The sequence below is a fragment of the Rhodococcus sp. NPDC059968 genome (assembly GCF_042738615.1).
In the GTDB taxonomy this organism is placed as follows: Bacteria; Actinomycetota; Actinomycetes; order Mycobacteriales; family Mycobacteriaceae; genus Rhodococcus_F.
Genome location: NZ_JBHWUE010000005.1, coordinates 1 through 57155 on the forward strand (window position 1 = coordinate 1; position 57155 = coordinate 57155).

The 57155-nt window shown below is 66.6% G+C and carries 48 protein-coding genes and 1 pseudogene; 28 read left to right on the top strand and 21 right to left on the bottom strand.

Translation table 11 applies throughout. The features are described from left to right. Positions 1-68 precede the first annotated feature (68 nt). The 3 genes from ACFWAY_RS06820 to ACFWAY_RS06830 all read right to left on the bottom strand — a co-directional run bounded on the left by ACFWAY_RS06820 (position 69) and on the right by ACFWAY_RS06830 (position 3652). Positions 69-242, bottom strand: a complete 174-nt coding sequence (locus ACFWAY_RS06820) for a hypothetical protein (protein WP_378510228.1) — start codon at positions 240-242, stop codon at positions 69-71. A 176-nt stretch (positions 243-418) separates the two neighbouring features. Next, positions 419-1537 (bottom strand): epoxide hydrolase family protein, encoded by a 1119-nt coding sequence (locus tag ACFWAY_RS06825; RefSeq protein ID WP_378510229.1) that lies wholly within the window; start codon positions 1535-1537, stop codon positions 419-421. A 780-nt stretch (positions 1538-2317) separates the two neighbouring features. Then, a complete protein-coding gene (locus ACFWAY_RS06830; protein ID WP_378510230.1) occupies positions 2318-3652 on the bottom strand; it encodes an MFS transporter in 1335 nt (444 codons plus the stop codon). Between the two features lie 397 nt (positions 3653-4049). Between ACFWAY_RS06830 and argH the strand changes: the two genes are divergently transcribed. The 3 genes and pseudogenes from argH to ACFWAY_RS06845 form a co-directional block, all read left to right on the top strand. Continuing rightward, the gene (gene argH, locus ACFWAY_RS06835; RefSeq protein WP_378510231.1) at positions 4050-5438 is read left to right on the top strand and encodes an argininosuccinate lyase; all 1389 of its coding nucleotides are present in this window, start codon (positions 4050-4052) and stop codon (positions 5436-5438) included. A gap of 48 nt (positions 5439-5486) precedes the next feature. Further along, positions 5487-6389, top strand: coding sequence for a LysR substrate-binding domain-containing protein (locus ACFWAY_RS06840; RefSeq protein WP_378510232.1), 903 nt, complete (start codon positions 5487-5489; stop codon positions 6387-6389). A gap of 325 nt (positions 6390-6714) precedes the next feature. Continuing rightward, positions 6715-6840, top strand: a pseudogene (locus tag ACFWAY_RS06845) (transcriptional regulator); the annotation flags it as partial. 107 nt (positions 6841-6947) lie between these two features. Here ACFWAY_RS06845 and ACFWAY_RS06850 read toward each other — a convergent pair. Both ACFWAY_RS06850 and ACFWAY_RS06855 read right to left on the bottom strand, forming a co-directional pair. Further along, positions 6948-8018 (bottom strand): serine hydrolase domain-containing protein, encoded by a 1071-nt coding sequence (locus ACFWAY_RS06850; protein WP_378510233.1) that lies wholly within the window; start codon positions 8016-8018, stop codon positions 6948-6950. A 74-nt stretch (positions 8019-8092) separates the two neighbouring features. Then, positions 8093-9484, bottom strand: a complete 1392-nt coding sequence (locus tag ACFWAY_RS06855; RefSeq protein ID WP_378510234.1) for an APC family permease — start codon at positions 9482-9484, stop codon at positions 8093-8095. 146 nt (positions 9485-9630) lie between these two features. Here ACFWAY_RS06855 and ACFWAY_RS06860 point away from each other — a divergent pair, with 146 nt between their 5' ends. The 6 genes from ACFWAY_RS06860 (at position 9631) to ACFWAY_RS06885 (ending at position 16224) form a co-directional block, all read left to right on the top strand. Next, entirely contained in the window at positions 9631-10341 is a 711-nt protein-coding gene (locus ACFWAY_RS06860) for a TetR/AcrR family transcriptional regulator (protein WP_378450490.1), read from the top strand. Positions 10342-10708: 367 nt separating this feature from the next. Then, positions 10709-11356, top strand: coding sequence for an IclR family transcriptional regulator (locus ACFWAY_RS06865; protein ID WP_378510235.1), 648 nt, complete (start codon positions 10709-10711; stop codon positions 11354-11356). A 184-nt stretch (positions 11357-11540) separates the two neighbouring features. Continuing rightward, the gene (locus tag ACFWAY_RS06870; RefSeq protein WP_378450633.1) at positions 11541-12761 is read left to right on the top strand and encodes a CaiB/BaiF CoA transferase family protein; all 1221 of its coding nucleotides are present in this window, start codon (positions 11541-11543) and stop codon (positions 12759-12761) included. 88 nt (positions 12762-12849) lie between these two features. After that, positions 12850-14193 carry an SLC13 family permease gene (locus tag ACFWAY_RS06875; protein WP_378510236.1) on the top strand — a complete coding sequence of 448 codons (1344 nt, stop codon included), beginning with the start codon at positions 12850-12852 and terminating at the stop codon, positions 14191-14193. A 28-nt stretch (positions 14194-14221) separates the two neighbouring features. Beyond that, positions 14222-15088 (top strand): hydroxymethylglutaryl-CoA lyase, encoded by an 867-nt coding sequence (locus ACFWAY_RS06880; protein WP_378510237.1) that lies wholly within the window; start codon positions 14222-14224, stop codon positions 15086-15088. 242 nt (positions 15089-15330) lie between these two features. Continuing rightward, a complete protein-coding gene (locus tag ACFWAY_RS06885) occupies positions 15331-16224 on the top strand; it encodes a LysR family transcriptional regulator (RefSeq protein WP_378450494.1) in 894 nt (297 codons plus the stop codon). Here ACFWAY_RS06885 and ACFWAY_RS06890 read toward each other — a convergent pair. Genes ACFWAY_RS06890 through ACFWAY_RS06905 form a run of 4 tightly spaced genes read right to left on the bottom strand, consistent with a single transcriptional unit; the run spans position 16164 to position 19396 of the window. Beyond that, positions 16164-17033, bottom strand: coding sequence for a LysR family transcriptional regulator (locus tag ACFWAY_RS06890; RefSeq protein ID WP_378510238.1), 870 nt, complete (start codon positions 17031-17033; stop codon positions 16164-16166). The genes ACFWAY_RS06885 and ACFWAY_RS06890 overlap by 61 nt on opposite strands. 41 nt (positions 17034-17074) lie before the next feature. Beyond that, a complete protein-coding gene (gene fabG, locus ACFWAY_RS06895; protein WP_378450496.1) occupies positions 17075-17818 on the bottom strand; it encodes a 3-oxoacyl-ACP reductase FabG in 744 nt (247 codons plus the stop codon). A gap of 14 nt (positions 17819-17832) precedes the next feature. Continuing rightward, positions 17833-19023, bottom strand: a complete 1191-nt coding sequence (locus ACFWAY_RS06900) for an acyl-CoA dehydrogenase family protein (protein WP_378510239.1) — start codon at positions 19021-19023, stop codon at positions 17833-17835. Between the two features lie 22 nt (positions 19024-19045). Then, positions 19046-19396, bottom strand: coding sequence for a 4-coumarate--CoA ligase (locus ACFWAY_RS06905; protein ID WP_378450498.1), 351 nt, complete (start codon positions 19394-19396; stop codon positions 19046-19048). A 231-nt stretch (positions 19397-19627) separates the two neighbouring features. Here ACFWAY_RS06905 and ACFWAY_RS06910 point away from each other — a divergent pair, with 231 nt between their 5' ends. Genes ACFWAY_RS06910 through ACFWAY_RS06925 form a run of 4 tightly spaced genes read left to right on the top strand, consistent with a single transcriptional unit; the run spans position 19628 to position 23739 of the window. After that, on the top strand, positions 19628-20797 hold the full coding sequence (locus tag ACFWAY_RS06910; RefSeq protein ID WP_378510240.1) for an acyl-CoA dehydrogenase family protein: 1170 nt from the start codon (positions 19628-19630) through the stop codon (positions 20795-20797). A gap of 4 nt (positions 20798-20801) precedes the next feature. Continuing rightward, on the top strand, positions 20802-22025 hold the full coding sequence (locus ACFWAY_RS06915; protein ID WP_378510241.1) for an acetyl-CoA C-acetyltransferase: 1224 nt from the start codon (positions 20802-20804) through the stop codon (positions 22023-22025). Positions 22026-22071: 46 nt separating this feature from the next. Continuing rightward, positions 22072-22524 (top strand): MaoC family dehydratase, encoded by a 453-nt coding sequence (locus ACFWAY_RS06920; protein WP_378510242.1) that lies wholly within the window; start codon positions 22072-22074, stop codon positions 22522-22524. A gap of 18 nt (positions 22525-22542) precedes the next feature. Further along, on the top strand, positions 22543-23739 hold the full coding sequence (locus ACFWAY_RS06925; RefSeq protein WP_378510243.1) for an acetyl-CoA C-acetyltransferase: 1197 nt from the start codon (positions 22543-22545) through the stop codon (positions 23737-23739). On the opposite strand, the gene ACFWAY_RS06930 is transcribed toward ACFWAY_RS06925, so the two are convergent. Both ACFWAY_RS06930 and ACFWAY_RS06935 read right to left on the bottom strand, forming a co-directional pair. Then, the gene (locus ACFWAY_RS06930) at positions 23736-25172 is read right to left on the bottom strand and encodes an MFS transporter (RefSeq protein ID WP_378450503.1); all 1437 of its coding nucleotides are present in this window, start codon (positions 25170-25172) and stop codon (positions 23736-23738) included. The genes ACFWAY_RS06925 and ACFWAY_RS06930 overlap by 4 nt on opposite strands. Continuing rightward, positions 25156-25584, bottom strand: a complete 429-nt coding sequence (locus ACFWAY_RS06935) for a MarR family winged helix-turn-helix transcriptional regulator (RefSeq protein WP_378510244.1) — start codon at positions 25582-25584, stop codon at positions 25156-25158. Before ACFWAY_RS06935 ends, ACFWAY_RS06930 begins: the two co-directional genes overlap by 17 nt. Before the next feature lie 209 nt (positions 25585-25793). Here ACFWAY_RS06935 and ACFWAY_RS06940 point away from each other — a divergent pair, with 209 nt between their 5' ends. Further along, complete coding sequence (locus ACFWAY_RS06940; RefSeq protein ID WP_378510245.1) at positions 25794-29060, top strand: protein kinase; 3267 nt, start codon at positions 25794-25796, stop codon at positions 29058-29060. Positions 29061-29081: 21 nt separating this feature from the next. On the opposite strand, the gene ACFWAY_RS06945 is transcribed toward ACFWAY_RS06940, so the two are convergent. After that, positions 29082-29339 (bottom strand): hypothetical protein, encoded by a 258-nt coding sequence (locus ACFWAY_RS06945; RefSeq protein ID WP_378510246.1) that lies wholly within the window; start codon positions 29337-29339, stop codon positions 29082-29084. Positions 29340-29656: 317 nt separating this feature from the next. Here ACFWAY_RS06945 and ACFWAY_RS06950 point away from each other — a divergent pair, with 317 nt between their 5' ends. The 14 genes from ACFWAY_RS06950 to ACFWAY_RS07015 all read left to right on the top strand — a co-directional run bounded on the left by ACFWAY_RS06950 (position 29657) and on the right by ACFWAY_RS07015 (position 46611). Then, positions 29657-31480 (top strand): amino acid permease, encoded by a 1824-nt coding sequence (locus ACFWAY_RS06950; RefSeq protein WP_378510247.1) that lies wholly within the window; start codon positions 29657-29659, stop codon positions 31478-31480. After that, positions 31477-32367, top strand: coding sequence for a universal stress protein (locus ACFWAY_RS06955; RefSeq protein ID WP_378450508.1), 891 nt, complete (start codon positions 31477-31479; stop codon positions 32365-32367). Before ACFWAY_RS06950 ends, ACFWAY_RS06955 begins: the two co-directional genes overlap by 4 nt. 87 nt (positions 32368-32454) lie before the next feature. Beyond that, positions 32455-34062: an SLC13 family permease gene (locus ACFWAY_RS06960; RefSeq protein ID WP_378450509.1), complete on the top strand. Its 1608-nt coding sequence runs from the start codon at positions 32455-32457 to the stop codon at positions 34060-34062. A 193-nt stretch (positions 34063-34255) separates the two neighbouring features. After that, positions 34256-35014 carry a TauD/TfdA family dioxygenase gene (locus tag ACFWAY_RS06965; RefSeq protein ID WP_378510248.1) on the top strand — a complete coding sequence of 253 codons (759 nt, stop codon included), beginning with the start codon at positions 34256-34258 and terminating at the stop codon, positions 35012-35014. After that, entirely contained in the window at positions 35011-36021 is a 1011-nt protein-coding gene (locus ACFWAY_RS06970; RefSeq protein ID WP_378510249.1) for a diiron oxygenase, read from the top strand. The genes ACFWAY_RS06965 and ACFWAY_RS06970 overlap by 4 nt, the downstream gene beginning before the upstream one ends. Beyond that, positions 36018-37340 carry a KamA family radical SAM protein gene (locus tag ACFWAY_RS06975; protein WP_378450521.1) on the top strand — a complete coding sequence of 441 codons (1323 nt, stop codon included), beginning with the start codon at positions 36018-36020 and terminating at the stop codon, positions 37338-37340. The genes ACFWAY_RS06970 and ACFWAY_RS06975 overlap by 4 nt, the downstream gene beginning before the upstream one ends. After that, entirely contained in the window at positions 37337-38827 is a 1491-nt protein-coding gene (locus ACFWAY_RS06980; protein ID WP_378510250.1) for a GNAT family N-acetyltransferase, read from the top strand. Before ACFWAY_RS06975 ends, ACFWAY_RS06980 begins: the two co-directional genes overlap by 4 nt. Then, complete coding sequence (locus tag ACFWAY_RS06985) at positions 38824-39903, top strand: Ldh family oxidoreductase (RefSeq protein WP_378510251.1); 1080 nt, start codon at positions 38824-38826, stop codon at positions 39901-39903. Before ACFWAY_RS06980 ends, ACFWAY_RS06985 begins: the two co-directional genes overlap by 4 nt. Then, entirely contained in the window at positions 39900-41126 is a 1227-nt protein-coding gene (locus ACFWAY_RS06990; RefSeq protein WP_378510252.1) for an acetyl-CoA carboxylase biotin carboxylase subunit family protein, read from the top strand. The genes ACFWAY_RS06985 and ACFWAY_RS06990 overlap by 4 nt, the downstream gene beginning before the upstream one ends. Beyond that, on the top strand, positions 41123-42388 hold the full coding sequence (locus tag ACFWAY_RS06995; protein WP_378510253.1) for a GNAT family N-acetyltransferase: 1266 nt from the start codon (positions 41123-41125) through the stop codon (positions 42386-42388). The genes ACFWAY_RS06990 and ACFWAY_RS06995 overlap by 4 nt, the downstream gene beginning before the upstream one ends. Beyond that, complete coding sequence (locus ACFWAY_RS07000) at positions 42379-43299, top strand: branched-chain amino acid transaminase (RefSeq protein ID WP_378510254.1); 921 nt, start codon at positions 42379-42381, stop codon at positions 43297-43299. Before ACFWAY_RS06995 ends, ACFWAY_RS07000 begins: the two co-directional genes overlap by 10 nt. After that, positions 43296-44042 carry a hypothetical protein gene (locus ACFWAY_RS07005; RefSeq protein WP_378450527.1) on the top strand — a complete coding sequence of 249 codons (747 nt, stop codon included), beginning with the start codon at positions 43296-43298 and terminating at the stop codon, positions 44040-44042. Before ACFWAY_RS07000 ends, ACFWAY_RS07005 begins: the two co-directional genes overlap by 4 nt. Continuing rightward, positions 44039-45352 carry an MFS transporter gene (locus ACFWAY_RS07010; RefSeq protein WP_378510255.1) on the top strand — a complete coding sequence of 438 codons (1314 nt, stop codon included), beginning with the start codon at positions 44039-44041 and terminating at the stop codon, positions 45350-45352. The genes ACFWAY_RS07005 and ACFWAY_RS07010 overlap by 4 nt, the downstream gene beginning before the upstream one ends. A gap of 2 nt (positions 45353-45354) precedes the next feature. Continuing rightward, on the top strand, positions 45355-46611 hold the full coding sequence (locus tag ACFWAY_RS07015) for an ATP-grasp domain-containing protein (protein WP_378510256.1): 1257 nt from the start codon (positions 45355-45357) through the stop codon (positions 46609-46611). 22 nt (positions 46612-46633) lie between these two features. On the opposite strand, the gene ACFWAY_RS07020 is transcribed toward ACFWAY_RS07015, so the two are convergent. From ACFWAY_RS07020 to ACFWAY_RS07060, 9 genes are all read right to left on the bottom strand, one after another. Continuing rightward, positions 46634-48037 (bottom strand): wax ester/triacylglycerol synthase family O-acyltransferase, encoded by a 1404-nt coding sequence (locus tag ACFWAY_RS07020; protein WP_378510257.1) that lies wholly within the window; start codon positions 48035-48037, stop codon positions 46634-46636. A 234-nt stretch (positions 48038-48271) separates the two neighbouring features. Continuing rightward, positions 48272-49747 (bottom strand): aldehyde dehydrogenase family protein, encoded by a 1476-nt coding sequence (locus ACFWAY_RS07025; protein ID WP_378510258.1) that lies wholly within the window; start codon positions 49745-49747, stop codon positions 48272-48274. Between the two features lie 31 nt (positions 49748-49778). Continuing rightward, positions 49779-50552, bottom strand: a complete 774-nt coding sequence (locus ACFWAY_RS07030) for an SDR family oxidoreductase (RefSeq protein WP_378450532.1) — start codon at positions 50550-50552, stop codon at positions 49779-49781. Beyond that, positions 50552-51466, bottom strand: coding sequence for a dihydrodipicolinate synthase family protein (locus tag ACFWAY_RS07035; RefSeq protein WP_378510259.1), 915 nt, complete (start codon positions 51464-51466; stop codon positions 50552-50554). The genes ACFWAY_RS07030 and ACFWAY_RS07035 overlap by 1 nt, the downstream gene beginning before the upstream one ends. Before the next feature lie 20 nt (positions 51467-51486). Next, complete coding sequence (locus tag ACFWAY_RS07040) at positions 51487-52281, bottom strand: enoyl-CoA hydratase-related protein (protein WP_378510260.1); 795 nt, start codon at positions 52279-52281, stop codon at positions 51487-51489. Further along, a complete protein-coding gene (locus tag ACFWAY_RS07045) occupies positions 52278-53546 on the bottom strand; it encodes a CaiB/BaiF CoA transferase family protein (protein WP_378510261.1) in 1269 nt (422 codons plus the stop codon). The genes ACFWAY_RS07040 and ACFWAY_RS07045 overlap by 4 nt, the downstream gene beginning before the upstream one ends. Then, on the bottom strand, positions 53543-54907 hold the full coding sequence (locus ACFWAY_RS07050; protein WP_378510262.1) for an FAD-dependent oxidoreductase: 1365 nt from the start codon (positions 54905-54907) through the stop codon (positions 53543-53545). The genes ACFWAY_RS07045 and ACFWAY_RS07050 overlap by 4 nt, the downstream gene beginning before the upstream one ends. A gap of 8 nt (positions 54908-54915) precedes the next feature. Continuing rightward, a complete protein-coding gene (locus ACFWAY_RS07055; RefSeq protein ID WP_378510263.1) occupies positions 54916-56211 on the bottom strand; it encodes an MFS transporter in 1296 nt (431 codons plus the stop codon). Positions 56212-56485: 274 nt separating this feature from the next. Beyond that, on the bottom strand, positions 56486-57094 hold the full coding sequence (locus ACFWAY_RS07060; RefSeq protein ID WP_378510264.1) for a helix-turn-helix domain-containing protein: 609 nt from the start codon (positions 57092-57094) through the stop codon (positions 56486-56488). Between the last annotated feature and the right edge of the window lie 61 nt (positions 57095-57155).

The following is a 57155-nucleotide window of genomic DNA, read 5'->3' on the forward strand; positions in this document are numbered from 1 at the left end:
CCGTGCCACGGCAAGCGACTCGAAAGCGGTCGACATGCCCAGCGCCCACGGCGCCGACTCGACCGGTGTCAGTCCACACCGTTGGAGGTGTCCGATAGCCGGCCGATGGCACGGTTGAGCGCTGTGATCTGTGCGGAGTCCGCGTCGGGATCTGGGTCTGGGTCGGAGCCAGTGGAGAGCACCGGGTAGGGCCACAACAGCACGATCCCGGTGGGCAGCATCCGATGAATCGTCTCGGCCACCAGCCACGCCCCCAGATCGTGGCCCCCGCAGCGGTTCGGTGACCGAACGCGAGGTTCGGGATCAGGACCGCCTCGGTGATGACGGTCAGAGTCTCGTCCAATAACTTGTGCGTGCGAACCGGGAGCGAGCCGTGCCAGCGAATCCTTTCGCTCTCCACTTGTATCCTAAGTACCGGTCATTCGAGCGCACCGAAAAACGCGATGACGTCCTCCGCGAGCGCCTGCGGCTGTTCCAGCGCGGCGAAATGCCCGCCCTTGTTCATGCGGGTCCAGCGGCGGATGTCGCCGAAGGATTGTTCCGCGAGCGAGCGCGGCGGCGTGAGCGTTTCGCGCGGGAATTCCGCGTACCCCATCGGAGCCTCGACGATCTCGCCCTCCGGCACCGGCCACGGGCCGTGCATGCGCGCGTAATACGGCCAGAACGACGAGCCGATCGCACCCGTGAACCAGTAGAGCGAAATGTTGGCGAGCATCTCGTCGCGTGTGACGGCATCTTCGGGGCTGCCGTTGTTGTCAGTCCACGCGTGGAATTTCTCGACGATCCAGGCCGCGAGGCCGGCCGGGGAGTCGGTCAGGCCGAACGCAAGCGTCTGCGGTCGCGTTCCCTGCATCCACTGATAGCCCGTCTCCTCTTTGAGGAAGTTGTCGAGCTGATCGAGATACATTCTCTCTTCAGCATTCGGACTCGGTGGCATTTTCAGATCGCGCCGCAACGGAAGCAGGTTGAGATGGATGCCGGACGTGCGGGCCGCGAAACGATGGCCCAGCACCGAGGTGATGAAACTGCCCCAGTCGCCGCCCTGCGCGCCGAATCTTTCGTAGCCGAGCGTCGTCATCAGCTCGGCGAAGACTTCGGCGATTTCGACGAGGCCGAAGCGTTGCTGACCCGGCCTGAACGACAGCGTATAACCGGGGAGCGAGGGCGCGACGACGGTGAAGTGCTCGGTGAGCAGCGGGATCAACTTGTGAAACTCGAACACCGAGCCCGGCCAGCCGTGTGACAGCAGCAGCGGCATCGCGCCCGGCTTCTTGCTCGGTGCGTGGATGAAATGCAGCTCAATGCCGCGGACCGGCAGTGTGAACTGTGGAAACGAATTGAGCTTCGTTTCCCACGCGCGCCAGTCGAAGTCGTTCTGCCAGTAGTCGGTGAGCGATTTCAGATATGCGACGCTCGTCCCCGTGGACCATGGCGCAAGCGGCGGCTCGTCCGGAAAGCGCGTGCGTGCGAGCCGTTCGCGCAAGTCCGCGATCGCGGCGTCGGGGATGCGCAGGGTGAAGGGTTTGGGGGTGCTCATCGCTGAATCCTAGCCCGAACAATTCGTGAGACAGCGATGGATCAGGTCGGGTGCAGGAACGAAAGAGACTGTCCTGCAACGCGCCATTACAACCGGTGTCGGCAGAGCGCGACATCGCAGGCCGGTGGTCGCCCACCTTGGGAGCCCTTCGTGCAATTCGACTCAACCCCCTGTGGGTCCTGCACCCGCCGCGTGCTGGTGGGCACACACGCTGGTCGAGTCGATCGAGACCAGAGCCGCGGGTGTGTCGTCGTCGCCATCGCTGGTCGCGTGCACGGCGTGGAACATCGCCCCGTGGGTTCCGTCGACCGACCGGCGCTTGTGTCGTTCCCAGATCGACTGCCAGGCACTGAACTCGTCGGGAATGTCCCGCCACGGCGAACCTGGGGGGGAACCGCCAGCGGATCGCTTCGAGAGTCACACGGTGGTCGTTCCACGGCAGACCACGCCGCGGAGTCGACGCGGGCATGACCTCCCCGAGCACCTCCCATAAGTCATCGGAAATCACATCTGAACGAGTCACACATCCACCATGACCTATGCACGCCCACGACCTGGCACGCACGCCCAGCTGGTCCAGGGACCGAGGTTCCGATCGGTGAGGCTCGGGTCGCACAAGCGAGCTTGATCAGAACACGCCCCGAACGGCCGACCATACTCCGCCCACTCGCCTGTGCCGGATCCTCACCCACGCGCGAGAGGTGCCGGGCGTCAGAGAAGCGCCCGCTCCTCCGTGTCTTAGATCTAGTAGAGAGGCGCCGACCAGCCGGAGGCGCTCAGCTATGAAGAGGCCGCTGGATCAAGTGCCCTGCTGGAGGTCTCGGGCGCCCAGATGTAGCCCACGACGCCCCCGGCCAGCAGAACTGCAACGCACATTGCCAACGCGGCCACGACCCCGAAGTTGCCAACCACGATCGGCATGAAGAAGGTCAGCGCGGATGCACCGAACCGGCTCGATGCCACCGCAAGACCAACCCCACGCCCCCTCAGCTCGGTCGAGAACAATTCAGACGGATATACATACCCAACTGTACTGGTTGCCTTTGTGACGAGCGCGAAGGTAGCGAAGACGATGACGATGAAGAGTGGACTCGCACCGGATATCATCAACGGAAGCAGTAGAATCCCAGAAATCAGGAAGCCGCCGAAGGCCATCGTTCTGCGTGAAAGACGGTCTATCACAAGGAGTCCCAGGAAGGGCCCTATGGCGGCGCAACAGTAATACCCAAGTGAACCCGTGTATGGGTTTTCTACCCCCAGTGTTTCGACGACACGTGGCAGGAAGGTGCCGAGAGCGAAGGTGGGCATGACTGCAACGGTATACACCAAACACGCTATGAAAGTGCTTCTCGCAGTGTCGGAACGGAACAGTGCTCGGAGGCTCGGCTCGACCGACTTCGGGGCTGTTTCCGGTAAATTGTAGTTCGCACCGATCCGGCTAGTCACAATTTTTCGGGCCTCGGCCGCACGTCCGTTCTGGACAAGCCAACGAGGCGACTCGGGTGCGCCGATACGTAGAACGAAACTAATGATTGATGGAATTGCCGATGTGGCGAGAATCCACTTCCACGAATCAGGACCTAGGTCGCGCATGAGTAGCCCGACGATGTACGCGGACGCGAATCCCAATGTCCATGCGAATCCGAGTGCGCCCAATGCTCGGCCACGCCAATGGCGTGGGGATACTTCCGCGAGCAGCGCTTTCGACGAAACGTAGTCACCCCCGAGGAGCAGTCCCATGATGAATCGGACGATCAACAATGACCAATCGGGACTCGTCAGAAGCTGCAGGAGGGAGACCAGGGTGAAAATTAACATCAGGGGACCGAAAAATGGCTGTCGTCCGAAGCGGTCCACCAATCGTCCACAGATCAATGCGCCGAAAAATAGCCCGGCAAGTGTGGACGACCCAAGAAGTCCCTGCCACGTATCGCTGATGTCCATTGTGTCCGTTGCGACGGCCAACGCGATCCCAGTCACGCCGAGTACATAGCCGTCGGAAAACGAACCAGATGATGCGCTGAGGACGAGCCGCCTATGGAACGGTAGTACGGGGCCGGCGTCATAGCCGACCGTCCTGGTTGCAGTTTCTTCTGTCACTACAAAACCTTCCATCGTCTGCATCCTGTGTGAGCGAAGCATTCTGAGCTGGTGCGGCAGGTGCGGATCTGTCAACGCACCGGTGTCTGTTGCAGTGTTTATACCGCGATGTCATCGGGCAAGCTAATACGGCTTTGCAAGTAATTCCATACGAAAATCGTATGCGCGCAGGTGGGGTGTCTGTAGAGGTGCGCGGTCACGTTGTGGGTGTTTGAGCGGAGCAACCACCAGGGCTACGTTCACAACGCGCGTGAGTTGATCACATGGTCCGAGGAAGAATGGGTTGGCATCTAATATGTCTTTGCAACAGAAGTCCGTCGACTACCGTGGCTATCGAACAGCTGGAATAAGGCTTTCCGAGGGGCTTTGGACCGATAGGTTATTTACGTCTCGAAACCATGAACGAGCACCGTTGAATTCGATTCTCGACTTCGATAAGGCCCACTTGGTGATGTTGGTCGAAATGGGCCTGGTGGAGAAGGTCGACGGACGCAAGATGTTGGCTGAAATCCGTGATATCGAGGCGAATGGTGCTCTACTCGGCGAATGGGATGGGGGTATGCATTGGACCGAGCAGCAGTTAATTCAGCGCCTCGGCGAGCATATTGGGGGATGGATTAATCTAGGAAGGAGTACGGGCGATATATCAGAGGTTTCACGGAGGCTGAATACCAGGAGGTTAGTTCTTTGCAATATTTGCATGCTAAATAGTCTCCGGGGGGTCCTACTGAAACTTGCGATGAAGTTTGTCGAGACTGTCGTGCCCGGTCAGACGTTTTTGCAGCACGCGCAACCGACAACGCTAGGTCACTGGCTGAGCATGTGGGCGGCTACACTCGATCGTGACGTTCAGCGCTATATGGAGCTCATGGTTCGCGTGAACCAGTCACCGGCGGGGGCTGGTATATTGAGCACGACCGATTTCGAGATAGACCGAGAGCGTGTTTCAGAACTCTTGGGCTTCGACCGTCCCATCGCAAATAGTTTGGACGCGATCATGAGCCATGATGTGGGTCTGGAGACGATAAGCGTCGTGACGATCGCTGCTATGAACCTTGCGAGAATCGCCGATGATTTAGAACTGTGGATGTCTACCGAATACCGATATGTAGACTTCCCGGACAGGTTCTGTGCGACCTCTAGCATTATGCCTCAGAAGAGGAACCCAAATATCCCGCAGCAGATCAAGGCGCAGTGCGCAAAGGCAATCGGCGCAATGTCTCTAGGAATTGCGTCGGAACGAGGTGCGACTGGTCAGCCGATGTTGGAGCGCTTCGAATGCGACGTAGTCCTCTGGGAGTTGCTCGAAGACCTGCCTCGGATCATGGGGGACTTGTCTACGATGCTCGATGCCATCGAGGTCGACGACAGGCGAATGCGTGAGAGTTCGAAACGTCACTGGGCCTCGGCTAGTGATCTGGCATCATTGATCGTTACAGAATGCGGTCTGTCTTGGCGTACCGCGCATCAGATCTGCGCCATCGTCATCCGACTCTGTTACGAGAGGGGTCTTGAACCGCGAGATCTGACGTCGGCGATAGTAGACGAAGCCGCGTGCATGTACAGAGGAGAGCCACTGTCGCTTTCGTTGAGTTCTATTCGCTCAGCACTCGATCCGATTGCATCAGTGCACCGGCGATCCGTACTTGGTGGGTCGGCGCCGAGTGCGGTGTCTCGGGAGATCGCGCCCATGACGGAACGCCTTGGGCGCGACGTTCGTGCGGCATCGATGTGCGAGCGTAATATCGCAGAATCACAGGCAAGGCTCACCGAAGCGATTGACCGACTGCTTGTGGGATAGTTTTGACAAGTGTAACTACTCGCAGAACCGAAAAGGTCAAGAGGCAGGATGAGCCTGACGCGTTTGAAGTACTTCGTTGTCGTCGCGGAGGAACTGAGCTTCACGAGGGCGTCCGCGCGTCTGCACATCTCCCAGCCACCGCTCACACAGCAAATCAGAACGTTGGAGCGTGAGGTCAACCAAGAGCTGTTCAAACGTAGTTCGCGGAGAATTTCGTTGACCCCGGCCGGTGAAGCGCTGTTACCCGAAGCTAGACGGATCTTGGAACGGTACCAGCGCTTGCCTGGATTGTTGCACGAGGCCGCCACCGAGAGCACCCGGACTCTGACGGTGGGTTGTGTGGCGTCAGCTGTGATCGGACTTGTCCCACAGGTTCTGTGCGAACTCGAGCGCGCGAATCCGCGCGTTGCGGTGAGACTTCAGGAGGCGGGCGTCGAGACCCAAATGGACCGGCTGAGGTCCGGTGATCTGGACGCCGGTTTGTTGCGAGTCAGAGAGTTGGGGGAGGAGTGGTTCTGGGTAGACGCGGCGCCGGAATACTATTGTGCCGCAGTGCCGATATCGCATCCGTTGGCGCAACGGGGGACCATTCACTGGCGAGAGCTTGCGAATGAGGTCCTTGTTATCGCCGATCGGAGCCGCGCGTCTCTGGAATTCGATACCGTCATCGCGGCTTGCTCGAAGAATGGTTTTACACCAATCGTGGTCGCCGAGGCCATCGCCGGATACAACATCATTCCATTGATAGCGGGTAATCGTGGAATCGGGATTGTTCCCGAGCGCGTGTCCGCGTTCAAGATGGACGGGGTGGCGTACTGTCCGCTGAGCCCACGGGTTGCAACTGTACCGATGCGGTTGGTTGTTCGGAAGAATAAAGTTGATGCGAGCATCAATCGGCTCGGCGAGCTTGTGAGAACAGCGTCGGTGCCGGTGTGTAGGTCAGACGAATAGCAAGGATTGCCGGTACGACCGGTCCAGCCTGGATCTACCGATGTCTTGCTGGTCGGTAATGGGTTCGGTTGCGGCAGTTGATTGGCAGTTGAGGTGTGGGCGATCACCCAACCTGTGTGCCGGGTTGTTCCACTGGGGTTGTCGGGTCGGGCCGGAGGAGGTCGGGCGGAGCTGGTGGCTTGCGACGGTGCCGCGACCGGCGGTCGGTCATGCGAGGTGGTCACAATTCGAGTGAACGCGCGATCCGGTACCCGCGGGAGTCACTGCTCTTCCAGGTAACCGCAGTACCTCCCTCGGCAGTGCCGGTCCGCATACCGTGGAACGCATGGACGACCAGCGAGCACAGGTCCGGGAGTTCCTCACCTCCCGGAGGGCGCGGATCAACCCTGAACAGGCAGGACTGCCCGCCTACGGCGGTACCCGGCGGGTTCCTGGGCTGCGCCGAGACGAAGGGTTCGCCGACTACCGTCGATCCCTAGCGCGCGAGCCAGTCGGTAGAGGCGGCGGGCGGGCGGCCGGGCGCCCATGCGTGTCCGGCTGGGCGGATGCAGTGACCGTTCAGGCCAACGCGGCGGCGACGGCCTCGGCCGCGGCGAATGCGGCGTAGTCCAGTTCGTCGTTCACCGGTGTCGGGCAGGACGACAGTTTCACGACGACGACGCCCCGGTCGATGTCGATGTAGACGTACTGACCGTGGATGCCCAGACACAACAGCACACGCCGGTCGGGGTGGGGAATCCAGAACTGATTACAGTACATTCCGCCAGGGAACGGCGTTTCGGTCGGTGAATGAGAATATGCCTCATGCGAATCGGGAGCGCCGCGCAGGGAGTCGTCGATCCAGTGCAGCGGCACGACCTGTTCGGCGCCGATGCGTCCGCCGCGGCGGAGCATCTCACCGAATCGCGCAACGTCCCGGAGTGTCGCGGCGAGGCCTCCGTCCGCGAAAACGGCTCCGGCACGGTCAACCCCGGCGTCCATGTCGTCGCCGGCGAACTTCGACCACACGAGCCGCGACAGTAGCGCCGGCATACGGTCGGCGGCGGCGCGTTCGCACACCCAGCCGAGTGCATCCGTTTCGCACGAACGGTATTCGAAAGGGCCGCCGTGGGGGCGATCCGCTTTCAGCATCGGAAGGAACTGGTAGAGCGACGGCGGTACCCAATCGTCGACGCGCGGAATCCAGCCCACGGCCTGATCGAGGAACCGCACCTCGGCGCCGGGCTCCAGGTATTCTTCGGAGAATCGGATGCCGGAACGCATGTCGAGGATATTGCGCACGGTAGCACCCGCGTAGCCGGAGTTCGCAAGTTCCGGAATGTAATCGGTGAGTGCGGCTTCGGGGTCCAGCAGACCGACTGCGATCAAGTTTGCCGCGACGGTTCCGACGATTGACTTGCTGACCGAAAACAGCATGTGCGTCCGGCCGGGTTCGAGGTCTCCGGGGTATAGCTCGGCGCGCACGCTGCCGTTGTGGAGGACCATGAATCCGTCGGTGTAAGTGCGGTCGAGCACGGAACGGAGGGTCTCGGCGCCGACGGGGAGATCGAGGTCGAGCGGGTCGCCGTCGGCGAGCCGTAGTGGCGCCGATCCGGCAGCGACCCGCGCGGTCGGCACGACCTCCCGCATTCGGCCGAAGGTGTACCGGTTGGCCGGTGAACTCTGCCAATCCGCAAGGCTGACAATCGATGTTGCGTTGTAGATCACTTCGCGGCCTCGCTGCTCTGTCCGGCGGCGACGATGACCGCCTGCTCGTGGGTGAAGCTCATCTCGGGTGTCGGCCGGCGGAATCCGCGTGTGAGCCAGACGAGGTAGACGATTCCGATTGCCAACCAGGAGATGCCGGAGATCAGTGCATGCTCGCTGAGCTGGGTGATCATGTACAGCGTGACGGCGGCGCCGACGAGTGGCAGGACCACGAAGCGGACCGCACTCAACTGCCGTGTCGCGTTGTTGCGCAAGTAATAAACGATGACGCACAGGTTGACCGCGGTGAAGGCGGTGAACGCGCCGAAGTTGATGAATCCCGTGGCGGTTTCGAGTGGCATGTTCATGCCGACGAAGCACATGCCGCCCGTGACGAGCACGCAGAACACGGGCGTCCGGGTACGGCCGTCGAGCTTGCCGAACAATCGGCGAGGAAGCACGCCGTCGCGGCCCATGATGAACAGTAGACGGCTCGAGCTGAGCTGGACGGCCAGGCAGGAGGCCGATCCTGCGATGATTCCCGCGAGGTTGGTCCAATCGGCGAAGAACTGACCACCGACCTGCACCGACATCGTGTACGACGCGGCCTGCGCATCGTCGAAGATGTCGCCGGGGTGGACGAGCTGCATTACATATGCCACGGCGAAGAAGATGACGCCGCCGATCGAGACGATCCAGATGATGGCCCGCGGGATGTTTCGCGCGGCGTCCTTGGTCTCCTCGGCGAGTGTGGTTACCGCGTCGAAACCGAGAAACGAGTACGCCGCGATCGCCGCTGCCGCGGAGATGCCGGCGACCGTGCTGCTGGAGTTCCAGAACGGCTCGGTGTACGAGGCGACCGGATTGCCGACGAGGAACTTGATGCAGTACGCGAAGAAGAGCAGTACCAAGAAGGTGGAGACGGCGAGTAGCAACCGGTTGAGACGATCGGCGAGTGCGATCCCGATGACGTTGATCGCCGTCGTCAAGCCGGCGTTGATCAACATCCACAGCCAGATCGGAACCGCCGGGAACTGTGCGTTGAGCAGGATCGACTGCGCCAGCCACGCGACCATCGGCAAGAACAGGTAGTCCAACAGGATCGCCCAACCGACCAGGAACCCGGCCGCCGAGCCGAGGTTGCGGCGCGCGTAGAAGTAGGCCGAACCCGAGACCGGGTAGATGCGCGCCAGCCGTGCGTAGCTCAGTGCGGTGAGCAGCATCGCCCCGGTCGCGACCAGGAATGCCGTGGGCGCGGTGCCGGCACTGGCGACTGCGATGACGCCGAAAATGATCATGACCAGGCTCGGTGCCATATAGGACAACCCGAACGCCACCACTGACGGAAGTGTCAGTCGCGGCGTCAACTGTGGTTCGTCAGTCGCTGTCGCGACCCGCGATTCCGTCATGCGAACTCCTTGAAGTAGTGCTGTGGCGACGACCACTAAACTCTGCTGAAACGATGTTGTCAACGCTGTTGACAACTTTGTGGGTAGCGGGATGCGCGGGTGCTGTATTGCTACGGTGGATCGGTCGAGGGATCGAGGGGAGCAGGATGGCGAAGGACACCGCCCGCGCCACGCCGCCGGAGCGGACGACGCGGCGTGAACGCAAGGGGCTGCAGCAGGAAGCCGCGGTGAAGGCCGCGTTCGAACTCGCTCAGCGTGACGGCGCCGCGGGGCTGACGATGCGTCGCCTCGGCGAGGAGCTGAAGGTCGATGCGACGACTCTGTACCGGCTGTTCCGCGACAAGGACGAGTTGCTGCTGGCCGTCTACGACCATGCGACCGCCGTCGAGCTCGAGGAGATCGGGGAGGTGCCCGACAGTGAGCACTGGCAGGACACGTTGCGGCGCATCGCCGATCGGATCTGGGCGACCGCGGTCCGCTCTCCTGCCATCGCGGCGCTGACGTTCGCCCGCACGACGGGCGGTCCGGCAGAGCGCCGAATGGTCGAGCTGATCCTCGAGACGTTCGCGCGGTCGGGTCTGTCACGCGAAGCCACGGTCCGGTACTACCGGGCATTCGCCGACTCCGTGCTCGGGCTCGCCGGGCAGGTCGCCGTACTCGCTACCCTCGACCCCGAGATCCAGGCGAAGGATGCCGCGTCATGGACGCGCATCTACGCCCATCTTCCCGACGGCGAGTATCCGACGGCCCGCGCCCACATCACGGAGCTGACCAGCATCGATCGTCGGACGATCTACGATCTGGTGGTCGAAGCCGTGCTGGCGGCCGCCGAGCGCGAAAGCGTCGAGTCGGTCTAGCTATTCGTGAGCGGGCTCGAACAAAACCGTTCGTGCCGGACGCATGAGCATGGCGACGGTGGTGTCGCTGAGCACCTCACCCCATCCGCCCACGCTGCACGCCGATCGCGCATCGAGGTTGACGCACGCGGCACGCGGTTCTCCGGCGAGCGCGGCTACCCCAAAGGACGGTCGCCTGATCTCTTTGTGCCCGGACCACGCATGAGATGCCGCGGGCAGACGAATCGGTTTCGCCCGGTGGACCGCCGTTTTTGCGGGTGATCGAACGCTAGGATCGTTTGACACAAACAGTGGACATGAACCATGCAGTTCGCGGTCGCGGTCGCGGTCGCGGTCGCGGACACGGTTTCCTCGGGAGAGACGGGCAATGGCGGACGAGCAGCGCAAGGCGGTCGGTGTCTTGTCGCGCGCGTTCGCCATCATCGATGCTGTCGAGTTGCGACCGATGATTACCAGCGAGCTTGCACGCACGGTCGGCTTGTCGAAGTCGACCACCCAACGTCTCGTGGCCGACCTCGCGCACTATGGCTACCTGCGTCGAGATGCTGAGGGCCGGTATTGGCTCGGGTATCGCTTCACTGCGGCGGGTATGACAGATATCGCCCTGCCGGTCCTTCGGGAGCTGAGCGAGAGCACCGGGGAGTCCTCGCAACTGTGGGTGAGGCGCGGTGACCTGCGCTTGTGCGCTGTCAGCGTCGAGTCGTCGAACGAACTGCGGGCCACCATGCCGGTCGGCACCACATTTCCGCTGGCGGAGGGGTCGAGCGGTCACGTGCTGGCCGGCGATTTCGACAACGACCCCGCCGCGCGACGCCGCGGCTGGTGGCAGACGCTCTCCGAGCGGGTTCCCGGACTCGGCTCGGTCAGCGCACCGGTACGAGTGCACGGCGAGATCGTCGCGTCGGTGTGCGTGTCTGGCCCGCTGCATCGGCTCGGTGACGATCCCGGAGCCCGCCTCGGTTCCTCGGCAATCGCCGCTGCTCATCGCATCGAAAAGTCTCTCCTCGACGCCTGACCCCCGGGCCGCCACTCGCGGCGGTGCGTGGGTCTCTTCTCGTCATTTCCACGCGTGCTGGTCGGCATACACCATTGCGCTCTGTGACCCAGCGCACTATGGTTGCCCCATTATTCGGGCCAGTATGACCCACATAATGGGCCAACTGACTGTTGATCACATCGCCGACAGAAATCGGAGCATCATGAACAACACCACCACAGGTCCGCTCGACGGCATCACCGTCCTGGAGCTGGGTAACTTCATCGCAGCACCCTTCGCGACTCGGCTGCTGGCCGATTTCGGCGCCGAGGTCATCAAGATCGAGCGTCCCGACGGTGGTGACGAACTGCGCGGCTGGCGCCGCAGCAGGGGCACCACCTCGATGATGTATCGCACCATTGCCCGCAACAAGCGCTCGGTGACACTCGATCTGAAGAGCACCGAGGGCCAGCAGTTGGTCCTGGACCTGGCCACCAAGGTCGATGTCGTGATCGAAAACTTTCGCCCCGGCACACTCGAGCGCTGGAACATCGGCCCCGAACAGTTGCAGGCAGCTAACCCGGACATCGTCCTGGTCCGGATCTCCGGTTACGGCCAGAACGGACCCTATGCGCAGCGCGCCGGATTCGGTGGAGTCGCCGAGGCGTTCGGCGGATTGCGGTATGTGACCGGCTATCCCGACCGTGAGCCGGTGCGTCCGGCGGCACCGCTGGGCGACACCCTCGCCGGTCTCTACGGTGCGGTCAGCGCGTTGATGATGCTTCTGGCCAGAGCTCGTAGCGGCGACCACCCCCGGCCCAAGGTCGCCGATGTCGCACTCTACGAATCGGTCTTCATGGCGATGGAGTCGCTGACCGCCGACTACGACGCCTACGAAATGGTGCGCGAGCGCACTGCCGGCAATCTGCCCGGTGTGGTGCCCAGCGGCTCCTACCCGTGTGCCGACGGCTCGGTTCTGATCGCCGGGAACGCCAGCGCGGTCTTCGCCCGGCTGATGAACGCCGTCGGCCGCCCGGACCTGGCCAATGATCCAGACCTGGTCGACGGCACCAAACGCTACCTGAGGGAAGACGATCTCGATGAGGCGATCGTGGCATGGACGACGACCCGATCCACGAAAGAAGTGGTCACCGCACTGTCCGACGCCGGTGTCCCGGCCAGCGACGTCTACGACGCTGCCCGCATCGTCTCCGACGAGCACTATCTGGCCCGCGGGATGATCCAGCCGTTCAAGGTCGACGTCGAAGGCGGCTCACCCGAGGAGGTGCGCTTCCCCGGCGTGGTACCTCAGTTCGACGGCCAGGCAACGAAAGTCGGATGGTTGGGGCCCGATCTCGGGGCCGACACTGAACCCGTGCTGAGTCGGATGCTGGGTCTGACGCCCGATCGCCTGCACACACTGCGCACCGCCGGCGTGATCTGACCCGCCGGCGTCCGCCGCGCCTCTGCCCCTGCTCCTTGGTGCAGCCGCACCTTTCCCGTCTGCCCCCGCACGGAAAGAACACGGTCCCATGGTCTATGCCATCTCCATCCTCGCCCTCGTACTGATCTTCACCATCGCCACCAAGGTGCCGATCAACATGGGCATCCTCGCCTTCGCCGGCGCCTTCCTCGTCGGCGGATGGGTCTCGGGGATCCCGATCGACGACATCGTCGACGCCTTTCCCGGCGACATCTTCCTGATCGTCGCCGGCATCACCTTGCTGTTCGCCATTGCCAAGGCCAACGGCACCATCAACATCATCGTCGAATCGGCCCTCCGACTGGTCCACGGACGACGATGGGCACTGGTGTGGATGATGTTCCTGCTTTCCGGCACGCTGATGGCGCTGGGATCACCAATGGCGGCAGGCATGCTCGCCCCCATCGCGATGCGGCTGGCCGGGAGAAAGAAGATCAACCCCCTGCTGATGGGCATGGCCATCAACCACGGCGCCCTGGGCTGCGCGTTCTCACCTATCACGATCTACGGCGCCTTCGTCAACGGATTGATCAAATCCGCCGGCTATCAGGCGAACCCACTGCTGCTGTTCATCGTTCCCTTCGCACTGAACGCCCTGTTCTTCGCCGTCCTGTTCGCCATCTACGGCCGCGACCTGCTCCACGAGCTGCCCGAGGACCGTGACGACGTCACCGGCGGCGGCGCAAGCTCACCGACCCGCCCTCACCCCAACCCCGGCGCCGTCCCCGGATCTGGCACCGCCTCCGCGACCGCCGTCCTGCCCGACGTCGACGTCGACGTCACCGGCCGCACCCCGTTCAACCGGGAACGGGCCGCGACCCTCATCGGAATCCTTCTCCTGGCAGTAGGTTCGGTGGCCTTCAACGTCGACGTCGGCGTCAGCTCGATCTGCATCAGTACTGTTCTGCTGCTGATGGCCCCGAAAAAGATGCCCCGGATCGAAGACAAGGTGGCCTGGCCGGCGGTCGTGCTGGTCTGCGGCATGCTCACATACATGACGGTGCTCAAACAAAACGGCACCCTCGACTTCCTCGGCGACGCCGCCACCCACCTCGGCTCCCCCTTGGCCGCCGCGTTGATCCTGCTGTACGCCGTCGCGATCATCTCCGCGGTCGGCTCCTCGATCGGCACCCTGGGTATCGCGCTGCCGCTGGCCGCACCCATGCTCGCCGCAGGGGAACTGGGCGCGCTGGGATTCATCATCGCGCTGGCCTTCGCGTCCACAGTCGTCGACGTCAGCCCCTTCGCCACGAACGGGTCCATCGTGGTGGCCGAGGCCGACGTCAAAGACCGCCAACGGTTCCAACGCAACGTCCTCGCCTACTGCGGTCTGGTGGTGCTCATCGCCCCACTGGTGGCCTGGGCCCTGATCGTCGTTCCCACCTCACTCTGACCCCGGCCACCCCAGGAAAGGCATTCCCATGCGCGTCACCATCACCGATGTCGTCCTACGCGACGGTCTCCAGGACGAGGACGTTCTTGTCGCCACCGACGACAAACTCACCATCGCCGACGCGCTGGTGGCAGCCGGAATCCGGCAGATCGAAGCCGTCTCCTTCGTCTCGCCCACCCGCGTCCCGCAGATGGCCGACGCCGACACCCTCATCTCCCGGTTGCAGCCCTACCGCGCCACTACACAGGTCAGCGCATTAGCGTTGAACGCGACCGGGATTCACCGTGCTGTGGCTGCCGGAGTGGACGTCGTGCACATCGCGGCCTCGGCCAGTTCCGCGCACAGCCAAGCCAACGCCGGCAAGTCCGCCGCACAGGCCCTCGAGGATCTGTCCCAGGCGGTGGCCAGCTACCCGGAGCAACGGTTCCTCGGCGGGGTTTCCACCGCGTTCGTCTGCCCGTTCGAGGGCATCATCTCACCCATGCGCCTGGTGGAGGTCGCCGAACAGTTCGCGGCCATGGGGATACGCGCCCTGGGGCTGGCCGACACCCTGGGCACCGCCACCACCGAGCACGTGCTCACCGCGGTGGGCGCCGTCCGCGAGTCACTGCCCGACATCACCATCGGACTACACCTGCACAACGCCGACGGTCAAGCGCTCACCACCGCCCTGCACGCAGCACACCACCTGGGCATCGAACACTTCGACAGCGCGGTCGGCGGATACGGTGGGTGCCCGTTTGCGCCGGGCGCACACGGCAACCTCGCCACCGAGGAACTGGTCGCGCACTTCCACAGCCACGATGTCGACACCGGCATCGATCTGAACCAGCTCACCGCCGCAGCATCGACGGTCAAGCGCATCATCGCCGATTCACCGCAGCTGTCGAAGTAACGATCGGCTGGATCGGTTATTAATTGGCAAGCGCCTACGACCCCCGTAGCCCAATGGGATGGACGCGAGCGGTGTGGATGCGCGGCGTGGGGATAGTGCATCGCGGTGGGAGTCGGAGTCGATCCGCCCGACACCCCACCGCCTACCTGCGCGACGTTCGACTCGACCGGGTACACCGCGGCGCACGCATCTCGGTAACCGGCCGTGGTCTCGTCGAACATCATGGCCGCTAGACTCGACCGGTGGACATCCGGGACGCCGAGTACCTCGTCGCCGTGGCCGATCACGGCAGCATCACCGAGGCCGCGCGGGCGCTGTTCATCGCGCAGCCCTCGCTGTCGCAGGCGATCCGCACTCTCGAGCGCGATCTGGGTGTCGAACTGTTCGATCGTGGAGGACGGAAGCTGCGGATCACCCCGGCGGGCACATCGTTCGCGCATGCGGCGCGGCAGGTCCTCGCCGATGTGGAGCGGGCGCGGGCCGTCGTGCACGACGTCGCGGAACTGCGGTCCGGCACGCTCACGATCGCTGTTCTCAATTCGCTTGCCGCCGATCCGCTTCCGCGCATCGTCGGCCGGTTTCATCGGCAGTTCCCGCGCGTGGTCCTGGCCACGGTGTCGGCAGACGTTCCCGACGGCGTGGGCCGCGCGGTCCGGTCGGGAGAGTGCGACCTCGGGCTCACCGAACTGCTCGTCGACCACCAGGGTCTCGAGTTCCGGATGGTGGGGGAACAGGAGATCGTGCTCGCACTCCACGCCGATCTGGCGATCGAATTACCCGATCCGGTGCCCGTCGAACTGCTTGCCGACATTCCGATGATCGTCGAGATCGGGTCGCGTCCACGACTGCCGGTGAACAACATCGCCGTCGAGTGTGCGCATCGTCAGTCGATGTGGGAACTGGTTGTGCAGGGCGCGGGGGCGACCCTGCTCCCGAGGCGCGTCGCCGAGCAGGAACTGCCGGGGGTCGTGGTGCGCTCGCTCGCACCGCCGGAGGTGCGCACCATCGGTCTCGTCCATCGACCGGATCCGCTTCCGCCCGCGGCGGCGGCGTTCATCGCCGCACTCGACGACGCTCACGGCGCGAGTGTGTCGAGGAATGCCCGTCCGGCCGGAGACAGCCGGGCCTCGTCGTAGATCACCCCGTACGGGGCGGTGATCGGCGGGTCGAGGGTGCAGATCCGGGCTCCCCCGACCGCGGCCCGTTCCGCAAGGGTGCGTTCCATGAACGACATTCCCACACCCTCGACGACGAACGCGCTGACGGCTTCCCGCTGCTCGACGACGGCCGACATGACCGTCCGGCTCCCTGCGGCCTGCAGTGCCTTCTCGATGACGGTCCGCGACGACGACTCCTTGGGCAGCCCCACCACGGGAATATCCGGAAGATCGTGGAGGGGGAAGGGGTCCCGCCAGGCGATTTCGGCGTCCCGCGGAACCACCAGCCAGTACTCGTGAATTCCGAGGGCACGCGTCGTCAATCCGGCTGCAGCGAAGGGGAAATGACTGAAGGCGATCTCGCAGTGCCCGTCTCGGATCAGCGACGCGATGACGTCGACCGGTCGCAGGTCGGCGAGCCGGACGACCACGCCGGGATACTGCTTGCGGAAGGACCCGATCAGTTCCGTGACAGGGCCTTCCGCCACGTGCGCCGACGCGCAGATGTCGAGTCGGCCGCGCGGCAGTCCCGAGACGTCGACGAGCGAGCTCTCGGCGGCCACCAGGTCTCGCACGATTTTCCGCGCCGGACCGACGAATGCCTTTCCCGCCGCACTGAGCACCAGGCCGCGGCCGACGCGGTGGAACAGTTCGACACCGAGATCACGCTCGAGATTGCGCAGCCCCTTCGACAACGACGGCTTGGTGACGCCCAGGGCCTCGGCCGCGAGCGCGAGGCCGTCGTTGTCGACGGTGGCGAGAAAGTACTCGACGTGTCGCGACTCCACCAGTGCAGACTACTGCGTACGACGCGTCGATCCGCCGGTTGTCAGATGTGACGTCCGCCGGTGACTTCGAGAACGGTGCCGGTCATGTAGCTGGACAGATCGGACGCGAGGAACAGCGCGACGTTCGCGATCTCCTCGGGCTCGGCACCGCGGCCCATCGGGACCTCCTTGAGCTTCGCCTCGATGATGTCGGCGCGCAGGGCGCGGATCATGTCGGTGTTCACCACGCCGGGCTGGATCGCGTTGACCCGCACACCGAGGTGGGCGACCTCCTTCGCGGCCGCCTTGGTCAGGCCCACCATGCCGGCCTTCGCGGCGCTGTAGTTGGTCTGCCCGACCATGCCGACCTTGCCCGAGATCGACGAGATGTTCACGATCGAACCCTTGCCGGCCTCCCGCATCGCGATCGATGCGATCTGGGTGCCCAGCCACGCGCCCTGCAGGTGCACGTCGATGACGGAGCGGAAATCGGCGAGCGACATCTTGCGCATCGTCGCGTCGCGGGTGATGCCGGCGTTGTTGACCCACACGTCCATCGCACCGAACGCGTCGAGCGCCGTCTTTCCCAGGTTCTGCATCTGATCCGGATCGGTCACGTCGCAGGCGACGGCGACGGCCTGGAAGCCGTCGGCCTCCAGCTTTCCGGCGGCGGCCTTGACGTTCTCGGCGTGCATGTCGCCGAGGACGACCGACGCGCCCTCACTCGCGAACTTCCGGGCCATCTCGAAACCGATGCCCTGGGCTGCGCCCGTGACGACGGCGACCCGTCCCTCGAGAAGTGTCATTGATTCTTCCTTCCTCAGTTGTACGAACGCAGCAGCCCGCGGCTGATGATCTGCTTCTGAATGTCGCTGGTGCCCTCGCCGATGAGGAGGAACGGTGCCTCCCGCATGAGGCGTTCGATCTCGTATTCCTTGGAATAGCCGTAACCGCCGTGGATCCGGAAGCTGTCCTGCGTCACCTCCGAGCAGAACTCGCTCGCGAGGTACTTGGCCATCCCGGCCGCGACGTCGTTGCGCTCCCCGGAGTCCTTGAGCCGCGCCGCATTCACCATCATCAGGTGTGCCGCCTCGACCTTGGTCGCCATCTCCGCGATCCGGAAGGCGATCGCCTGGTGTTCGGCGATCGGCGAGCCGAACGTCTCCCGTGTCTTCGCATACTTCACGCCGAGTTCGAACGCGCGCTGGGCGATCCCGCAGGCGCGGGCGGCGACGTTGACGCGGCCGACCTCGACGCCGTCCATCATCTGCCGGAAGCCGCGGCCCGGGTCGGCGCCGAGGATCGTGTCTGCCGCGGCCCGGTAGCCGCTGAACACCATCTCGGTGGTGTCGATGCCCTTGTAGCCCATCTTGTCGAGCTTTCCGGGGATCGTCAGCCCGGGCAGCACCTCGCCGAACCCGGCGGGCTTCTCGATGAGGAACGCGGTGAGGTTGTCGTGGGGCTTCGCCGCCCCCTCCTCGGTGCGGACCAGCACCGCCACCAGCGTCGACGACCCGCCGTTGGTGAGCCACATCTTCTGGCCGTCGATCACGTAGTTGCCGTCCGCTGCCCGGGCCGCCTTGGTCCGGATGGCGGCGACGTCGGAACCCAGTTCGGGCTCGGACATCGAGAACGCGCCGCGCAGTTCACCGGTCGCCATGCGCGGCAGGTAGTGGGCCTTCTGCTCGGGTGTGCCGTGATTGGCGATCATGTGCGCCACGATGAAATGGGTGTTGATCACCCCGGACACGCTCATCCAGCCCCGCGCGATCTCCTCGACGCACAGTGCGTAGGTGAGGAGGGATTCCCCGATTCCGCCGTACTCCTCGGGGATCGTGAGCCCGAACAGGCCCATCTCCTTCATCTGCTCGACGATGGCCGTCGGGTACGTGTCGGAATGTTCGAGCTCCTGCGCCTGCGGAATGATCGCCTTGTTCGCGAACTCTCGTACCGCTGCGATGATCTCGCCCTGGGTATCCGTGAGCCCGGCGGTCTGCGCCAGTCGTGTCATCGTTCCACCTGTCCCGTATCCATCAATTCTCCGTACTCTGCTCGGCGTGCACGTCGTTCAGGCGGTCGCGCAACGCGGACCGCAGGACCGCACCCCGCGGAGACAGAGGCAACTCGTCGACGAAAACCACCTCGCGCACCTTCTTGTACGGCGGCACCGTGGCCGCCACGAACTCGATCAGTTCCTCGGCGGTGATGCGCGCCGTGGTTTCTGCCACCACGAACGCGACAGGCATCTCCCCGACCCCGGGAACGGAGCGGCCGACCACCACGACGTCGAGAATCCCTCGTCGTGACAGCAACAGCTGTTCCAGTTCGTGCGGATCGACGGTGTAGCCCTTATAGAGGAGTGCGTCCTCGGGTCTGCCAACCATGTCGAATATCGAGTTCCATCTCGCCGGGAAATTTCATTGTTCGCGAATATGCCCGGACAATTCCTCCGGACACTGACACCTATTGAAGTGCCTCGGACCGCCGTGGTCAAAGACGCTGAAGGAAACCGACAGTTGCCCTCTTCCTATGGGTCGTAAATGCCGTCTGCGCTGCGAGTTCTCGTCCGCGGCGCTCGCTTGACAGCGAGGCCGGGTTGCTGGATATTCACCTTCATGGCTGAACGTGAAGTGAGTGACGACGACTTCAAGGACATTCTCGCGCAGACGAGAACCTTTATTCAGAAGGAAGTAATTCCCCGGGAAAATGAAATCGCGGAAAAGGATCTGATTCCGGACGACATTCGCCGCAAGGCGGCGGAGATGGGTCTGTTCGGGTACGCCATCCCGCAGCAGTGGGGCGGGCTCGGTCTCGACCTCACGCAGGACGTGGAACTGGCCATGGAGTTCGGGTACACGAGCCTGGCGTTGCGGTCGATGTTCGGCACCAACAACGGGATCGCCGGCCAGGTGCTGGTGAATTTCGGTACGGACGAACAGAAGTCGGAATGGCTCGAGCGCATCGCGTCCGGTGAAGTGGTCGCGTCGTTCGCGCTGACCGAGCCGGAGGCCGGGTCGAACCCGGCGGGACTTACCACCCGCGCCGTCCTGAAGGACGGCAAGTGGACGATCAACGGCACCAAGCGGTTCATCACCAACGCACCGTTGGCCGATCTGTTCGTGGTCTTCGCCCGCACCCGACCCGCCGACGAGACCGGCACCGGCATCGCGGTGTTCCTCGTTCCCGCCGACACCGCCGGTGTCGTGGTCGGGCCGAAGGACAAGAAGATGGGCCAGGAAGGTGCCTGGACGGCGGAGGTCGCGTTCGACGACGTCACCGTCCCCGAATCCGCCCTGGTCGGCGGCAGCGAAGAGGCCGGCTACCGCGCCGCCATGACGTCGCTCGCCCGGGGTCGCGTGCACATCGCCGCCCTCGCCGTCGGCAGCGCTCAGCGGGCGCTCGACGAGTCGGTCGCCTTCGCGGCGGTCACGAAGCAGGGCGGCACCCCGATCGGTGACTTCCAACTGGTGCAGGCCATGCTCGCCGACCAGCAGGTGGGCGTGTCCGCGGGCCGCGCGCTGGTGCGGGACGCGGCGCAGAAGTACGTCAGCGGTGAGGACCGTCGGATCGCCCCGTCCGTGGCGAAGCTGTACTGCACGGAGATGGCCGGCAAGGTCGCCGACCTCGCGGTGCAGGTCCACGGCGGCACCGGGTACATGAGAGACGTTCCGGTGGAACGGATCTACCGCGAGGTCCGCCTCCTGCGCCTGTACGAGGGCACCAGCGAGATCCAGCGTCTCATCATCGGCGGCGGACTCGTCCGCGAAGCGAAGAAAGCACTCTGAACCCATGTACGAAGCAGTGATCTGTGAACCCGTCCGCACCCCCGTCGGGGGATTCGGCGGCGTATACCGCGACGTCCCCGTCACCACCCTCGCATCGACGGTGTTGAAGGGCCTGATCGAGCGGACGTCGATCACGTCCGAGGACATCGACGACGTCATCTTCGGTCAGGGCTACGCCAACGGCGAGGCGGCGGCCATCGGCCGGATCGCTGCGCTGGACGCCGGCCTCGACGTCACCGTGCCCGGCATCCAGCTCGACCGCCGCTGCGGCTCCGGGCTGCAGGCGGTGATCTACGCGGCCATGCAGGTGCAGACCGGGATGAGCGATCTGGTGATCGCGGGCGGCGCCGAGTCGATGAGCCAGACCGAGTTCTACAGCACCGGAATGCGTTGGGGCGTCAAGGGTGCGTCGGTGGAATTCCACGACCGCTTGGCCAAGCCCCGCACCAACTCCGGCGGTGTGAACTTCCCCGTCGAGGGCGGCATGATCGAGACCGCGGAGAACCTGCGCCGCGAGTACTCGATCAGCCGCGAGGAGCAGGACGCGTACGCCGCCGAATCCCACGCGCGTGCGATCCGCGCCCAGGAGGGCGGCCTGTTCGACGCCGAGACGATCCCGGTGACGGTGGCGGGCAGGCGCGGTAAGTCCGACGTCGTCGTCACCACCGACGAGCAACCGCGCCGTGATGTCACGGCGGAGTCGTTGTCGGCGTTGCGGCCCATCCGGTCGCGCGTCGACCCGGAGGCGACCGTGACCGCGGGCAACGCGTGCGGTCAGAATGACGCGGCCGCTGCCGCGATCGTGACCACCCCCGAGAACGCGGAACGTCTGGGCCTGCGCCCGTTCGCCCGGCTCGTGAGCTGGGGCGTCGCCGGAGTGGAGCCGAACCGGATGGGCATCGGTCCGGTGCCGGCCGTGGACAAGGCCCTCACCCGGGCGAAGCTCAGCCTGAACGACATCGATCTCCTCGAGATCAACGAGGCGTTCGCAGCGCAGGTGCTGGCGTGCGCGCGGGAGTGGAAGTTCGACGAGTCGGACATGCGAGACCGGTTCAACGTCAACGGATCCGGAATCTCCCTCGGTCACCCCGTCGGCGCCACTGGCGGGCGTATCCTGGCCAACCTGCTCCGTGAACTCGACCGCCGTCAGGCCCGCTACGGCATCGAGACGATGTGCATCGGCGGTGGGCAGGGCATCGCGGCCGTGTTCGAGAACGTCAACATCTAGCCGTTTCCACTTCCGCCCGTTACCGGACCGACCCGAAAAGAGTGTCATGCGCGTATTCCAGGGAATCGACGACGTCGAATCCGCAGTCGGCGAACATCTCGGCCACAGCGACTGGCTCGAGATCACGCAGGAACGCGTGAACGTGTTCGCCGACGCCACCGGCGACCACCAGTGGATCCACGTCGATCCTGAGCGTGCCGCCGAGGGCCCGTTCGGCGCCCCCATCGCCCACGGCTACCTCACGCTGTCGCTGCTGCCGAAGCTCGGCGCCGACCTCATGCGCGTCGACGGTGTGAAGCTGGTGATCAACTACGGTCTCAACAAGGTTCGCTTCCCCCAGCCGGTGAAGGTCGGGGCGAAGGTGCGGGCCGGTGGCGAGATCGTGTCGTTCGAGCACACGAAGCAGGGTGCGCAAGTGGTCGTCAAGTACACCATCGAGATCGAGGGTGCGGACAAGCCGGCGTGCGTCGCCGAAACCGTTCGCGTCCTGGTTCCCTGAGACTCGAGGAAAGAACACATGCGAAGAGCAGCACTGGTCGCCCCGGTCCGCACCGCGGTCGGCCGCTTCGGCGGAGCACTGCGCGACGTCCCGGCAGAGACGTTGGCCGCCACCGTGATCAAGGAGACCGTGGCGCGGTCCGGGATCGACCCGATCCTCATCGAGGACGTCGTGATGGGGCAGTCGTACGCCAACTCCGAGGCCCCGTGCATCGGCCGGTGGGCGGCTCTCGAGGCGGGACTACCGATCAGCGTCGCGGGCCTGCAGACCGACCGTCGCTGCGGCACCGGACTTCAGGCCCTCGTGACCGCGTCGATGATGGTGCAGACCGGCGCGGCCGACGTCGTGCTCGCCGGTGGCGTCGAGTCGATGAGCAACATCGAGCACTACACGACCGGTGCCCGCTGGGGGACGCGCGCCGGATCGCTGAACCTCTACGACCGCCTCGACCGCGGTCGGGAACGCTCCCAGCCGGAGTGGCGGTTCGGGAAGATCAGCGGAATGATCGAGACCGCCGAGAACGTTGCCGCACGGTGCGGAATCGGCCGTGAGGAGTCGGACGCGTTCGCGGCCGAGAGCCACGTCAAGGCCCACGCCGCTTGGGAGGCAGGAAAATTCAACGACGAGGTGATCGAGGTGAAGATCACCGACCGGAAGGGCAACGTTTCCGTCGTGGCGCGGGACGAGGGTATTCGCCCGGAGACCACGCCCGAGACCCTGTCGCGGCTGCGCAGTGCACTCAAAAACGGTGTCGTCACCGCGGGTAACGCGAGTCAGCAGAACGATGCGGCGTCGTCGATGCTCATCGTCGCCGAGGACCAACTCGACGAACTCGGGCTCGAGCCGATGGGTTTCCTCACCGGGTGGTCCGCCGCCGGATGCGAACCGGCGCTGATGGGACTCGGACCGGTCGCGGCCACGTCCAAGCTGTTCAGCAGGACGGGTGCGAGCTTCGACGACTTCACGCTGATCGAGCTGAACGAGGCCTTCGCGTGCCAGGTGCTCGGGGTCCTGAAGGAATGGGGATTCGACGACCGGGACCGCCTCAACGTCAACGGGTCCGGGATCTCGCTCGGGCACCCCATCGGTGCAACCGGCGCGCGGATGACAACCACCGCACTGCATGAATTGCGGCGGCGTGGCGGCGGCAAGGCGCTTCTCACGATGTGCATCGGTGGCGGGCAGGGAATGGCCGCCATCGTCGAAGGGGTCTAGAGGCGACTGGAATGGCGCTCCGCCGGCTCCGACATCGGGGTCGGCGGACGCGACATCACATGATTGACCAGGAGTGCGACGAAGACGACCGCGCACCCGATGGCACCGACGGCGAGAGCGAGCTTGATTCCGTCTTCGGTGGGAAGTAGGTCCGGTGCCAGGTTCGCGGCGAGCACCGCACCCGCGGTGGCGCTGCCGAACGAACCGCCGACGGTGCGCAGCACCTGGTTGAAGCTCACGGCGCTGCCGAGTTCGGTGTCGGCGACGCTGCGGGCGATCAGGGCCGGCATCGCCGCGTACGTCATGCCCATCCCGGCCCCGAACCCCAACATCCCGATCAGGATTTCCCACAGCGCGTTGTGGGCGACCCAGAGGAGCACGCTCGAGGCCGTCACGAGGCCTGCACCGACGAGCAACAGGGTCCTCATGCGGATCCGGTGCGAGACCGCGCGGACGAGTCGGTTCGCGCCGAAACTTGCCACCGAGAGGGGAAGCATCACGAATCCGGCCCAGAACAGGGGCAACCCGATGCCGTATCCGGTGGAGGCGGGCGCCTGGGCGATGAGGCTGCCGATCGAGAGTCCGATGTACATCGCGGCGCCGAGGCCGATCGCGGTGCTGTTCGCGACCAGCACGTCACCGTTGCGCAGTACCCGCAGGTTGATCAGCGGGTACGGGGTGCGCAGTTCGACGAGCGACCACGCCGTCAGCAGTGTCGCCGCACCGGCGAAGAAGCCGATGGTCCACGGCGAGCCCCAGCCCCACCGGGAGCCTTCGCTGACGGCGACGAGCAGGGACGCGAGTCCGAGACCGACCAGCAGTGCGCCCGGGACGTCGAGTGTGTTGCATGGTGCCTGCTCGTCGGGGCCCGCGGGAACGACACGCCAGACGACGAGGATGGTGGTGATCAGGAACAGTGCCGCGAACCAGAAAGCGAAACGGAACCCGAGAAGGTCGGCGAGGATGCCGGTCAGGGGGTATCCGAGTCCCAGGCCGGTCGTCACCGTCACCGACAGGCTGGAGATGCCGATCCGGGCCTGGTTGTCGGGGAGATAGCGGCGGGCGAGAGCGATTGTCACCGGAACGATTCCGTAGGTGAGTCCCTGCAACGCGCGTCCGATCAGGAACACGGTGAAGTTGGGAGCGGCCGCGGCGACGATCGAACCGACGAGGATCGTGGTCAGGGAGCACAGGAGCAGGCGCTTCTTGTGGGGCCCGTCGCTGAGCCGGCCCATGATCGGTGTTGCCACCGCCCCGACCAGGAGGTTGACGGTGAGCATCCATTGGCCGGTGCTCACCTCGACGTGCATGTCGTGGGAGATCGTGGGCACCAGGAGCATGCCGAGTGAGCTGACGATCGCGGTGGTCAGGGCGGCATACGCCAGGGCCGGGAGTAACCGGGGGTGTGTCGTGGACTCAGTAGCCGGGGGCATCGTCCACCAACTTGCGCAGAATCGGGACGACCGAGTCGAGAGTCTTCTTCTCGTCGGCCGTCAGCCGCTCCGCGATGGCGTGTTCCAGCCAATCCAGGCCTTGCGACCGCTCCTGCGCCAGCCTCTCCCGGCCGGCATCGGTGAGCTCGATCCAGATCCGGCGTCGATCCTGTTCGTCGGGTGTGCGCTCGACCAGGCCGAGATTTTCGAGTTCGCGCACGGCCGCGGCGATCGCCTGGGGACTGATCCTCTCGGCCGCCGCGAGGGTCGAGGCAGACGTTCGCCCGTGCTTCGACAGGTATGCGAGCACGCCGATCTTGCCGACGGAGATCGTCCTGCCGGTGGTGAGCTGCCGCCAGATCGGGCGCAGCGCTTCCCGCAGGACCTGCGCGGTGGCCTGTTCGGTGATCATGAGCAAAGCGTACAACCAAATTGATCAACCTAATTGACTAAATGGTGAGACTCACACCTGGCACGGCCAGGATCGCCCGCACCGATCACCGTCAGCGATATCCTCAGAAGGACGCCATCGAGAGGTGAGTCCACGGTTGTATCCGCGCTGGTCGTGCCGTCGGGGCCAGTGCGCGGAACCACGAGCCGACGGAGTGAGTAGACCGTCCGATGGGTGAAGGTGATCCGCTCGACACTCAGCGGTACCCGCCGTCACTGGCGGCGGAGCTGGCAGGCACCGGCTTCGACGAGGTCCAGGAGATCGGCCGCGGCGGTTTCGGTGTGGTCTACCGCTGCACCCAGAACGACCTGGACCGCACGGTGGCGGTGAAGGTGCTCACCGTGGAACTCGACGACGAGAACCGGGCCCGATTCTTCAGGGAGCAGCGGGCGATGGGGCGGCTGACCGGGCACCCGAACATCGTCAACATTCTGCAGGTCGGTGCCACCGACAGCGGCCGTCCGTACATCGTGATGCCCTTTCACCCGCAGGATTCGCTGGAGGCCCGGGTCCGGAAGGACGGTCCGCTGCCACTCGATCAGGTTCTGCGGTTGGGGGTGAAGATGGCCGGTGCGGTGGAGTCGGCGCACCGGCTCGGCATCCTCCATCGCGACATCAAACCCGCGAACATTCTGCTCACTGATTACGGCGAGCCGGAGTTGGCCGACTTCGGCATCGCGCACATCAGCGGCGGCTTCGAGACCGCCACCGGTGCCGTCACCGGGTCGCCGGCCTACACCGCGCCGGAGGTGCTCGCGGGTAACCCCCCGAGCCCGGCCGCCGACGTCTACGGTCTCGGTGCCACCCTGTTCAGCGCCCTCACCGGCCGTGCCGCGTTCGAACGTCGCAGCGGTGAGCAGGTGGTCGCGCAGTTCTTGCGGATCACCACGCAGGAGGTGCCGGATCTGCGCGAGCACGGAATACCGGACGATGTGTCCGCGGTGATCGCCCGGGCGATGTCTCGCGAGCCCGGTGCGCGCCCGGCCACCGCCGCCGACTTCGGGGAGGAACTGCGAGGTCTGCAGCGCGGTCATGGCTTTCCTGTCGACGAGATGGCGCTGCGCGTGGAACCCGATGCGCGGGGGAACGGGGAGCAACCGACCTCGCGCGGCGGACGATTGTCGCAGCCTCCCTCCACGCTGGGCGCGACGGGAAGTCTCCCCCTGGAACTGACGAGTTTCGTTGGCCGCCGACACGAGCTCACCGAGGCGAAGAACCTGCTGACCGGGTCGCGGCTGGTGACGTTGACCGGGATCGGCGGTGTCGGCAAGACCCGGCTGGCGATGCGGATCGCGTCCGCTGCGCGGCGCGAGTACGACGACGGTGTGCGCCTGGTCGAGTTGGGTGAACTGCGCGACGGGTCGTCGCTGGTCGATGCGGTGGCCGCCGCCGTGGGGGTACGGGACCACTCGGCTCGGCCGTTGCGCGAGGTCCTCCTGGCGCACCTGGCGGTACAGGAACTGCTGTTGGTTCTCGACAATTGCGAGCAGGTGGTGGATGCGGTCGCCGAACTCGCCGGCCCCCTGCTGCGGGTGTGTCCGCGGTTGCGGATTCTGGCTACCAGCCGCGAACCGCTCGGTATCGGTGGGGAGGCGGTGCTGCGGGTCCCCCCGCTGGCTGTCCCGGATCCCGAGCGGAAACCCTCGCTGCGGGGTTTGCCCAAATACGATGCGGTGTCGTTGTTCGTCGAACGCGCCGCTGCCGCGGTTCCGGGGTTCGCGCTCACCGAGGACAACTTGGCGGCGGTGGCGGGGATCTGTCACCGGCTCGACGGGTTGCCGCTGCCGATCGAATTGGCGGCGGCGCGCTTGCGGGCGATGTCGCCCGAGCAGATCCTGGGCCGGCTGACCGACCGCTACGCCCTGCTGACCCGTGGCAGCCGGGGTGCGCCGACGCGGCAGCAGACGCTGCGGTTGTGTATCGATTGGAGTTTCGAGTTGTGCACCGCCGGTGAGCAACTGGTGTGGGGTCGGGTGGCGGTCTTCGCGGGAAGCTTCGAACTCGATGCCGCGGAGCAGGTGTGTGGCGGGGGTCTGGCACCGGACGAGTTGCTGGATACGCTGACGTCTTTGGTGGAGAAATCGATCCTGATCCGGGAGGAATCCGGTGCGGTGGTGCGCTTCCGGATGCTCGAGACTCTCCGCGAGTACGGTTACGAGAAACTCGAACAGACCGGTGAGGCTGTGGCGTTGCGTCGCCGGCACCGGGACTGGTACGAGGCGTTGACGCTGGATGCGGAGTCCGAGTGGATCAGCGCACGCCAACTCGACTGGATCGCCCGGCTGAAGCGGGAACACGCGAATCTGCGGGAGGCCCTCGAATTCAGCATCGACGACGACCCCGCCGCCGGCCTGCGCATCGCCGTGGCGCTATTCCTGTTCTGGAGCTCCCAGGGCCTCTACAACGAAGGGCGACGGTGGTACGACCAGCTGCTCGCCCGCCAGAGCGGCCCCCCCACCTTGGATTCGATCAAGGGGCTCTACAGCCACAGCGTAATGGCTTTCGCTCAAGGCGACCTCCAGGCCGCGACAGCGCTCGTCGAGGAGGCGCGGACTCTCACCGCCGACACGAGTGACCCCCTACTGCGCGCCTACGTCGACTGCGCCGACGGCATGCTGGCCCTCTACAGCGGTGATCTCGTGCGAGCGTGCTCGCAACTGGACATCGCGCTCGCCGAGTTCACCGAACGCGGAGATCGAATGCTCCAAGTAGCCATCCTGTACCCGTTAGGTCTGGCCCATGGACTGTCTGGCCGGACGGACCAGGCGATCGAATGCCACGAACGTGCGCTCGCGATCACGGAAACGCACGGCGAGACGATGTATCGATCGCATTCGCTGTGGGCCTTGGGAATTGCCGTGTGGCAGCAGGGTGATGCACATCGTTCGGTGCAACTTATCGAACAATCACTGGAGCTGACCAAGAAGGTGCGTAGCCCCCGCGTCGCTGCAGCCTGCCTCGAGGCGCTGGCGTGGATCAGCTTCGAGCAACACGACGCGCTCCGGGCCGCAATGCTGATGGGAGCTGCGGACGGGATGGCGCGGTCGATCGGCAGTACTGCGGTCATCCATTCCAATCTGATTCGCTACCAACAGGAATATGCAGAGAAGGCCCGGCAGGAACTCGGGGACACACCATTCGGAGCGGCCCACCGCAAGGGTGAACAGCTCGGCTTCGACGCGGCGATCGCCTACGCCCTCCACGAGCAACAGGCCGGTACGCACAGGCCCCACGCCGACGCGTCGACGCGACTGACCAAGCGGGAACGCCAAGTCGCCGCCCTGATCGCCGAAGGCCTGACCAATCAGGCCATCGCCGACCGCCTGGTGATCTCACCTCGCACCGCACAAGGTCATGTGGAGCACATCCTGGCCAAACTGGGCTTCACTTCCCGAACACAGGTCGCGGCCTGGGTCGTGGAGCGGGCGCACGATTAGGTCATCAGTTCTCGCGGTGAGTCACCGAGGAAGCCATTTCCACGGCTTGTCCCAGTGCCCGGGTGGCGGCACGAACGGAAGCTGTCCCAACTGGCCCGGCGGTGGGATGAACGGCAGCTGCCCCAGCTGTCCGGGCGGTGGAACCAAGTCGGGGACCGAGATAGCGGGAATCGACGGTGGCCATGGATCAGCATTCGCCGTGCCGGTGCCGAGCCCCAGTGCGCCGAAGCCCAGCGCACCGGCGATCACGGCTCCCGCCACGGTCTTCTTCGAACTCATCGTGAACTCCTTCTGCGGCTGCTCCACCTCGTTCCGTGGGGCGAGCGGCGTGCCGGTTGCAACCTTCTATTGTCCGCACTTCTGAGGGCGCTGTCGCTTGCCCGGGGCGGAAGTTCCGGTGCACTCACGCTCAGCGCGCACCAGATCCACCTGTCCGAACCCGCTCGGTGGACGGACGGCGCGGCTTACGATTGAGACTCAAGCCCTGCGGCTCATTCCCTCTGGTCGCGCGCCCAGCCGAGTACATCCCACGGAATCCGACAGCCGGTCTCGCCAAGAGAGCGTGCAGCCGGTGCGTCGAGTATCGGAGGGATGCAATGAGTGCAACACCCACTTTGAAGAAGGCGCTGAGCCAGCGGCAGCTGACGATGATTGCGATCGGCGGGGTGATCGGCGCAGGCCTGTTTGTCGGCTCGGGCGTCGTCATCGGTGACACCGGGCCGGGGGCCTTCATTACCTACGCGCTTGCCGGGGTCCTGATCATCATGGTCATGCGGATGCTGGCCGAGATGGCGGTCGCCAATCCGTCGACCGGGTCGTTCGCCGATTATGCCCGCGCCGCGTTGGGCAACTGGGCCGGCTTCTCCGTCGGCTGGTTGTACTGGTACTTCTGGGTGATCGTCGTCGGTTTCGAGGCGATCGCCGGCGCGACGATCATCCAGTACTGGATCGACATCCCGCTGTGGTTGTCGGCGTTGATTCTGATGATCCTGATGACCGCGACGAATCTGTTCTCCGTGTCGTCGTTCGGCGAGTTCGAATTCTGGTTCGCCGGCATCAAGGTGGCCGCGATCGTGGTGTTCATCGGGCTGGGCACTCTGTTCGTTCTCGGGGTGTGGCCGAACAAGTCGCTCGACTTCTCGAACCTGTGGAGCCATGACGGGTTCCTGCCGTTCGGCGCCATGGCCATCACCGTCGGTGTGGTCACGGTGATCTTCTCCATGGTCGGGGCCGAAATCGCGACGATCGCCGCCGCGGAATCGGCGGACCCGGAGCGTGCGGTGACCAAGGCCGCGAACTCGGTGATCGTGCGGATCGCAGTGTTCTTCGTCGGCTCGACGTTCCTACTGGCGACGATCCTGCCGTGGAACGACGAGGCGGCAGCGGCGTCCCCCTTCGTCGCCGCGTTCACCGAAATGGGGATCCCGTACGCCGACCACATCATGAACGCCGTGGTGTTGACGGCCGTGTTGAGCTGTCTCAACTCGGGCATGTATACCGCGTCCCGCATGTTGTTCGTCCTCGCTGCGCGTCGGGAAGCACCCGCGCAGCTGGTCAGGGTGACCCGTCGAGGGGTGCCGGCTACCGCGATCCTCGCCTCCTCGGTCGTCGGTTTTCTGTGTGTCATCGCCGCGGCAATCTCACCGGACACCGTCTTCGCGTTCCTGCTGAACTCCAGCGGTGCGGTCATCCTGTTCGTGTACCTGCTCATCGCCGTATCCCAGATCGTGCTGCGGTACCGCACGCCGGACTCGGAGCTACGGGTCAAGATGTGGTTGTTCCCGGTGTTGTCGATCATCACCGCGGCCGCGATCGTGGCGATCCTGGTGCAGATGTATCTGCAGGACGATGTGCGGTCGCAACTGGTGCTGAGCCTGCTGTCGTGGGCAGTCGTCATCGTGCTGTTCCTCGCGAACAAGTGGTTCGTGGGCCGGCGGCCCGTCGTCGAAGGGGTCGCGGCGACGACACGACCGCACCGCGTGCTGGTGCTGGCGAACCAGACCGTCCAGTCCAAGGAAATGCTCGACGAGCTTCGTCGCATCGACGCGGATCGGGATGCCACCTACTTCGTGGTCGTGCCGGCCAGCCCGATCGAGACCGGAACTGCCGCCACCCACGGTCCGCTCGACGTCGCGGAAGCGACCCGAGAGGTCGCACAACGGCGGTTGGACGACACGCTGGCGACACTCCGCGCGGAGAACCTCGTCGCCGACGGCGAGTTGGGCGACTACCGGCCGCTGCGGGCCCTGGCCGCGGCCGTCGACTCGTTCCGTCCGGATCAGATCGTCATCTCGACGCTGCCACCCGAAGAGTCGGTGTGGCACCGCTTCGACGTCGTGGACCGCGCACGCGCCGAGCACAGTGTGCCGGTGACGCACGTCGTCGTCACCCCGGTCGCCGCAGAGGGATCCCCCCGATGACGATCATCGCCGGCTTCAGCTCGAGCCGTCAGGGGACCGCGCCCCTCAACCTGGCGGTGCAGATATCACGCTGGACCGGTGACAAGGTTGTGGCCGCGGCGATCGTGGAACGGCCGTGGCCTGCGAAAGACGACCCCATCGAACGCGAATACCTGGGCTACGTCACCGAGCAGGCTTCGCACGCCCTGGACAGGGTGGTCGGCCAGCTGCCCGGGGGCCTGGAGATTCCCCGCCTCGTCTACCAATCCAATTCCATTCCAACAGGTTTGATCGAACTGGTGGCCGACCACGACGCGCGTCTCGTCGTTGTCGGGTCGTCGTCGTCCGGGTTGCTGGGCAGGGTGACGCTGGGCAGCGTCACCGAACGGCTGGTCCATACCGCGGCGGTGCCCGTCGCGATCGCTCCGCGCGGCTACCCGCCGGTGCCGGAGTCGATCCGCCGGATCACCGTCGCGTACGGAGGCGAGGCCGATGTCAACGGCCTCGTAGCTGCCACCGCCGAACTGGCCAGGCAGTGGCCGGTGCAGTTGCGGATCGTGTCGTTCACGGTGCGGCCGATGACGATGTTCGGCGGCGCGATCGAGCGTTCGACGGAGGACCTCGTCGTCCAACAGTGGGCACGCCGGACGCGCGACGATATCATCAAGCAGCTCAACGTAGTTCGTGCCCGAATCCCCGTTCCCGACGTCGACGTCGTGGTCGGCAGCGGCCACGACTGGCGTGAAGCGGTGGAGGCCGTCTCCTGGGAAGCCGGCGACATGCTGGCGCTGGGTTCGGGCGCAGCCGGGCCTGCGGCCCACGTGTTCCTCGGCTCGGCCGCCTCGAAGATACTGCGTCACGCCCCGGTGCCCGTGCTGATCGTTCCCAGAAACAAGTCGGCGGCCTAGGCGTCGGAGAAAACATGCCGTGACACGACTAGCACGCTCGTTCACGGGTACTACTTCCGTACCGATCCGTGTAGCAGGGGAGGGACGATGACAGCCGAGAACCAGGGCGACCGCACCGACGTCGACAAGGCGTTGCTCGGGCATGCCACCTATCGCAGCCTCGGTGAACAGCAGCTCTCACCGGCCGAGGAGCGGTTCGAGAAGGGGCGCCGCACGATCGGGCTGTTTCTGGCGCCGCTGGTCACGATCGTCTTCCTCGCCCTGCCGATCGACATACCGCCGCAGCAGCAGACGTTGGCCGGCGTGCTGCTCGGCGTCATCGTGTTGTGGGTGACCGAGGCGGTACCAATCCCGATCGCCGGGCTGCTCGGGGTGGCGGTGGTGGTGTTTCTGGGGGTGGCGCCGGCCGACGAAGTCCTCGCCGCGTTCGGGTCGTCGACGACGTTCACGTTCATCGGGGCGTTCATCCTCGCTCAGGCGATGCTCAAACACGGCGTGGCGCGACGCTTCGCGTTTCGGATCCTGACCCTGCCGCGCGTCGGCCAGTCCACCACCGGCGTGATCGTCGCGTTCGGCGCGATCACGTGCGGGCTCTCGGCGTTCGTATCCAACACCGCGACCGTGGCCATGCTGCTGCCCACTGCGCTGGGAATCCTCGGCGTCATCGCGAAGCTCATGCAGCGCCGCGGCGTCGTCGCAGCGGACTTCGACCCGTTGCGCGTCAGGGTGGGTGCCGCGATCATGCTGATGCTCGCGTACAGCGCAAGCGTGGGCGGCCTCCTGACTCCGGTCGGGAGCCCGCCCAACCTCATCGGACGCGGTCTCATCGAAGAGGCCACCGGGGAACGGATCAGCTTCGGGCAGTGGATGGCGATGGCAATTCCGATCTGCCTGCTGATGTTCATCGCGCTCGCCTTCATCCTGCTGCGCCTCAACAAGCCGGAGATCCGGCGCATCGAAGGCGTCGCCGACTACCTGGCGGAGCAGCGCGCAGAAATGGGCCCGCTGTCTCGTGCCCAGAAGAACACGCTCATCGCGTTCGGAGTCACGGTGACGCTGTGGATCCTGCCCGGTGTCGTCGCGGTGATCGCCGGCAACGACTCGGATCTCTACAGCACGATCAGCGACCGACTCGACGAGGGAATGGTCGCGGTCTTCGGGGCATCGTTGCTCTACCTCCTGCCGACCGATTGGAAGGATCGCGAGTTCACGCTGACCTGGCGGGACGCAGCGCAGATCGACTGGGGCACGATCGTGCTGTTCGGCAGCGGCATCATGTTCGGCTCACTGCTCGCAGACACCGGCCTCGCCGAGACGATCGGCACATCCGTCGCGGACTCGCTGGGCCTGACGAGCGTTGTCGCCATCACCGTCTTCGCCGTGCTGCTCGCCATCGCGGTATCGGAGACGACGAGCAACACCGCGTCTGCGGCGGTCGTGGTGCCGATCGTGATCCCCGTGGCGCTGGCGGCCGGTGTCAACCCCTTCGTGCCTGCGCTCGCGGCAACGTTCGCCGCATCGTTCGGCTTCATGCTGCCGGTCTCGACGCCGCAGAACGCCGTGGTCTACGGCTCCGGCGCCGTTCCGATCACCACGATGATCCGAAGCGGCATCGCCTTCGACATCGTCGGCGCGATTCTGATCATCGTCTTCCTGCCCTTGATGATCGGCCTGGTCGGTCTCGGCGGTGGATGATCAACGGTGCGGCCACCTGAAGATGTCGTTACAGCCCCGGCAGTTCTGTCCGGGTGACTTTTTGGCTCCCCTAGGGTGCCTGGTGTGCGTGGCGGCACGACCACATTCTTGAAACCGATCACGACGATCCCGGTCTCGAAGGCCGGCGTCACGGGGTATGCATCCCAGTCGGGTTTTCGGAATGGAGGAATAGATGTCGCCGAATTGTCATGTCGTTTCTGCGCCTGCAGGTGGGAAAACGGTGGAAGGCCGTGTCGACCGGTCCCGGCTGGCGGCGGACGGGTACGTCGTCGTCCACGACGTGCCCGACCGTACCGCCGCAGCGGAAGTGGTTGGCTCCCTGGGTGATCTGGTCCCGCAATACAACGGGCACCTCACGCACGAGGTGACCTACCGTCCCGGCAACGATCATCGGGCGTACTCGCAGAGCGCGAACACGATTCTGGCGCACACCGAGGCGCCGGGCTGGGATCCCAGCCCGGCGTACCTGGCGCTGTTCTGCCACCGGCAGGCGCGCTGCGGCGGCGGCCACACCGATCTGCTCGACATCCGGCGGCTCGTCGACGCCCTGGATCCGGCTGAGGTCACCCTGATGACGGATGCCGAACTGACCTTCCCGGGCCCGGACGGGGGCGTGCGCACCCCGATGCTGGGTGCGGACGACACCGGCCGCACCGCCCTGCGGTTCAGCTACAACCTGCTCACCGCGGCCGACTACGACCCGCACCACGACTCCGACGTCGACGACTCACGGCTGCCGCTTGGCCGGGCGGGTCGCAGGTTGGCGCATCGCGTCAGCGACCTGTTCCACGAGCTGCGCACCCGCGTGCTGATTCCCGAGAATGCACTGCTCATCTGGGACAACCAGCGCATGCTGCACGCGCGCTCGGAGTACGCCGACCGCGCCCGTCGCCTCACTCGTTTCTGGGCCGGCGACCGGACTCGCGCATGATCATCGACGACCTGCAGTGCTCGGATGCCGACGGGTTGGTGCACCTTCCCGGACTGCCGTCGTTCGACCCCGCCGACGAAGCCGAGAACGCCGTCATCAGCCGCCTCGCGGGCAACTGGCACCGACGGTCGACGGTGAAACGCGACGAGCCCGACCTCGACGAGTTGTTCGACGCCGGCCGGGCCGACTACCCCGAGAAAATCGTGCCGTTCCGCGACCATCCGACGTGGCAGGCGATGCCCGACGCGCTGCGGTCGCGGATGCTGAGCTGGGCCTGGATCGCGTACAACCGGCACACGGTGCTCGCCGAGCAACACGTCGCCAACCCGGCGTTCGCGCTCGTCATGGACGGGGAGTTCCCGGGTCTCGGCGGCCAGGACATGGATATCGCCCTCGCCCAGGCAATGGTCGACGAGCAGTACCACACCCTCATGCACATCAACGCGAGCGCGCTGACCAGACGTAAACGGGGGAACATGTTCCCCGACAGCGCCTTACCCGAATCGCACACGTCGCGGACACACCGCCGGCTGCGCGCCCATGCCGCCGAACGCTGGCAGCGCAGCCTGACCACGCTGGCCTTCGCCACGGTGTCCGAGATCTCGATCAACGCCTATCTCGATCTGCTCGCCGACGATCACGACATCCAGGTGGTCAACTCCACCACCGCAAAGCTGCACAACCGGGACGAGTACTGCCACGCATCCATTTCCGACGAGATGGCGAAGCTGGTGTACGACGTGCTGGACCCCGTCAAGCGCCGCTTCTTCCTGGACATGCTCGTCGCCGGACTGGACGCGTTCGTCGCCACGGACTACTCGACATGGGAAGCGATCTTCCGGATCGAGAGGGTCACCGGCTGGGAGAAGATGCTCGCCGACGTGCGGGCCGAGAAATCCGGTTCGCGGCTCGTGCGCGACTACAGCGGTCTGTATTCGCTGATGTCGGACATGGATGTTCTGGGCGATGTCGACTTCGATTGGGGCCTGGCGGTGACGGACAAATGACACTGCTCGATCTCGACACCCGCACGGCCCTCGCTCCGCGATCGATCAGCGGCGCCCGGCTCCACAAGCTCGTCGCTGAGCGAACCGGCGACCCGATCCTGGGGCACGAGGCCCACGTGGTGTCCCAGGTGCTGCCGTTCAAGGTCAGCAGCTACGTCGTCGACGAACTGATCGACTGGGGCCGTGCGCCGGACGACCCGATCTACCGGCTGACCTTCCCACACCGCGACATGCTCGAGACCGAGCACTTCGCCCTGATCGAGCAGGCCGTGGCGCAGGGAGATCGGGGCACCGTCCGGCATGCGGTCGACACGGTCCGGGCCGCACTGAATCCGCACCCCGGCGACCAGCTGAGCATGAACGTTCCCCAGCACGACGACATCGACGGCTCGGGCATGCAGCACAAGTACGCCGAGACACTGCTGGTGTTCCCCCGCCAGGGACAGACCTGCCACAGCTATTGCGGCTACTGCTTCCGCTGGGCCCAGTTCGTGGACACCCCGGACCTGAAGATGGCCATGTCCGGGCCGGAGGCGATGACCCGGTACCTCGACCTGCACCCCGGCATCACCGACGTGCTGCTGACCGGCGGCGACCCGCTGGTCATGCGGACCGAGTTGCTGGCCTCGTATCTGGAGCCGCTGCTCGAACCGGGGCGGGAACATGTCGAAACGATCCGGATCGGCACGAAGGCCGTCTCGTTCTGGCCGTACCGGCTGCTGGCCGGACCGGAAGCCGACGACCTGCTGCGGTTGCTCGAGCGGCTGACCGCCGCCGGCAAGCACGTCGCGATGATGCTGCACCTGTCGCACGTCGCGGAACTGCAGACCGATGCCGCCCGGACGGCGCTGGCCCGGCTGGCGTCGACCGGCGCGGTGCTCCGCGCTCAGGCTCCGGTGGTACGTCACGTCAACGACGACCCGCGCACGTGGGCGGACCTCTGGCAGGCGCAGGTCCGCAACCGCGTGGTGCCGTACTACATGTTCGTCGAGCGGGACACCGGTGCGCGCCCGTATTTCGGTCTGCCACTGGCGCGAGCGGTCGACATCTACCGCGAAGCGCTGCAACGGGTTTCCGGACTCGGACGGACCGCGCGGGGTCCGGTGATGTCGGCGTCGCCGGGGAAGGTCGTGGTCGACGGCGTCGTCGACCTCGACGGCGGACGCGCGTTCGCGTTGCGGTTCCTGCAGGCACGCCGGCCGGACCTGGTCGGCACCCCGTTCTTCGCGAAATACGACGAGCATGCGCAGTGGTGGGACGACCTCCGTCCGCACGGCCCGCGAGACCGCGAGTTCTTCGGCGTCGGAGGCAACGCGTGAAGGTCACCGCGCACGAGATCAGCTTGACGCAACGGCATCTGTGGCGCTCTGCCAGAGAGGCGATTCCGGTGCAGCGGGGACTGGTGGTCGAGGTGGAGCAGGACGGACTCGCCGGGTTCGGCGAGGCATCCGCGTTCATGACCGACCACTACAACTCGGACCTGGACCGGATGCACGCGGATCTGCGGCGGATCGCGCCGTTGCTGATCGACCTGGGTCCCGGCGACCCGTTCGCCGTGTGGCGAGCGCTGTCCGCCGCGCTGCCCGGGTCGCCGTTCGTCCTGGCCGCCCTCGACACCGCGGTGCACGATCTGCGGGCACGACTACTCGGTGTGCCGCTGTGGCAGGCTCTGGGTCTGGAACGTCCGCGGGAGTTGTGCTCCAGCTTCAGCATCGGGCTCGACGAGACCGAGATGATGGTCCGCAAACTCCGCGAGCGGCCCGGGTGGTCGGCGTACAAGATCAAGCTCGCCGATCCGGGCGATCTCACCGTCGTCAAGGAACTTCGCTGCCATACGAACGCACCGTTCTACGTGGACGGCAATTGCGGCTGGGAGCTGTCCCGACTGCTGCCCGTTCTGCCCGGCCTGCAGGAACTCGGCGTGCAGCTGATCGAGCAGCCGTTTCCCCGCTCGGCGTGGCGGGACGCGCGGATTCTGAAGGAGCGCAGCCCGATCCCAGTGATCGCGGACGAGAGCATCGCGTCGCCGCAGGACCTGGACGCCTGCACCGACGCGTTCGACGGCATCAATGTCAAGCCGATGAAGGCCGGGGGCATCACCCCGTCTCTCGCGTTACTGCGCCGGGCCCGTGAACGCGGCTTGATCACCATGCTCGGCTGTATGCCCGAGTCGGCGGCCGGGGTGTCGGCCACGGCCCACCTCGGGGGACTGGCGGATCACTTGGATGTCGACGCAGTCGATCTTCTCGCGGTGAACACGGGCCGCGGACTGGTACTCGACGGCGCCGGCCGCGTCACCCTGCCGGATCGTCCCGGTTCCGGCTACCTCCCCGATCCGGGCGCCCACGGTTGGCGGGTTCGGCCGGTGTCCGCCGCCGACGTGCGTCCGATCCGCCACGCGGTGCTCCGACCCGGTCAAGCGGTCGAGGCCTGCGCCTACCCCGAGGACGCGCAAGTCGGCACCCGGCACTTCGCCACGCTCGTCGCGGGACGGCCGGTCGGCGTGGCGTCGCTATATCACGAGGATCCACCCGAAAGGCACGCCGTTCCAGGTCTTCTCCCAGGCAGGGGCTGGCGCGTCCGCGGTATGGCCACCCTCGAGGAGGTCCGCGGCACCGGTGCGGGGACAACACTCCTGCGCACCGTCCTCACGAACGCCGTGCTGGCCGGCGCCGGCGCGGTCTGGTGCAACGCCCGCACGACCGCCGCCGGCTTCTACGTCAAGCAGGGCTTCCGGATTCTGGGCCCGGAGTTCGACATCCCGGGCATCGGCCCACACGTCTTCATGCATTGGAGTGCTTCATGATTCACCAGACCCAACCGAACAGTAGTTCGCTGCTCGACGAGCAGGAGGCCCGCTGGCTCGCCTCGATCGCACTCGTCGAGGCGGGAGTGCCGGAGGACGACGCCGATCTGGTGGCCGACGCGCTCGTCGACACCTCCTTGCGTGGCATCGACACCCACGGTCTGCGGTTGCTGCCGCAATACCTGGACGAACTCGCGACCGGCGTCGCGAATGCAGCGGCGTGCCCGGCTGTGGTCCGGGACCGTGGGGCCGGACTGTTGCTGGATGCGGACGGCGCACTCGGCGTGCTCGCCGGACTCGCCGCCGCCCGCCTGGCAGCCGACCGGGCCAAGGCTTTCGGCGTCGCGGCGGTGGGCGTGCGCAATTCCAACCACTTCGGCGCGGCGTCGGTGTACACCCGGCACCTGGCCGGGCAGGGGATGATCGGTATCGCAGTCACGTCCGCCGCCTCCCGGGTCGCTCCGTACGGCGGGGTCGAGCCGCTGTTCGGCACCAACCCGATCAGCGTGGCCGCGGGTACGGGGGACGACGGGCTCGCCCTCGACATGGCCACCAGCCAGGTGTGTTTCGGCGAGGTGAAGCACCGCCGGGCCGAGGGGCGACCACTGAACAGCGGCTGGGCCACCGATCGCGCCGGGCGGCCCACCGCGGAACCCGACGAGGCGTACGCACTGTCGCCACTCGGCGGATACAAGGGACAGGGCCTGGCAATGGCGGTCACTCTGCTGGGGGCCGTGTTGACCGGATCGCCGCCCGACTGGCAGCTCGAGCAAGTCGGTGAGGGAACCCCCGGTCGAAGCCGCGGGGTCGGCCACTTCATCCTCGCGCTGGACCCCGGAGCATTCAGCGGGCATGCGCAATTCGCGGCCGGGCTGACAGACCTCCTGGGCACCGTCCGCGGGGCAACGCCCGCCACGGGGTCGCCGGTAGTGGCACCGGGCGATCCGCAACGCGCCCACGAGCGCGAACGGCGGGCGCGGGGGATACCGCTGGACGCCCGGACCGCGGAGTTCTTCGCAACGCTGGAAACAACTTTCGATGGCATTGCTGTGACGAGAAAGGAAGCTTCTCGATGATTCTCGTACTGATCAGCCCGCGCGCCGCCGGGCTGCCCTTCGCCCAGTGGCTGCCGGAGAAGCGCGGACGGCTGGTGGCGGTCTGCGCCGCGGGAACGGATCCAGGTGAGGGATTCGCCGAGATCGCCACGGTCACCGACTACTCCGACGACGACGCGGTGCTGGGCACCGCTCGCGAACTCGCCGGACGGCACCGGCCGACAGCTGTCTTCGCCCTGGCCGAGGTCGACGTCGAGCGGGCCGCCAGACTGCGCGGCGAACTCGGCCTGCCCGGCATGGATACCGCCACGGCAGGCGCCTACCGTGACAAGATCCTGATGAAGGAATTAGCCCAGTCCGCAGGGATTCTCGTCCCGGCCTTCGCGCCGGTGCGCCACCCGGCGGACATCGTCGACTTCATGGCACACAACCCGGGCCGCGTCGTCGTCAAACCGCGCAGTGGTTCCGGATCCACCGGCGTGTACGTGCTCGATTCGCCGGCACAGGCGACGGGCCTCGCCGACATCGTCACGGCCACACCGTACGAGGTCGAGGAATTCGTCGACGGCGTGGTGCACCACGTCGACGCGTTCCGTGTGGCCGGAGCCCCCGTGGCCGCCATCGCATCCCGCTACACCGGCCAGGGGTGCCTCGAGCACTGGACCGACGCCCCGTTCGGCTCCCGGTCGGTCGACACCACCGACCCGGTCTGCGCGCGCCTGGTGGACGAGACCTGGCGGCTCGTCGATGCGCTCGTCTCGCCGCCCACCGTCTGCGTGCACGCCGAGTTCTTCGTCACCTCGGGCGGCGAGATCGTGCTCTGTGAAGTGGCCGCACGGATCGGCGGCGGGCCGATACCGACGATGCTCCGCCATGTCCTGGGCATCGATCCGAGACATCTCTGGGCGCGGGTGGAATGCGGGCTGCCGACCGACCTGGGCGCTGTCCGGGACCGGGTGGCGACCGCCCCGCACGCAGCGTTCTACGGCGTGCCGCCGCGCCAGGGACGAGTGCTGCGACTGCCGGACGCACCGCCGGGCGTGCACGACTTCACGCTGAACACCCACATCGGGGACGAGTGGACCCCGGCCCGGTACCACGAGCGCAAGTCGGCGGACTTCCTGGCCTACTGGGTGGTGACCGACCCCGATTTCACGGCACTGGGAAACCGGCTGATCGCCACCGCGGAACAGGTGAGCGCCGGATTCGATTGGGACCGTGCCGAAAGCGAGGACGCAGCATGACCGCCACCCATGTCGACGGATTCACCGGCCACGTCCTGCCCCGCGGCGCCCGCCCGACCGCCGCCGACTTCGCGGGCATCGCCGACCCGGACATCATCTGGGAGGACGCGCGGTGGTGGCGGTTCACCGAACGCACCGACCTGCACGAGGTGCGTTACCTCGAGGTGCGGGCGGACGGCCGGACCGTCGCGGTCGCGCCGCTGCTGTTCACGGCGCGGCCCGGGGGCCTGCTCTTCTACGACCCGCCCCGGCTGGCGGGAACCGCAGGGCCGATGGCCGAACCGGAGTTGCTCGATCACCCCGATCGGCTGCGCTGGGCCGAGCTGACCGAAGCGTTGCCGGGTGCCCGCGAGGATCAATACCCGTCGGTGGCGCTCGCGACGTTCGGAAACCATCACGGTGTGGCGCACGCCCCCGGCCGTTCTCACGATCAGCGCCGCGCGGTCATGGCGGCCCTGCCCGACCTGCTCCATCGGGCCGGTGACGAACTCGGCTGCCGCAGTGTGGCATTGCTGTACGTCGGAGGAGCGGAGGCCGAGGACGTGGACGGTTCCGCCTCCCGCGCCGGGTACACGGCGGCCCTGCTGGGCGCCGAGGGTGTGCAGGACCTGAGCGGCCACAGCTGGGCGGAGTACGTCGCGAGCCTGAGCAAGCGGCGTCGCGGCCGGCTCCGCAAGGAGGTCGCGGACTACAGCGAGGCCGGCCTGCGGACAGTGGTTCGCTGCGGTCCCGCGGCGATCGACGACGAGGTCGTCGCCCTCCAAGTCGCGCACCGGGCCAAGTACGGACTGCCCGGCGGTGAGGACCGGGTCCGACGCGATTTCGTTTCCATCCGTGAGGAATTGGGCGACTCCTGTGTGGTGCTCGGTGCCGAACTCGACGGTCGGCTCGTGGGTTTCGTGCTCTACCTCCGCGCCCGCGACACGCTGTTCGCCAGGACCGCGGGATTCGCCCCGGGTGTTCGTGGCTGCTACCTGACGCTGACCTACCACGAGACCGCGCGGTGGGCGGTCGAGCACGGAATCCATCGCGTCCACTACGGCCTCGCCGCCTACGAGGCCAAGATCGCCCGCGGCTGCAGCCTGCGGCCCCGCTGGGGCTGGTTCGCCTTCCGCGGTGAAGGCGCCGACAAGTATCGAGAGGCTCTGACGCTGCAGTCGCGCAGCATCGAGCGGCGGCTGGAGCTGGTCGGCGCACCGGCAGTCCCCGTCCCGTCCCGGCGGCCCGCCGCCACCGAACCGAAAGCAGAACAATGGAACTGATCCCGACCAGCACCGTCTGGATGGATGGTGAATTCGTTGCCTGGGACCAGGCGCAGGTCCATGTGCTGACACCGAGTCTGCACTACGGATGGGGTGTCTACGAGGGCATCCGGGCGTACGCGACCGACCGCGGTCCGGCCGTGTTCCGGCTGCGCGACCACCTGCGACGGCTGCACGACTCGTCGCGGGTGTACCTGCTGGACCCCGGGTGGTCGGTGGACGAGCTCACCGAGATCTCGCTCGAGTTGCTGCGCCGCACCGGCCTGGACTCCGGCTACCTGCGGCCGATCGTCTATCTCGGCTACGGCTCGATGGGTGTCGCGCCTGCGCTGGACACTGCTCGGGTGGCCATCGCTGCGTGGCCGTGGGGTTCGTACCTCGGCGAAACCGCGGACCAGGAGGGCTGCCGCCTCGTCGTCAGCAGCTGGCAACGCAACGGTGTCCACTCGGTCCCGCCGCTCGCCAAAGCGACAGGAGCCTATGTCAATTCGGCCCTGGCAAAGGTCGGCGCGCTGCGCGCCGGCTACGACGACGCGCTGATGCTCACCTCCACCGGGCATGTGGCCGAAGCCTCCGCCGCGAACATCTTCGCCGTCCGCGACGGTGAGCTGGTCACCCCGCCGGTCGGCGACAACATCCTGCCCGGTCTCACCCGCGACACCGTGATCACGCTCGCCCGCGACCTGGGGATCACGGTGCGGGAGCAGAGCCTGACCCGCAGCGAGCTCTACGTCGCCGACGAGGCGTTCCTCACCGGCACGGCCGCCGAGGTGGTCCCGGTGGCGTCGGTCGACGACCGTCCGGTGGCGGCAGGCGGGTGCGGCCCGATCACCAAGCAACTGCGCGACGTCTTCCACGACGTGGTCCGCGGGCGCGAGCCCACCTACCGTCACTGGCTGGAGTACGCATGAGCACGCGATCACTGCCCTCGGCCGCACCCGATCAGGTCGCGGCGGTCTGGGATGCCGAGGGACTCGGCATCCTGGCGGGTGCCGTCACCGGATTCGCGAGCGCGGCGCACCCGCTCGACGGCAGCGCGTGGGCGAATGCTCGTCGCGAGGAGATTGCAGACCGGGTGGTCGACGTGATGGCCGTCCGGGCCTGGCACGCCCTTCCGGAGCTGTCGCACGGCCGCGCCCGGAGAGTGGCCCGGCGCTGCATCGCCTACTCGCTTGCCGCGGACACCGCCCGCGCCGACGGGAGCGGCACCGCCCGGGCCGACTGCTGGGCCCTGACCACCCATGCGTTGGAACTGCTGACGATTCGCGAACACTTCGACGCGGCGGCCCACCGGTCCAGAGAGCTTCTCGGAGTGGCTCCCCAGGGAAGGTTGCTCGCGGCCTGGCAGATGGTGGACGACGCGCTCGGAGCCCTGGACACCACCCGCCACGAATGGGTGGGTGCAGACCCCGCGACCGTCGCCGCCGCCGGGTGGGTGCTGGTCGACCGGATGAGCCGACTCCTGATCGCGGCAGCGCTGGTCGCGCAGTCCGAGGCAGCCTCGGCTGAGGATGCGGAACGTTTCGTCAACGCGGCCCGCCGGTACGCCTGGAACCACCTGCGGCGTCCGGCGCCCGAGGCGGCGACACCCACCCACGTGCAGCGGTCGGCCGATCTCGTGCACGCCTTCCTGACGCCGGGGAGCATCCCGTGAACGCCCGCCTGCGACTGCTGGGTGATGCGCTGCTTCCCGACAGCCCGGCCGGTCGCACGCTCGCCGTCGGCGCCGGCATCGACTCGCTGGGCACCGGGATGTTCTTCGCGTCCTTCGCCCTGTACTTCATCGGCGTGGTCGGCCTCAGCGCGAACCAGATCGCCCTGGCCACCACGACAGCGGGTGCGCTCGCGCTCCTCGCCCCGGTGCCCCTGGGCAGGCTGGCCGACCGGGTGGGGCCGGGCAGGTTCTACGTGGCCCTCCTGCTGCTGCGCGGCATCGGTTACGGATGCTTCGCGCTCGCATCCGACTTCACCGGCTACCTCGTGCTCACCGTGCTGCTCACCGCGGCCGACCGGGCGAGCAGCCCGATCCAGCAGGCCGTCGTGACGGCCGTGATCGGCGGCCGCGACCGCACCCGGACGATGGCCACCATCCGCGCCATCCGGAACGTGGGTCTCACCGCGGGGTTCCTGCTGGCGGGCGTCGTCTTCGTCACCGGCACGTCCGCCGCGTTCACGGCGCTGTTCCTGGGCAACGGAATCTCTTTCGTGGTCATCGCGCTCGCCGTCCGGCTCGTACTCCGGAGGACGGGAACGGTCGTGCAACGCACGCCTCTCCCGGCTGATCCCGGGCCTGCCGGAACCGCGGTGCGCTCGCCGTTCCGCGACTGGTGGTTCATGGTCTTCACGGTCGGCAACGGTGTCCTGTCGTTGTACGACACCGTGCTGATCGTTCTGCTCCCGATCTGGGTCATCGAGTACACGTCGGTGCCGCTCGCGTGGGTGCCGGTGCTCATGGCGGTGAACACCGTGCTGACGGTGGTCCTGCAGGTCTACGTCGCCCGGTTCGCCGAGGGCACGTCCGCGGCGGCGCGACTCCTGACGTGGACCGGGGCACTGATGGCCTTCTGCTGCGGTGCACTCGCCGTCGGCCAGATGGCCGCGACCCTTCCGGCGATCCTCGCCGTTGTCGTTGCGGTGGTGGCACTGTCGATCGCCGAGAACATCCACTCCGTGGCCGCCTGGGAACTGTCCGCCGAACTGTCCCCGCCGCCCGCCGTCGCTCGCTATCTCGGCGCATTCAGCCTCGGCATGACGGGCCAGAAGGTCCTCGGCCCCACCATTCTCGTCGTCGTCCTGTTGCCCGCCGGGCTCCTGGCCTGGCCCGTCCTGGCCGGGACGTTCGGGGCCGCGGCGTTGGTTTCCCGGACGGCGGCGCATCGCAGTCTCGCGGAACGCGCACGGGCGAAGGAACTCCCGGCCGCCGACCTTCCTGCACTGTCTCCCTTCTCGACACTCGAGGTGTAGAAATGACCGAACACGTCCTCGTCGTCGGCAGCGGCCGCGACCTCCCGGGCCGGGTCCGTGACGCCCTCCCCGGCACACAGACCTCGGTGATCTGCCGACTGGAATTCGTCGCCAAGCTCCGCCGTCTGACCGAGCACACGCGGGTCATCGCCGTGCGGCACGATGCGCCGGACGAGGAGTGGATCGCTCTGGCCACGGCCGCGCATGCGCAGCATCCGTTCACCCGGATCGCCACGTTCGGCGAACGCGACCAGGACCGCTGCGCCGCGATCGGGGAGGCCCTCGGCGTTTCCACGCACTCGCGCCGCACCGTGACGTCGGTCCACGACAAGAACGCCATGCGGGCCGCGCTTCGCGAGTCCGGCGTCGACGCCACCGCCTCCGCCGTCGTCGCCGACGTGGATGCGTTGCGCGCGTTCGCGTTCGACCACGGATTTCCGTGCGTCGTCAAACCGGTGTGTGGCGCGGGCAGTGCCGGGGTGGCCGTGGTTCGGGAGGAGGGCGCACTGGATGCGGCGTTCGCGCGCGCCGGGGGCGATTTCGACGGCCTGACCACCAGCGGGGTGCTAGTGGAGCGGTTCCACGAGGGCCCGCAATTCAGTGTGGAGGCCTTCTCGGAATGCGGCGAACACCAGATCGTCGCCGTCACCCGCAAGTTCTCCGACCCGGCGAACTTCGTCGAACTCGGGCACGTGGCACCGGCAGCCCTCTCCGCGGCGCAGTCGGAACGGATCCATACGTATGTGACGAGTGTGCTCGACGCCGTCGGCGTGGAGTTCGGTGCAACCCACACCGAGATCGTGCTCACCCCAACCGGTCCCCGGGTGATCGAGACCCATGTGCGGATGGGCGGCGACGAGATTCCGTCCCTGGCCCTCGATGCCACCGGCGTGGACCTCGCCGAATGCGTCGTGCGGCAGACCGTCGGGGAGAAGGTCCTTCCCAGGATCCGGGCCGTCCTCGCCGCGGAACGGCCGGCCCACTGTTCCGCGATCTGGTTCGCCGCCGCGCCGGTCGCGGGTGTTCTCACCGACGTCAGCGGCATCGACGACGCCCGGAAGGTCGACGGCGTGACCGACGTACAACTCCTGGTCCGCCCAGGCGCCGCGGTCACCGTCCTGGAGTCGTCCGATTCTCGTGTCGCATACGCACGCGCGGTCGGGGAGACCGCCGAGCAGGCACTCGACGCCGCCCGGGAGGCCATGGCATGCCTCGAATTTCAGGTGCGCGTGGCCGCCGCGAACACGGTGACGGTGTGATCCCGGAGATGTTCCGCCGAGGTCACAGTCCGACAGCGGTCTCCAGGAGATCGAGTTCGGCGTCGAGCTGGTCGAGCATGGGGTGCAGGTCCGGGACGGTGCGGCGGCAGCCGGTGAGGCCGAAGACGATCTGGTCGTCGCTGCTGGTGCAGGTGATGTTGAGTGCCTGCCCGGTGGTGGGGGTGGAGAGCGGGTAGAGGGTGTCGAGTCGGGCCCCGTTCCAGTACAACGGGGTTCGGGGGCCGGCGACGTTGGAGATGACGACGTTGAACGGTGGCCGCAGCGGACCCCGGCGGCCGAGGAACATCTCGACTCCGAGCGGGGCGGCGCCGAGGGCGCTCATCGCGAGCACCTGGGCGGGACTCATCGACTGGAGGGCCGCCTTGCCCTCGTTCATGCAGTTGCGGACGGTCTCGAGGCGGTGCGCGGGGTCGGGGAGGTGGGTGGCCAGGTTGCACATGAGAACGCCCACCCGATTGCCTCCGGCCCCGGTAGTGGGCGCGCGGAGGGAGACGGGGACCATCGCGATCAGGGGATTGTCCGGCAACGCGTCGCGGGTGTGCAGGTAGGCCCGGAGGGTGCCCGCGCACATCGTCAGCACGATGTCGTTGATGGTGGCGTCGGCGTGCTTGGCCAGCAGGCGGATCCGTTCGAGAGGGAAGGACCGGGCGGCGACGTGCCGGGCTCCGCTGATCGGCACGTTGAACAGGGTGTGCGGTGCGGTCAGCGACACCGCGCCACCCCTGCCGTGCAGGGCACGATCCACGGTGCCGACCGCCGCGGGCAGGAGTCCTGCGACCTCGCCGACCGCGGCGCGGGCGGCGTCCCACGCCATCCCGGGCAGTGCGGAGCCGAGCCCTCCCGAAACCGCGACGCCCGCGTCCGGCACGGCCGCGAGCGTGTTGCGGGGTTGCCAGGGCGTGGGCATGTTCCGACGGTGGGGATCCTCGCTCATGCTGTCGCGGAGCAGCCTCATCGCGGACGCGCCGTCGGCGAGGGCGTGGTGGATCTTGGTGTAGATCGCGTAGCGGCCGTCGGTGAGTCCCTCGATCAGGTGCATCTCCCACAGGGGGCGGCTGCGGTCGAGCAGGGTGCCGTGCAGCCGCGAGACCAGGGTCATCAGTTCGGCCATTCCGCCCGGCTGGGGCAGGGCGTCGCGGCGCACGTGGTGTTCCAGATCGACCTCGTGGTGCGGGAGGGTGTCCCAGCCCCACTGACCGAGTGACGTCACCGAACGGCGGGCCCGCTTGCGGAAGGGCGCCGCCACCTGGTCACCGATCAGCGCGGCATCGAACATCGCGCGCACATCGGCCGCGGATGCCCCCTCGGGTGGCGTGAACACTGCCAGGCCGCCGACGTGCATCGGATGCTCGCGGGATTCGCCGAGCAGAAACAGTGAATCGGTCGGTGCCATCGGCAACAGCATGCGGTGTCCTTACCGTTCCCGAAACCGGATCCACCTGCGCGGATCCGTTCCCCCCGGAACTGTTGTTCATCTCTGTGTAGTCGTATATCAACGTAACGGTTAGATGTGGTTCATGTCACAAACTGGTCTCGCTGTTTATGTTGTACAGCACAACCACGCTTTCCGCCACATGCACGAACGTCCAACAGGTCGATCGCCGGCAGCCCTCCCGCAATGCTCACGAATGCTCTCGGATCAGACGCCCGTGTACACGGTCTTCCCCCAGGTGTAGAAGTCCACCGCGCTGCGGCCTTGCTCCCGGAACGTGTTCGTGGACGAGTCCTTCACTCCGCCGAACGGCACATTCAGGTCGAGCCCGGCGGTCGGGCGGTTGATCTTGACGACGCCGGCCTGTGCCCGGGCCGCGAAGTCCGTCGAGCGGGCAAGGCTGTCGGTACAGATACCCGCGGTGAGTCCGTAGCGGGAGTCGTTGATGGCGGCGAGCCCGGCCTCGTAGTCGGCGACCTCCAGGACGGCGACGACCGGGCCGAAGATCTCGTCCGTGACCGCCGGATCGTCGAGCGGCAGATCGGTGAGCACGGTGGCCGGGAAGAAGAACCCGGCGGACGGGTCGCCGGCGTAGTCTCCGTGCCGCACTGTTGCGCCGCGCTCGACTGCGGAGCGCACCGCGGCCTGGTCCTGCTCGAACTGCGCGCTGCTCACCACCGCGCCCATGCGGGTCATGTCCGCCGAACCGTCACCCGGAACGTAGCGCGCGGCTTCCTCGACCAGCGCGTCGAGGAACGCGTCGCGGATGCCGGGTGTGACGTACACGCGGGACGTCGCCGTGCAGGCCTGCCCGGTCAGACCGAACGCCCCGGCCGCCACGACCTGCGCGGCATTCCGGGCGTCGTCGAGCACCAGCACACCGTTCTTTCCGCCCATCTCCAGCTGTACCCGGGCTCGGCGGGCGTTCAGGATGTCCTGCAGTCCCAGCCCGACGGTGGTCGAGCCGGTGAAGGACAGCCCCGCGACGCGGGGATCGCGGGCCAGGGCATCACCCACCACCCGACCTTTGCCGTGGACCACGTTGAAGACGCCGGCGGGGAGACCGGCGTCGTGGAGGGCGCGGGCGAGGTGGGTGGCGGACAGGGGTGTGAGTTCGGCCGGCTTGAGCACCACCGTGTTGCCCGAGACGAGTGCGGGGGCGGTCTTCCACGCGGGGATGGCGATGGGAAAGTTCCACGGCGTGATGAGGGCGAAGACGCCGAGGGGTTCGCGGCGGGTGGTGATGCTGGTTCCGGGCAGCCCGCTGGGGAGCACCTCGCCGGTGGCCGCCCAGCCGAGGGAACCGAAGAACCGCAGCACGTCCACGGCGCGCGTGACTTCGCCGCGGGCCTCGGCGAGGGTTTTGCCTTCTTCCCGGACGAGGTCCGCGGCCACCGCGGAACCATGTTCCTGCAGCAGGTTTGCCGCCGTCATGAGGATGGCGCCCCGGGCCGGCGCGGGGAGCGCGGCCCAGGCCGGCTGGGCTGCGGCGGCGGCCGTGACGGCGGCGTCCACCTCGGCGGCGCCGCCGCTCGGTGAGTAGGCGGCGAGTTCGTGCGGGCGGGCCGGGTTCCAGCGCGGGGTGTCCGCGCCGCCCAGCCATTCGCCGTTGACGAGGTGCTGCGCGGTCGGGACGTCGTTCCGGAAGTGTGAGCCGGCGGGCTCGGTGACGGTCGTGGTCATCGTGTCTCCTCGAGATGTGGAGGGCGGGGGTCTAGAGGCTGCGGATCAGGCCGCCGTCGCAGCGGAGTGCGACGCCGGTGATGTACGACGCCGGGGCGCTGCACAGGAACGCGGCGGCGGCGCCGAATTCGTCGGGGTCGCCGTAGCGACGGGCCGGGATCGTCTTGCGGGATTCGAGTTCGATGTCGGTGACGGTGACACCGCGGCGCTTCGCGGCGGCCGCGTCCAGTTCGGCTACCCGGTCGGTGGCGATCCGTCCCGGCAGCAGCAGGTTGACGGTGACGCAGTCGAGCGCGACCTCGGCGGCGAGGGTCTTGAGGTATCCCGCGAGGGCAGCGCGTCCCGTGTTGGACATCGCCAGATTGGGCAGGGGCGCAGCAACTCCGGACGAGCCGATGGCGAGAACCCGGCCCCAGCGGCGCTCGCGCATGCCGGGTAGCACCGTCGACACGAGCGCGTGGTGCGGGCGGAGCAGGATGTCGAACGCTGCTGCGAGATCATCGGCGCCCAGGGTCGCCGCCGCGCCGGGTCGGGGTCCGGGACCGTTGAGGACCACGATGTCGACCGGTCCCAGCTCCGCCTCGGTGCGCCCGACGGCAGTCGCGGTACCGTCCGGGGTGCTCAGGTCGGCCTCGACTGCGACGGCACCGTCGAGTGACGACGCGATCTCCTGGGCGCGCTCGCGCCGCCGTCCGGTAATCGCGACGCGTGCCCCTTCGGCCGCGAGGGCACGGGCGACCGCGAGGCCGAGACCACCCGTGGACGCGGCGACGAGAGCCGTCTTGCCTCGGATTCCGAGATCCATCAGATCCTCCCTGCGGTGAGCGTCTCGACGGCCCGCGAAGCCTCCGCCAGATGCGTTGTCAGACTGTCGCGGAGCACCTCCGGGAACTTGGCGGCCGGGGCCCGCACAGCCGAGTCGCGGATCAGTCCGCGCTGCAGCAACAGCTCCTTGCGAACGGCCAGAGCGATCCTCGCCTGCTGCTCGAAGTTGACGAGGGGCAGGAACGGCTGCAGGACCTCGCGGGCGGCCTCGTAACCACCCGTCTGCCAGGCCCGGACACAGGCCACCAGCGCTTCGGGACAGGAGAATCCGGTCATGGCACCGGCGGCGCCGGAGTTCAGTTCGTCCAGGAGGCCCTGGCCACCGAGCCCGCCGAAGACCGAAACATCGACGGCAGCAGTGAGTTCGGCGATGGCCACGGACGTCGGTGGTGCCTCGGCCTTGACGGCCACCACGAACTCGCAACGCCGCACGACGGCGGCCAACGAGGCAGTGCCGATGGCCACGCCGCTCGCCGCGGGATAGTCCTGCAGCACGACGTCGGCGCCGGTAACGCGGTGGACGGCCTGCAGGTGGTCGGTGACGACGTCGGGGTCGGCCGAGTTGGCCTGCACCATGAACGCTCGGATCCGGTCGCCGGCCACGGATCGGGCGGCACGGATCTCGTCGATGACCGGACGGGTGGTGAGCGCGGCGACGCCCACCACGAGCGGGAGATCGGAAGCCTCGGTGACGGTTTCGAGGACGAGGGCACGTTCGTCCGTCGACAGCGCCGCGGCTTCACCGAACACTCCGAGCACCGTCAACCCGACGGCGCCGACCCTCTCGTAGTGCTCCACCAGATTTGCGAGGCTGTCGGTGTCGACATCCTGGGTGCTGCCGATGAACGGTGTGGCGACGACGCCCCACACCCCGTGTTCCAGTGATTCGCGCATGGTTCTTCCTCTCCGTTGAGCTACTCGCCGGACCACACCGGCGCGCGCTTTTCCTGGAACGCCAGCACGCCCTCGGCGGAGTCCTTGCTGTCCAAGGCGTCCATGAGTGCCGGAAGTCGCAGCCCCCGAGCTTCGGCGGCGGTGAGATGGGCTGTGCGCGTGACCATCTGCTTGACCGCACGCAGCGAGGTGGGCGCACACGCCCGGATCTGGTCGAGCCAACGATCCACGGCGGCGTCCAGCTCCTCCGCCGGGACCACCTCGTTGACGAGTCCCATGGCCTGCATTTCGGCTGCATCGGCCTTGCGTCCGGTCAGGAGCATGCCCATGGCCTGGGTGTGGGGAACCCGGCGCACCAGCTGATGGATGCCGCCGTCGAGCGCCAGTCGCCCGACCCGCGGCTCCGTCAGCCCGAACCGGGCGCGGTCGGACGCCACCACGATGTCCGCGCCCAGAACGATTTCCATGCCACCGCCCAGCGCGTAGCCGTTCACCTTGGCGATCACCGGAACGTCCAGGGTGGTGCGCAGACTCAGTCCGCCGAAGCCGTTGGCGTCCAGCTCGGCCCAGTACTCGAGGCCGGTCTTGTCCACCGCGGAGGAGCTCATGTCCGCTCCCGTGCAGAAGGCCTTCGGCCCGGCGCCGGTGACGACCACCGCGCGGATGCTGCGGTCCTGCTCCAGCTGCTCCCAGATGCCGTTCAAGCGTGCGGTGGTGGGACCGTCGACGGCATTGAGCACGTGCGGACGATTGATCGTCACGGTCGCCACACCGTCGTCGATTGCCAGGATGACGTCGTCGGCGTTCTCGGTCATGCGAGGACCCCCAGCGCCACCAGACGCGCGATCGCGTCGTCGTCGAAGCCGTGTTCCCTCAACACCTCGGCGTTGTGTTCGCCGAGACGGGGTGCGCTGTGTCGGATGGAGGATGGGGTGGCGGAGAGCCGGATGGGTGCGTTGAGCATCTTTACCGTGCCGACGCTGGGATGGTCGGCTTCCACGATCATGCCGTTGACCCGGGTCTGCTCGTCGGCCAACGTCTGCTCGAGGGTGTTCACCGGCGCGTTCAGCAGGCCCTCCTCCTCGAGCTTCTGCGTCCAGTACTCCGTGGTGTTCGTCGCGAAGCGTTCCCGGAAGATCGCCTGCAGCGCGGGCTTGTTGTCGAACTGAAGTTCCTTCGTGGAGAACTCCGGCCGGAGCGTGAGGTCCTCGTCCAACCCGAGGGCGCGGGAGATGTGCAGGAGCGGGTCGGCCGTGAATCCGCCGACCATGCAGACGGCTCCGTCCGTGGTGGGGAAGACTCCGGTGAAGGGCATTGCGCCCCAATTGACTTCGTAACCGCGATTGAGCTGCATGCACGCCTCCTGCATCTGCATGTGCAGCATGGAGTCGTACATGGTCACCTCCACCTTCTGTCCCGTGCCGTACTGCTCGCGGGCACGGAGCGCCAGCAGGATTCCCTGCATCAGGTGCATGCCGGTGGTGTAGTCGCACAGCGTGGTCGGGTAGACGACGGGTGGCGCATCGTCCGACTCGCGACGCCACATGACGCCGGAATACGCCTGCGCGATCGCGTCCTGGCCCCCCTTGTGCGATAAGGGACCTTCCGTTCCGAAACCGGTGCCGGACGCCCAGATGATCCCGGGGTTGTCCTTCCTCAGCTCGTCGTACCCGAAACCCATGCGTTCCATCACGCCGGCCCGGAAGTTGCTGACCACCACGTCCGCGTCGCTCATGAGCGTGCGCAGCACGGCCCGGCCGTCCTCGGTGCGCGTGTCCACGCTGATGCTGCGCTTGTTGCGGTTGATGGCCAGGAAGATCGGGTTGTCCTGCCCGTCCGGGTCGGGGAACGAGTTCCGGGCGATGTCACCGGCACCGGGTCGCTCGACCTTGATGATGTCTGCGCCGTAGTCGCCCAGCATCTGCGTCGCGCTGGGACCCATGTAGACCTGGGTGAAGTCCACGATCTTGATGCCGGTCAGCGGAAGCTTCGGGCCGGCCGGAACCGAGACGGCAGCGGGGGCGGTTCTCGCCGGGTGGTCTGTCGTCGTGAAAGTCAGCTCTTCGGTGGTGGTGCTCATGCCGAGACCGTCGCTTCCTGGTCGATGGTGGCGTTGGCGGAGGGGATGTCGCCGGGGTCTGCGCCGTGGCTGCGCATGCCCGCCTGGATGTCCAGGGCGGACACGCTGCGGACGGTCACGTCGTCCCGGACGGCGATGGCCGCCGCGACGCCGACCGCCTGACCCATGGCCATGCACGGCGGGATCTCGCGGGACATCTTCTGGGCGTCGGGGGTCGCCGAGTAGTGCCGGCCCGCAACGAGTAGCTGCTCGACTTCCTTCGGGAGGAGTGAGCGGTACGGGTAGTAGTAGTCGCGCCCGCGGGCGACGGAGTCGGCGAAGTGCCGTCGCGTGGTCACGTCTTCCTTGGTCATGATGTACTCGCCTTCGAGGAGGCGGGTCTGCCGGACGCCCAGCTGGGATGCGACGTCCACGATGTAGCAGTTGCCGAATCCGGGGAGGTGCTCCTTGACGTACTCCACCGCCTCGGTGATGCGGTCGCGGGCCGCGAACTCGGCGGCCGTGAGGTCGCCCGGGTCGGTGCCGTCGAAGCCGCTCATGTGCGGGGCGTTGCACCAGACGACGCCGTCGAGCGGTGTCTTGAGCCACCACAGCTCCCAGGCGCCGCCGAGCAGTCGCTTGATCTTGCGGTTGAGGGCTCGCGCTTCCTTGGGATTCCCCTGTTCGAAGCGTTCGGCAGCTGCCGTGTCCACGCCGCCCAGCCGGAACACGAGCGTGGTGATGTAGCTGTCCTTGATGTGGGCGGCACCGGCACGGGATGCGACGTCGATGTCGCCCGTCGTGTCGATGACCACGTCCGCCAGGAACGCCTGGGGACCGGACTTGGTTTCGCACACCACGCCTTTGACGACGCCGTCGTCGACGATGGGACGCGAGAACCAGGTGTGCAGTCGGAGGTTGACGCCGGCCTCGCGGACGAGGTCGTTGGAGACGCGCTTCCAGCCGTCGGGATCGAATGCGGCGGCGTAGCAGATGGGTTTGGGGTTGGTGTGGGAGTGGAAGTCGAAGGTTCCGTAGCGGCCCCATTTGTTCCACAGTTCGGTGGAGGCCGTGCGGTCTTCTCTGGGCGGGACGACCGCGAGGTCCAGTGCCTGGAGCCGCTCCACGTACTCGGAGACGATTCCGGTAACCGTGATGTCCTGGCCGTTGATCATGTCGTCGAGGACCAGCACCATGCCGCCGGACGCCAGGCCCCCGAGCGACGAGTAGCGCTCCAGCAGAGTGACACTGGCGCCGGAGCGAGCGGCCGTGACCGCGGCGGATACTCCGGCGGGGCCACCGCCCACCACGAGCACCTGGGAGCGGTTGACGACGGGCGCCGTGAGGTCGTGGCTGGCGACGCGCAGATCGAGGTTGGTCATGGGAGTCCTTACTTTCCGACGAAGATGCCGTTGGCACGGCGAGCAAGCAGGTAGAAGACGATGCTGAGGATGGAGAGAACGGCCACGTAGACCGGAAATATCCAGTTGGCGTTCACGGATTGGAACCACACGAGCAGGTAGGAAGCAGTGCCGCCGAACAGCGCGACGCCGACCCCGTACCCCAGCGACACACCGGCGCCACGGCAGTTCTTGGGCATCAGCGACGTGCTGACCACGTTGTAGAGGGTCATGTTCAGCACCAGGACCACCGAGCCGCCCAGAAGCACGACCGCGAAGCCGCCGATCCCGGGTTGCACGTACATCAGCATCAGGAAGACGGCCGGGACGGCCAGCGCGCGGGTCCAGAGGAACCAGCGTGACATGGATTTGCCGTCCGTCAGCTTGCCGACCACCCAGCTGCCGGCGACCAGAACGACGCCGAGCGCCGTCGTGAGGGCGAATACCGCGGTGGGATCTTCCTTGAAGTTGCTGCGTGCGGCCGCCGGCAGTCCGACGTTCCACGCGTAGTTGTAGGCCTGGGCGGCACCCACCACGAAGATGATGGCGAGGACGCTGAGCCAGTGTTTGCGGACGCCCGTCCAGACGGCGCCGGTGGTGTTGTCCGACAGTTCTTCCGGGCGCATGGTTTCGGGCAGAGCGCGGCGCAGGTATACGACGACGACGCCGAACACGGCACCGATGACGAAGGGGATCCGCCAGCCCCATTCACCCATGGCGGCCCCGCCGATGATCAGACTGCACAGGAAGCTGACCAGGGACGCCAGGAGCACGCCGAGGTTGACATAGAACGACATGACGCCCGCAACCAGGCCTTCTCGTCCGACGGGGACGAGTTCGACGGCATGGGCCGTGGAGAGCGGGGCCTCGATGCCGGTGGAGACGCCCTGCACGACGCGGCAGGCGACGAGGATGGCCCCGGCCCACGCCCCGATCTGTGCGTAGCCGGGGGTGATCGCGATGATCAGGGTGGTCACGGCCATCGTGCTGATGGAGATCAACATGACTCGGCGTCGGCCGATCCGGTCCGCGAGGGTTCCGAGCATGACGCCGCCCAGCGGCCGGAACGCGAAGCCGACCGCGAAGACGGCCAGGGTGTTCAGGGTGGCGCTGAGGGGGTCGGTGGAGGGGAAGAAGTTCGGTCCGATGAAAGCCGACAGGAGTCCGAAGACCATCCAGTCGTACCATTCGAGGGCATTGCCGAGGCCGAGGCCGAGGAGGCCTTTGCGGACCTCGGGGGTGAGTTGTTGCTGCCTGCTCGATGCTGTCACAGTGGTGTCAAGCAATGGTCTTGTCCTTACGCTGGCACCGCGAGGGTGCAAGAGGGTATGACGCATCACGGCGACGGGATGCGTTGTGTCGGGCCGTTCAGGCGGCCGGACAGTAAGGAGGGTTGGGTTGACGGCCGGCGGTGGACGCCGGGCTCACCACGGTGTGGTGCGTCGACCCAATTCGCTACGCATACCTCTTCGTAGCTGTTCTCGTACCGATGCGGGATGTCCGGGGAGATGATGTCCCGTTCCGGTGCGTGTCGCTAACGGCCGGCGTTGGACGCCGGACTCACCACGCGTGTGGTGCGTTGACCCAGATCGCTACGCATACCTCTTCGTAGCTGTTCTTGTACCAGTGCGGGATGTCCGAGGAGAAGGTGATCGAGTCGCCCGCCTCCAGAGAATGGCATTCCCCGTCCAGATAGATGTCCTTGCGGCCGGCAAGAATGATGCCGAATTCTTCGCCGCTGTGACGGAACGGGGTTGCGCTGGTGTCGTGCCCGGGCGGCGTTTCGATCCATTGCGCCTCCAGGGCACCGCCGTTGAGCTCGGGGGTGAGCAGTTCGTAGACGGCTTCCCCCATCGACTTCTTGGTGACGCCGACGAGGTTGCGCCGCTCGTGTTTTCGCACGACGGGTGATTTGGTGTCCGGTTGGCCGATGAAAAATTTGCCGACCGGGATGTCCAGCCCGTGGGCCAGCTGAGCCAGGGTGGTGAAGGACGGGTTGGCCAGACCGCGCTCGATCTGGCTGACGATCGCCGGGCTGAGTCCCGTGATTTCCGAGAGCTGCGCAAGGGTCATGCCCTTCTCCTTGCGCATGGTGCGAATCTTGTTGCCGACGGTCGTCAGCAGGGCACTCGTTGCGGGCGGAGCGTGCGTGGTGCTCTCGGCCGTCATTGGCGTTTCCTCCCGCTGGGTGACCTGACTCACAGAACTATAGTGAAGATCTTCAGCGAGT

What these genes read in the sequence shown, in the direction of transcription:
- ACFWAY_RS06955 (WP_378450508.1), top strand. Translation starts at nt 31,477, where the DNA reads ATGACGATCATCGCCGGCTTCAGCTCGAGCCGTCAGGGGACCGCGCCC.
- ACFWAY_RS06915 (WP_378510241.1), top strand. Translation starts at nt 20,802, where the DNA reads ATGTACGAAGCAGTGATCTGTGAACCCGTCCGCACCCCCGTCGGGGGA.
- ACFWAY_RS06855 (WP_378510234.1), bottom strand. Translation starts at nt 9,484, where the DNA reads ATGACGGAATCGCGGGTCGCGACAGCGACTGACGAACCACAGTTGACG.
- ACFWAY_RS07020 (WP_378510257.1), bottom strand. Translation starts at nt 48,037, where the DNA reads ATGCTGTTGCCGATGGCACCGACCGATTCACTGTTTCTGCTCGGCGAA.
- ACFWAY_RS06900 (WP_378510239.1), bottom strand. Translation starts at nt 19,023, where the DNA reads ATGACACGACTGGCGCAGACCGCCGGGCTCACGGATACCCAGGGCGAG.
- ACFWAY_RS06950 (WP_378510247.1), top strand. Translation starts at nt 29,657, where the DNA reads ATGAGTGCAACACCCACTTTGAAGAAGGCGCTGAGCCAGCGGCAGCTG.
- ACFWAY_RS06940 (WP_378510245.1), top strand. Translation starts at nt 25,794, where the DNA reads ATGGGTGAAGGTGATCCGCTCGACACTCAGCGGTACCCGCCGTCACTG.
- ACFWAY_RS06925 (WP_378510243.1), top strand. Translation starts at nt 22,543, where the DNA reads ATGCGAAGAGCAGCACTGGTCGCCCCGGTCCGCACCGCGGTCGGCCGC.
- ACFWAY_RS07015 (WP_378510256.1), top strand. Translation starts at nt 45,355, where the DNA reads ATGACCGAACACGTCCTCGTCGTCGGCAGCGGCCGCGACCTCCCGGGC.
- ACFWAY_RS07000 (WP_378510254.1), top strand. Translation starts at nt 42,379, where the DNA reads ATGGAACTGATCCCGACCAGCACCGTCTGGATGGATGGTGAATTCGTT.
- ACFWAY_RS07050 (WP_378510262.1), bottom strand. Translation starts at nt 54,907, where the DNA reads ATGACCAACCTCGATCTGCGCGTCGCCAGCCACGACCTCACGGCGCCC.
- ACFWAY_RS06860 (WP_378450490.1), top strand. Translation starts at nt 9,631, where the DNA reads ATGGCGAAGGACACCGCCCGCGCCACGCCGCCGGAGCGGACGACGCGG.
- ACFWAY_RS06995 (WP_378510253.1), top strand. Translation starts at nt 41,123, where the DNA reads ATGACCGCCACCCATGTCGACGGATTCACCGGCCACGTCCTGCCCCGC.
- ACFWAY_RS06830 (WP_378510230.1), bottom strand. Translation starts at nt 3,652, where the DNA reads ATGGAAGGTTTTGTAGTGACAGAAGAAACTGCAACCAGGACGGTCGGC.
- ACFWAY_RS07035 (WP_378510259.1), bottom strand. Translation starts at nt 51,466, where the DNA reads ATGCGCGAATCACTGGAACACGGGGTGTGGGGCGTCGTCGCCACACCG.
- ACFWAY_RS06910 (WP_378510240.1), top strand. Translation starts at nt 19,628, where the DNA reads ATGGCTGAACGTGAAGTGAGTGACGACGACTTCAAGGACATTCTCGCG.
- ACFWAY_RS06870 (WP_378450633.1), top strand. Translation starts at nt 11,541, where the DNA reads ATGAACAACACCACCACAGGTCCGCTCGACGGCATCACCGTCCTGGAG.
- ACFWAY_RS06905 (WP_378450498.1), bottom strand. Translation starts at nt 19,396, where the DNA reads ATGGTTGGCAGACCCGAGGACGCACTCCTCTATAAGGGCTACACCGTC.
- ACFWAY_RS06840 (WP_378510232.1), top strand. Translation starts at nt 5,487, where the DNA reads ATGAGCCTGACGCGTTTGAAGTACTTCGTTGTCGTCGCGGAGGAACTG.
- ACFWAY_RS06935 (WP_378510244.1), bottom strand. Translation starts at nt 25,584, where the DNA reads ATGATCACCGAACAGGCCACCGCGCAGGTCCTGCGGGAAGCGCTGCGC.
- ACFWAY_RS06825 (WP_378510229.1), bottom strand. Translation starts at nt 1,537, where the DNA reads ATGAGCACCCCCAAACCCTTCACCCTGCGCATCCCCGACGCCGCGATC.
- ACFWAY_RS07040 (WP_378510260.1), bottom strand. Translation starts at nt 52,281, where the DNA reads ATGACCGAGAACGCCGACGACGTCATCCTGGCAATCGACGACGGTGTG.
- ACFWAY_RS06930 (WP_378450503.1), bottom strand. Translation starts at nt 25,172, where the DNA reads ATGCCCCCGGCTACTGAGTCCACGACACACCCCCGGTTACTCCCGGCC.
- ACFWAY_RS06970 (WP_378510249.1), top strand. Translation starts at nt 35,011, where the DNA reads ATGATCATCGACGACCTGCAGTGCTCGGATGCCGACGGGTTGGTGCAC.
- ACFWAY_RS07030 (WP_378450532.1), bottom strand. Translation starts at nt 50,552, where the DNA reads ATGGATCTCGGAATCCGAGGCAAGACGGCTCTCGTCGCCGCGTCCACG.
- ACFWAY_RS06965 (WP_378510248.1), top strand. Translation starts at nt 34,256, where the DNA reads ATGTCGCCGAATTGTCATGTCGTTTCTGCGCCTGCAGGTGGGAAAACG.
- ACFWAY_RS06945 (WP_378510246.1), bottom strand. Translation starts at nt 29,339, where the DNA reads ATGAGTTCGAAGAAGACCGTGGCGGGAGCCGTGATCGCCGGTGCGCTG.
- ACFWAY_RS06975 (WP_378450521.1), top strand. Translation starts at nt 36,018, where the DNA reads ATGACACTGCTCGATCTCGACACCCGCACGGCCCTCGCTCCGCGATCG.
- ACFWAY_RS06875 (WP_378510236.1), top strand. Translation starts at nt 12,850, where the DNA reads ATGGTCTATGCCATCTCCATCCTCGCCCTCGTACTGATCTTCACCATC.
- fabG (WP_378450496.1), bottom strand. Translation starts at nt 17,818, where the DNA reads ATGACACTTCTCGAGGGACGGGTCGCCGTCGTCACGGGCGCAGCCCAG.
- ACFWAY_RS06920 (WP_378510242.1), top strand. Translation starts at nt 22,072, where the DNA reads ATGCGCGTATTCCAGGGAATCGACGACGTCGAATCCGCAGTCGGCGAA.
- ACFWAY_RS06865 (WP_378510235.1), top strand. Translation starts at nt 10,709, where the DNA reads ATGGCGGACGAGCAGCGCAAGGCGGTCGGTGTCTTGTCGCGCGCGTTC.
- ACFWAY_RS07005 (WP_378450527.1), top strand. Translation starts at nt 43,296, where the DNA reads ATGAGCACGCGATCACTGCCCTCGGCCGCACCCGATCAGGTCGCGGCG.
- ACFWAY_RS06990 (WP_378510252.1), top strand. Translation starts at nt 39,900, where the DNA reads ATGATTCTCGTACTGATCAGCCCGCGCGCCGCCGGGCTGCCCTTCGCC.
- ACFWAY_RS06880 (WP_378510237.1), top strand. Translation starts at nt 14,222, where the DNA reads ATGCGCGTCACCATCACCGATGTCGTCCTACGCGACGGTCTCCAGGAC.
- ACFWAY_RS06960 (WP_378450509.1), top strand. Translation starts at nt 32,455, where the DNA reads ATGACAGCCGAGAACCAGGGCGACCGCACCGACGTCGACAAGGCGTTG.
- ACFWAY_RS06850 (WP_378510233.1), bottom strand. Translation starts at nt 8,018, where the DNA reads ATGCGGGAGGTCGTGCCGACCGCGCGGGTCGCTGCCGGATCGGCGCCA.
- ACFWAY_RS07025 (WP_378510258.1), bottom strand. Translation starts at nt 49,747, where the DNA reads ATGACCACGACCGTCACCGAGCCCGCCGGCTCACACTTCCGGAACGAC.
- ACFWAY_RS07060 (WP_378510264.1), bottom strand. Translation starts at nt 57,094, where the DNA reads ATGACGGCCGAGAGCACCACGCACGCTCCGCCCGCAACGAGTGCCCTG.
- ACFWAY_RS07045 (WP_378510261.1), bottom strand. Translation starts at nt 53,546, where the DNA reads ATGAGCACCACCACCGAAGAGCTGACTTTCACGACGACAGACCACCCG.
- ACFWAY_RS06985 (WP_378510251.1), top strand. Translation starts at nt 38,824, where the DNA reads ATGATTCACCAGACCCAACCGAACAGTAGTTCGCTGCTCGACGAGCAG.